The sequence below is a fragment of the Embleya sp. NPDC056575 genome (assembly GCF_042793325.1).
Taxonomy (GTDB): Bacteria; Actinomycetota; Actinomycetes; order Streptomycetales; family Streptomycetaceae; genus Embleya.
Genome location: NZ_JBHTVA010000005.1, coordinates 1 through 55612, shown reverse-complemented (window position 1 = coordinate 55612; position 55612 = coordinate 1). Strand labels below are relative to the sequence as shown.

Below are 55612 nucleotides of genomic sequence, written 5' to 3'. Positions count from 1 at the left end.
TTCTGCGTGGGCGCGCTGCTCGCGGTGGCCGAGGTCGAGGTGGGCACCAACCAACTCCTGGACGCGATGCCCGACCTGGCCTTCGCCCCGGGCTTCGCACCCGTCGAGAAGGGCGTGTTCACCCGCGGCCCGGTCGCGCTGCCGGTCACCTTCACCCCCACGGCCTGAGCCGCGCGGTCCCGCGTCCCGCGGTTCCGGGCCCCGCGCGAGATCCCCGGGGACGGGCCACGCGCCCGTCCCCGCGCCGACCCGGGATCACCCCACGTACGCCGGGGTGAACTCGACCGGAAGGTTCTCCAGACCGCGCATCCACACCGAGTCGCGCCAGACCAGCTCCCGGGTGGGCACCGACAGGTGCACGTCCGGCAGCCGGTCGAGCAGCACCTCGATCGCCGCCCGCGCGATCACCTCGGCCAACTCCGGCGCCGGGTACGGGCAGCGGTGCTCGCCGTGGCTGAACGACATGTGCGCGCTGTTCCCCGCCGCGCCGGCGTGCGAGTCGGGCCGCACCTGCGGGTCGGTGTTGGCCGCGGACAGCCCGAGCACCAGCAGATCGCCCGCCTTGATCTTCTGCCCGCCGAGCACCGTCGAACGCACCGCCCAGCGGCCGATGAAGTTCTGCGTCGGGGTGTCTTCCCACAACACCTCGTTCAGCGCCTGCCCGACGCTGCGCCGGCCGCCGGACAGGGTCAGCGCGAAACGGTCGTCGGTGAGCATCAGCCGCAGCGTGTTGCCGATCCAGTTCGCGGTGGGCTGCTGGGCGGCGGCCATCACCACGAGCATGTCCTGGATCAGTTCCTCCTCGGCCAGCTCGGCCGGGTGCACCAGCAGCCGCGACGGCACGTCGGCGCCGGGGCGTTCGCGCTTGCGCTGCAACAGCCGGGCCATCGTGGCCCGTACCCGCAGGTACGCGTCCACCGCGCCCTCGCCGCCGTCCAACGAGCCGGCCAGGTCCCGGACCAGATCCGGGGTCTCCTCCTCGGGCAGCCCGAACAGCCGGGCCACCACCAGCGAGGGCAGCCGGTGCGCGTAGTCCGCCATCAACTCGGCCTCGCCCACGCCGGCGAACTCGTCGACCAGCCGGTCCGCGATCCGCTCGGCCTGCGCGCGCAGTTCGAACTGGTCCACCGCCGCGAGCGCGTCGCTGATCGCCCCGGCCCGGCGGCGGTGTTCGGGCCCCTCGGTGAACATCACCGACGGCTGGTAGCCGACGAACGGCATCAGCGGCCAGTCCGGCGCGATCCGGTCCCACGCGTGCCAGCGCCGCGAGTCGCGGGCGAACATCTGGTCGTTCGCCGTGACGTGGTGCACCTCGCGGTAGCCGAGCACGAACCACGCGGGGATGTCGCCGTCGAGCAGGATCGGCGCCACCGAGCCGTGCTCCTGGCGCAGTTTGCGGTACATCCCGTGCGGGTCCTGCCACAACCCCGGGCCGGACAACCGCGCGGCGCCCTCGTGCGAGGGGTCGAGGGCCGGCCCGCCGCCCGCGTGCGCGGGGCAACCCTCGGGCGGTGCGGGGGCGTTCGGGTCGTTGAGGTCCGAAGGCGTGGTCACAGGGCGTGCTCCCGGGCGAAGGACAACGTGTAGAGGTGGTTCACCAGCGCGATCAGCACGGCCTTGCTGGACTCCCGGCTGCGCGCGTCGCAGTCGACCATCGGGATCTCCGCGGGCAGGGACAGCGCGTCGCGCACCTCCTCCAGCGTGTGCTCGGGCGGCCCGAAGTTGTTGCGGGCCAGGACGAACGGCATGCCGTGGTGCTCCAGGCGGTCGATCGCGTACCACGAGTCCTCGAGCCGCCTGGGGTCGACCAGCACGACCGCGCCGAGCGTGCCCGAGAACAGCCGGTCCCACAGGAACCAGAAGCGCTCCTGCCCGGGAGCGCCGAACAGGTACAGCACCATCTCGTCGTTGAGCGAGATCCGACCGAAGTCGAAGGCGACCGTGGTGGTGGTCTTGCCGTCCGCGCCGCGCGCGTCGTCGATGCCCACACCCGCCCGGGTCATCGTCTCCTCGGTGTTGAGCGGACGTATCTCGCTCACCGAGCGCACCATCGTCGTCTTGCCGACGCCGAACCCGCCCACGATGGCGATCTTGAGCCCGTCGCTCGCGGTGCTCGCCAGGGGGGTACGCACGGCCGGCTCGGACGTGGCGAGCTCAGAGGTTGTGGAGTCCAACGAGCACCTGCTTCAGGATCTCGGTATCGGGTAGTTGCGCCCGGCGCGGGGACAGGCGCGGGTGCCGCGCGGTGATTCGCCCCGTGTCGAGCAGGTCGCAGAGCAGGATCTTCACCACGCCCACGGGCAGGCCCAGTTCGGCGGCGATCTCCACCACGGCGGTCGGCCGATCGCACATCCGCAGGATCCGCACGTGCTCGGACTGCATGCCCGGCGTGGGTTCGCACTCGCTGACGATCAGGGTGACCAGGTCGAACGCGTCCTCGTCGGCGCGCGTTCGACCGTTGGTGACCGTGTACAGCCGGTCCGGATCGCCGCTGTCGACTGGCCGCCGGATCATGCCGATCGGCCGCCTTCGTCGAAGTTGCGAGCCGGTGTGCTCAGATACTCGCCGATCTGCTCGACCAGTTCGTTCATGTTGTGTCCCACCACCCCGGCGTCCGCGTCGTCGTCCGCGATCACCGCGAGGTGGGCGCCCTCGCCCGCCTCGACGATGAACAGGATGCCGCCGTGGAACTCGGTCATCGACTGGCGCACACCGCCGCTGCCGTCGCCGAACTCGATCGACGCGCCGTGCGACAGGCTCTGGATGCCGGACGCGATCGCGGCGAGCTGGTCGGCCTGGTCGATCGTCAGCCCGCCGGTACGGCACAACTTCAGGCCGTCCTTGGACAACACCAGCGAGTGCCGCGTGCCCGGGGTGCGCTCGATCAGGTTCTCCAGGAGCCAGTCGAGGTCACGCTCGGACCGCCGTTGCGGGTCGGTCCGCTGCGCTTCGGTGCCGTGTGCTGTTGCGCTCATAGGGCTTCCGGGGTGGACATCGCTCGGATGCCCGCCCCCGCCTCCGTTCTCTCGTTGCGTACCACCCGGCGAAGGGGCGATCAGGACTTGTCGTCGGGGGACGCCGTCACGTCCCGACCCGGTCGTTCGCCCTGTACCGCCTGGCGGAACGCGCCGAAGCGGGCCCCGGGCGCGGGGCGCGGTTTGCTCTCGCGGGATCCGGCCTCCGAGCGCGACTCCGCCCGCTCGGCCGCCCTGGCCGCGGCGGCCAGGGTCTGTCCGGGGCGGCGCTTGGCCAACCCGGAGAGCGTGGGTGCGGGCGCCGGCTCGGCCGGCGAGGGCGCCGCGGGAGCTGCGGGAGCCGCAGGAGTCACGGGCGCCGCAGGAGCTGCGGGAGCCGCGGGAGTCACGGGCGCCTCCGCGATCGCCCGGGTCGCGGGCGCCGCCTCCACGGGATGAGCCCGCCCCGAACGCACCTCGGGCGCGGCCCGCTTGCGCGGCTCGGGCCGGATCTCGCCGACCAGTTGCCGCGGAATCATCACCACGACGCCCGTGCCGCCGCGCGAGGACGGCCGGAAGGACACGGTCAGCCCGTGCTTGCGGGCCAGACAACCCACCACGGCCAGCCCCAGACGCGTCCCCGACAGCGTGGTCAGGTCCAACGCGTCTGCCGAGACCGCCTGTTCGGCCCGCCGCAGGGCGAACTCGCCCATCACCAGGCCGCCGTCCTCCACCGTGACCACGACGCCCGCCGGCACGTCCTCGACGTAGACGTGCACCTGCTCGGAGGGCGGCGAGAACTTGGTCGCGTTGTCCATCAGTTCGGCCAGCGCGTGCATCACGCCCTCGGCCGCGTAGCCGGCCACCGCCGCCTCGCTGGTGGAGTGCACCCGCACCCGCTGGTACGCGCTGATCCGGCCGACCGCGCCGCGCAGGATGCTCTCCATCACGATCGGCTTGGTCCACCGCCGCCCCGAACGCGCGCCGGTGAGCACCGCGATGCTGTCCGCGAGCCGGCCCGCCTGGGCGGTGCTGTGGTCGAGCCGGAGCAGATCGCCGAAGACCTCCTCGCCGTGCCGACCCTCCATCTCGCGCAGGTCGGCGAGCATGCTGGTGGACAACGCCTGCACCCGGCCGGCGGCGTTCGCGCACGCCGACATCGCGGCGGCACGCATACGTTCGCCCTGGCCCACCTCGCGGGCCACGGTGGTCAACATCCGCTCCAGCGCCTCGTGTTGCGGCGTGGGTATACCGGCCAGGGCGGTCTCCACCGACGCGCCGTCGCGCAGCAGCGCCACCAGCGCGGGCAACGTCTGGTCGGCGACCCGGGTCGCCTCGGCCTGGAACGCGGACATCCGGTCCCGGTTGGCGTCGTTCCAGCGGGCCGCATCACCCTCCAGAGTGGCGACTCGGGCGCGCAACAGGTCCGCGGTGCCGATCGCGTAGACGGTGGCCGCGACCGCGATGGCCAACGCCAACGCGACCGCCACGCCGCCCACCGCGACGGTGGTGCGATGCTTCGAGCCGACGGCCGACACCGCCCACACGACCACGCCTGCGGTACAGATCGACACGACCGCGAAGGCGAGCAGTGGCCGCCCCATCGGGGGTCGTTCGGACCGGGCGCGAGGGGGCATGTCTACTGCTGACATCAAGCGGATCCTCGTTGCCGGGGGCTGGTCGGGCGTGAGCCTACCGGGCCGGATCCGGACGTGCCCAACACCGACCTTCCGGACGCATGCGTAGCCTGACGTGTCGCCAACTGGGCTGATATGTCCGTGAGTTACCCATCTCTCCGGCGGGCGATCAAGCCGGCGCAAAACCCCTCCGAGAACGAATCCGGCCACGTCCGACCGGATTTGACGCCCGCGCTCGCCGACCCCCACCCACCCGCGCCCGACGGGCCGCGACACCGCGCGAAGCCCGGCGGCGGTGATCAGTCTCACGTACGAAGCGCCCCGGAAGGGGCCGCGCGACCGGCCCGCGGAAGACCCTCGAGCGCTCGCGGCCAGCCGCGAGCGTCACCCGTATATAGGGGAGACTCGAAGGAGCGCATCGCGGCGCGACGCTTATACCCTCCCCGAGCACGCCCACGCAAGTACAACGAACGCGGACTCCGTGCCGGCCGCGCCGCGCGCACGACCGCCGCGAGTACTCCGACGCCGGTCGATCCGTCGACTCGTCGGTCCGCAATCCGCCGCACAACCGACGCACCGCCGTCGCCGGCGACGACCACCACCGGGCCACGCGGGCCGTCGGATCGAGGACCCACCCACCATTCGCCTACCACTCGCCCACCAAAACGAGACGTACATCACATCCCTCGGAGAGCAACCTGAGACCCCCTCCGGAAGTCAATGATGCGGAGACTCGCGTCGCGCGGCCTCCGTCTTTTCGACCCGTTGTGAAGGGAATCCCGAAACGTGGCAGGTAAAGCGATGCGACGGCGCACCGTTCCGGCCGTTCTGATCGCCGGCGCGATCCTGTTCACGGGGGCCTGTGGGCTGCTGGGCGGCGACGACAAGGGCGACAAGACGAGCAACGCGGGCAGCGAATCCAAGATCGCGCCCGGCGCGTCCGGAGGCACCCCGGGCACCGAGTCCGGCCAACCCCCCGAGCCGGCCAAGGGGGCCGCGCCGCAGGTGACCATGACGCCCGAGGACGGCGCCACCGGCGTCGACCTCGCCGATCCGCTGACCTTCGCGATCGAGGGCGGCAAGGTCTCCGCGGTCAAGGTGACCAACGCCAGGGGCGAACAGGTCGACGGCACCCTGTCGCCCGACGGCAAGTCCTGGAAGCCGAAGGTCCCGTTCACCCCCGGCGGCCAGTACACGGTGAGCACCACCGCCACCAACACGGACAACCAGCCGACCACGATCTCCACCAGGTTCACCACCCAGACGCTGGGCAAGGAGGTGACCGCCTCGATCTTCCCCGACAGTGGGACCGTCGGCGTCGGTCAGCCCGTCTCGGTGCGCTTCGACCGGCCGATCACCAACAAGGCCGAGGCGGAGAAGGCGATGAAGGTCACCGCGACGCCCGCGGTGTCCGGCGCGTGGCACTGGTTCGGCAACACCCGGGTGGAGTGGCGGCCCAAGGACTATTGGAAGGCCGGCACCAAGGTCAAGGTCGACCTCAACCTGCGCGGCGCCGATCTCGGCGGCGGCGCGGGCTCCAAGCAGTACAAGAGCTTCAACTTCGCGATCGGCAACGTCGCGCGGATCTCCACCGTCGATGTGGCGAGCAAGACGATGACCACCACCGAGAACGGCAAGGTGGTCAAAACCATCAAGGTCACCACCGGCGAGTCCCCCAAGTACGACACCTGGGGCGGCGTGATGGTGGTGATGGAGAAGTACACCCAGACCCGGATGAACTCGGCGACCGTGGGTCTGGGCAAGGAGTACGACATCGCGGACGTCCCGTGGGCGGTCCGGATCACCACGTCGGGCACGTTCGTGCACGGCAACTACTGGTACGACAAGGCCAATCCGCCGTTCGGCCGGGCCAACACCAGCCACGGCTGCGTGAGCATGACGCCCGAGGACGCCAAGTGGTTCTACGACCACGCCGATCGCGGCGACGTGGTCAAGGTGGTCAACTCCAAGGAGCGCGCGGTCGCGGCCGACAACGGCTACGGCGCGTGGAACCTGAGCTGGTCCCAGTGGTTGGCCGGCAGCGCGACCAAGGAGTGATCCCCGGGCGCGACGCACCCGGCGACGATTGAGACCTCGATCACAGGGCCCCTCGTGCAACGGCCACGCGGCCGGCGGCGTCCCTCAGGTGAATCCACCTGATCGGACGGCTGAGCCCGGGGGGCCCTTTTCATGACCGGTATCACCCAGCGTGTCGGGGTCGCGGCGTTCGTCGCGGCGACCCTGTTGTTGACCGGAGCCTGTAGCAAGGACGACGCGAAGAAGTCGGCGGACCCGGCGAAGGCCGCCGGCGAGAACCGCGCCGGCCCGGCCGAGCCCGCCGTGGTCACCCTGACCCCCGTGGACAAGGCCACCGGCGTCGACCCGGGCACCCCGGTGAAGATCGCGGTCGGCGGGGGCAAGGTGTCCGAGGTCAAGGTGACCAACGCGGGCGGTGAGGCGGTCGACGGCGCGCTGAACGGCGACTCGTGGAAGCCGAAGGTGCCGTTCATGTACGGCGGCAAGTACACGGTCACCGCCACCGCCGTCAACGCGGAGAACAAGCCGACCACCGCCAACGCGGCGTTCACCGTGCTCAATCCGACGCAGGCGGCCACCGCCACCTTCATGCCGGACGCGGACGCCACGGTCGGCGTGGGCCAGCCGGTGTCGATCACCTTCGATCAGCCGGTGAAGAACCGCAAGGCGGTACAGGAGGCGATCAAGGTCACCGCGACGCCCGCGGTCGAGGGCGCCTGGCACTGGTTCGGCAACTCGCGGGTGGACTGGCGGCCGAAGGAGTACTGGCCGACCGGCACCCAGGTGAAGGTGGACCTGAACCTGCGCGGCGTGGACCTCGGCGGCGGGGTGATGTCCAAGCAGTTCAAGAGCTTCGGCTTCAAGATCGCGGACACCAAGCGCATCGCCGTGGTGGACGCCAACGCGCACACGATGACGGTCTCCGAGAACGACCAGGTGGTCAAGACGATCCCGATCACCGCGGGCGAGGACCCCAAGTACACGACGTGGAACGGGATCATGGTGATGGAGGAGCGCTACCCCACGCTCGACATGAACTCGCAGACCGTCGGCCTGGGCAACGAGTACGACCAAAAGGCCGTGCCGTACGCGATGCGGATCACCGAGTCGGGCACGTTCCTGCACGCCAACACGTGGACCACGGTCAACCCGTTCGGCAACGCCAACACCAGCCACGGCTGCGTCTCGATGACGCTGGAGAACGCCAAGTGGATGTACGAGCGTTCGATCCGCGGTGACATCGTGCAGGTCAAGGGCAACGAGGAGAAGCCCGTGGCGGCCGACAACGGCTACGGCGCGTGGAACCTGACCTGGGAGCAGTGGACGGCCGGCAACTGACGCACGGCGTGGCCGGACCCGACACCGGGTCCGGCCGCACCCGGCCCCGTCGCGCCCGCGCCGCCGGCACTCACGGCGTCCGCGCCAACCGTGCCGGGCGGTCGGCGGTACGTGTGCCCTACACCCGGGCGTGACCCATCCCACGTCGATTCCCGGGGCCGAATGAGCGTATGAACTGTTGAACACACCAACCATGTGGGTACGCCTGCCACGGGACCACCCCACCCTCCCCGTGAATCGAGGCAGCCGTGTGTTGGAGCGCCGGTGCGGACCTCGTGATGGGCAGTGCCATCACGGCGGTCGGCATAGCGAGCGTCGCCTCCGTGCGACGGATCAACGATCTGCCGATGGCGTTGTTGCCGGTCATCCTGGGCGCCCATCAGCTCGTCGAGGCGGTGGTGTGGCAGGGCGAGACGGGTGACGTGTCGGCGGGTACCGCCGAGATCGCGCGCGAGGCCTGGGCGGTGATCGCCTTCCCGCTGTTGCCCGCCTTCGTCCCGCTCGCGGTGCTGGCCGCCCAGTGGCCGCTCGCCCGGGGTCGCGAACGGGTCCGGGCCACGTTCTTCATCGTGCTCGGCCTGGTGGTCGCGGGCGCTCTCGGGCACGCACTCGCCTCGCGCCCGGTGAACGCCGAGATCTGCGGGAACACCGTGCGCTATTCGGTGGGCATTCCCGCCGCCCCGTGGGTGATCGCCGGCTATCTGGTCGCCACCTTGGGCTCGTTGTTGTTGGCCCGGGACCGACTGTTGCGGTTCCTGGGCCTGGTCTGCGCCGTCGGCGCGGCGGTCACGATGCGTCTGTGGTTCCACGCGTTCGCGTCGACGTGGTGCGCGGTCGCGGCGGCGGCGAGCGTGATCGTGCTGTGGTGGGTACGCTCCCGGCGCCCCGCCCCGCCGGGGAGCGCGGGCTCCTCGCCCGGGCCCGTGTCCGAGTTGGTGCGGTGAGCCGGCGGCCCGGAGCCGACTCCGGGCCGCCGCGGCTCAGGGCAGCAGCAGCGAACTGTCCCCGAACTCGTGCCACAGGTAGTCCTCGGCCATCGCCGCGTCGTAGGCCCTGCGCACCGCCGCCCGGCCCACCACCGCCTCCAGGAGCAGCAGGTGGGTGGCCTCGGGCGCGTGCAGGCCGCTGATCACGCCGTCGACCACCCGGGCCGGCCGGTCCGGGCCGAGCATCAGGTCGGTCCAGCCGCTCGCGGCGCCGATCTCGCCGTCGGGGCCCACCGCCGACTCCAGGGCCCGGGTCACCGTGGTGCCCACCGCGATCACCCGGCGGGCCCGGCGCACCAGGTGCGCGGTGCTCTCCGGCACGGCGAACCACTCGCGCAGCGGCGGCTCGCCGACCTCCTGGGAGGACACCCCGGTGTGCAGCACGATCGGCGCGACGGTGACCCCGCGGGTGATCAGGTCGACCACCAGCTCATGGGTGAACGGCCGCCCGGCGCTGGGCATCTCGGCGCTGCCCTCGTCCCGGGCGAAGATCGTCTGATACGCCGTCAGCGGCCAGCGCTCGCGCACGTGGGCGTAACTGATCGGCCGGCCGCGGTCGGCCAGGAAGGTCTCCACCCGGGCGTGCGGCACGGTGATCCGGGCCTTCCACAACCGCTGGGGGGTGTGCTCGTGCGGATACGGGTCCAGGAGCAGCGCCATGCCGCACCGGGTGCCGGGGAAGCGCACCGCCTCGAAGCGGCGCACCCCCGCCACCGGCCCGGGCGTGCCGTCGGTGTGCCGCAGTTCGACGATCCAGGTCTCCTCGTCGAGCCGGGTGGCGAAGTGCACGGTGACCGGCGATCCGTCGGCGCGGTAGCCGTCCACCGCGGCGGGCAGCGTCGCGGAGGTGTTCACCACGAGCAGGTCGCCGGGTCCCAGGTGCCGTCCGAGGTCGCGGAAGACGGTGTGTTCGACCCGCTCCCCCGTGTGTACGAGCAGCCGGACCCCGTCGCGCGCGAGTCCCCGTGCCTCGGCGGGTTCGGTGGCCTCGTGCACGGTCGCGGTGGTCACGAGATCACCGCCGGGGCGAACTCGGCGACCGTGTACCGCCCGCTCGCGGGACGCTCGTCGAACAACCGCAGCAGGGCCGGGACCACGGTCTCGGGGTCCGGGCGATCCGAGACGTCCTCGCCGGGGAACGCCTGTTGATGCAGGTCGGTGTTCATGTCCCCGGGGTCGAACGCGTATACGTCCAGGTCCGGGTTCTCGGCGGCCAGCGTCGCGCCGACGTGGTCGAGGGCGGCCTTGGCCGAGCCGTAGCCGCCCCAGCCGGGGTAGGCGTTGACGGCGGCGTCCGAGCTGATGTTCACCACCGCACCGCGGTCGCCGTCGAGCAGGAAGGGCAGGGCGAGTCGGGTCAGCGCCAGCGGCGCGAACACGTTCACCTCGTACACCCGGACCAGGTCGGCCGGGGGGTGGGCGGCGAGCGGCGGCAGCGGGCTGGGCCCGAGCGTGCTCGCGTTGTTGACGAGCAGGTCGAGTCGACCGGACTCGCGGACCAGGTCGCGCAGTTCGCGACGGTGCGCGGGATCGGTCACGTCGCCGGAGACGGCGATCACGTCGGCGTCGCCCAGAGCGCGCAGTCGGCGGGCGGCCCGATCCAGGTCGGCGGGCCCGCGGGCGTCCAGGATCAGCGTCCAGGAGCGGATGGCGAGCGCGTGGGCCAAGGCCAGGCCGAGGCCGCGCGAAGCGCCGGTGACGAGTGCGACAGGCATGGTGTTCTCCAGGGGAATTCCACACCCCACCCGGTGATGGGCTGCCCCTCTACACTGCAAGTTCAAGTGCACTTCAGGTCAAGCGGCCGGGAGGCGCATCGCACGGAAACTTCGGACGAGACCTGGGAGACGGTGTGCTCACCGGAACGGACCTGTTGACGGTCGGACAGATGACCGCGCGCAGCGGATTCGCGGCATCCGCGCTGCGCTACTACGAGGCCGAGGGCCTGATCACCGCGAGCCGCACGACGGGCGGGCAACGCCGGTACGAGCGGCACATCCTGCGCCGACTGGCGTTCATTCGCGCGGCGCAGAACATCGGCCTGTCGCTGGAGGAGATCCGGTCGGCGCTGAGCAATCTCCCGGAGGGCCGCACCCCCACCCCCGCCGACTGGGCCAAGATCAGCCGGGCCTGGCGCGGTCGTCTGGACGAGGAGATCGAGGCCCTGGTACGGCTGCGCGACGGCCTGGAGCAGTGCATCGGCTGCGGGTGCCTGTCGATGAAGCGCTGCCGGATCTCCAACCCCGACGACCAGGCCGCCCGCTACGGCTCCGGCGCGGTGACCCTGCCGGAGCTGCTGCGCGAGGACCGGCGCCACCCGCACGGCTGACCCCGACCGGGGCGGGGTGGCGCCCGGGCCCGGTCGGCGGTCGGTCGGTCGGTCGTCAGTAGCGGTCGCGCACGATCGCGGCCTGTCGTGCGCCGGGCGCCCCCGGCGCGGCGGGAGCCGCGGGCACAGGGGGCGCCCCGAGCGCCGCCCAGTCCGGCTTGGCGCCGACGTCGAAGGTGCGCAACTTCGCCAGCACCGCCGGATCCTGCGCGTCGAGCCAGTCCACCAGGTCGTGGAAGCTCACGCACCTGGTCTCGGGACGTGCGCAGGCCGTGCGCATCGCGCGTTCGACGGCCTTCATGTAGATGCCGCCGTTCCACCCCTCGAAGTGGTTGCCGATCAGCAGCGGCGCCCGGTTGCCGGTGTACGCGCGGTCGAAGCCCGCCATGTAGCTCGCGTACGCCTGGTCCTCCCACTCGCCGAACTTCGCCGGGTCGCCCTTGACCGTGCGCGACTGGTTGAACATCACGTTGTAGTCCATCGACAGGACCTCGAACTTGCGCCCCGGCAGCGGGATCTGCTGGAGCGGCAGGTCCCACACCCCGTTCACCTTGGCCGGCCACACCTGCCGCCCGCCGGGCGAACTCGCGTCGTAGCGGAAGCCGAGCGAGGGTTCGGCCGCGAGCAGCGCCTTCTGGCCCTCCAGGCACGGCGCCCGACCGCCGATGAGTTCCTTGTCGTAGTCGAACGGCAGCGCCGGCAGGTCGGTCCAGCCGGTGTTGGTCTTCCAGTTCTTCACGAACGCGCGGGCCTGCTCCACCTCGTTGCGCCAGTCGTCGGCCGACCACGAACCGCCGCCGGTGGGCCCGCAGAAGTGTCCGTTGAAGTGGGTGCCGATCTCGTGGCCCTCCTGCCACGCGGCGCCGAGTTGCTCCAGCGTCATCCGCAGGTGGGCGTCGTCGAGATAGCCGATGTCGGAGGCGCCGATCGGCTTGTGCGGCGGCTGATACCTGGCCTTCCCGGCCTCGGGAAGCACATACACCCCGGACAGGAACAGCGTCATCCTGGCGTTGCTCTCCTTGGCCACCTGGCGGAAGCGGGAGAACAACTTCTTGTCGTCCTCGCCGGCGCCGTCCCAGGAGAAGACCACGAACTGCGGCGGGGTCGCGCCGGGGGCCAGCTTCTCCGGCCTGGGCCGATTGGGCTGCTCGCCGGTGTTCGAGGTGGAGCCGTCGCCGATCAGGGTCACCGGGGCCCGAGCGGCCGACCCCTGGGGCGGTCTCCCGGGTGCGGCGGCCTTCTGTTCGGGATCGTTCCCGTGGTCGCGGGCGAAGACGACGAAGCCGATGGCGGCGACCACCGCGACGACAAGGACGAGGACGGCCATGGTGCGGGATGATCGCACGAATGCCCCAAATGATTGGAAATATAGGGAAATCGACAGCAGGCTAGATCGACCGCCGCCCGGTGCGTCGACCCGCCCCGCCGGGCGGCCGGGCGGCACCACCACATGGGATGAACGGGTACGGCCACTCGGCCGCAGTGTGAGCGGCCGCACAGCCGCCGCAGGTGTCACGGGTCCCGAACCGGCAATGGGTAGCCCCGAGCCGGTGGTTCGCCTCGGCACGGGGCGGGCCCGCGGGGCCGCCCGGGGTCCGGTCGCCGGGCCCGAACCGAGAACCGGCCCATCCCGGAGGGGACATCGATGCGCGAGACGCTTCGGGACGCCAAACACACGCTGCTGCCGCCGCACGACGACCCACACGCCCCGCTGCCCCCGCTGCTGATCGTGCTCACCGTGGTCACCGGCCTGGTGGACGCGCTCAGCTATCTCGAACTGGGCCGGGTGTTCGTCGCGAACATGACCGGCAATGTGGTCTTCACCGGCTTCGCCCTGGCCGGCGCCCCCGGCCTGTCGGTGGCCGCCTCGCTCGCCGCGCTCGGCGCGTTCCTGGTCGGCGCGGCCGGCGGCGGCCGACTCGGCGTGGTCTTCGGCCCGCGCCGCCTGCGCCTGCTGTGGGTGGGTGCCTCGGTACAGGCCGCGCTGCTCGCCGCGGCCCTGATCGTCGCCGCCGCGGTGCACGGCCTGGGCACCGGCGAGCGCTACACCCTGATCCTGCTGCTCGGCCTGGCCATGGGCCTACAGAACGCGGTCGCCCGCCGGCTGGCCGTCCCGGACCTGACCACCACCGTGTTGTCCCAGACGCTGACCGGCCTGGCCGCCGACATCCGCCGGCTCGGCGGCACCGGATCCCGGGCCGGCCGCCGGCTGCTCTCCGCGATCGCGATGGCACTGGGCGCGTTCACCGGCGCGATACTCGTCCTGCGCGTGCACGTACTGATCGCGTTCGCCGCGCCGCTCGCCCTGCTGATCGGCACCGCCGCCGTCGCCTACCGGTTCGACCTGCGGGAACGGCGCGTCCGAAAAGCCGACGAAAGCGTTTGAGGTCCGCGACGCGCCCGAGGTAGCCTTGCCGGGTCACATTGTCGTCCGTCTGGATGGTCCGTTGCGCATCTGAGGTCAGGACATCGCGCCGCTCGAGCCTGTCGTGCTCGCGGTCGCGTTCTCGACCTCGGTGTGGCCGTCCCGGACGACTTTTTCGTCGACTCTCTCGTTGTCGACCGTCTCGTTCCCGGTACCTCCCGTTCCCGCCGCGCGGTGTCCCACGCGATCCGTACATCACCGCGTCCCGGGAGAATCCGCATGTCCATTCCGACCGCACCCGCGATCGTCTGCTCCGCCCTGTCCTTCGCCTGGCCCGACGGCACCCCCGTGTGCACCGACCTGGATCTGTCCATCGGCGGCGGGCGCACCGGCCTGGTCGGCGTCAACGGCGCGGGCAAATCCACCCTGCTCAAGCTGATCGCGGGCGAGCTGCGCCCCACCGCCGGGTCGATCGCCCTCGCCGGCGACCTCGGCTACCTGCCGCAACACCTTCCGCTGGACGCCGACCGGCGCGTCGACGACGTGCTCGGCATCGCCGACACGCGGGCCGCGCTGCACGCGATCGAGGCCGGCGACGCCGACGTCCGGCACTTCGACACCGTCGGCGACGACTGGGACGTCGAGGAACGCGCGCGGGCCCAACTCGACCGGCTCGGCCTGCCGCACGTCGACCTCGACCGCACCGTCGGCACCCTGTCCGGCGGCGAGTCGGTGCTGCTCGGGCTCGCCGCGCTGCTGCTGCGCCGACCGGAGATCCTGCTCCTGGACGAGCCGACCAACAACCTCGACGCGTCCGCGCGCGAGCGGCTGTACGACGCGGTGAGCCGGTACCCGGGGGTGCTCGTCGTGGTCAGCCACGACCGGGTGCTGCTCGATCTGGTCGACCGGATCGTCGAGGTGTTGCCGGACCGGGCCCGTACCCACAGCGGCAACCTCAGCTCCTACCTCGACATCCTGGAGCAGGAGCGGGAGACCGCCGAGCGGCTGGTCCGGGTCGCCCAGACCGACGTGCGCAAGCAAAAGCGCGAGTTGGCCGAGGCGCAGATCCGGCTGGCCCGCCGACAGCGCACCGGCCGCAAGGCCCAACTGGAGGGCGGCATCCCCAAGATCATGGCCGGCAACCTCAAACGCGGCGCGGAGGTCGCCGCCGGCAAGCTCAGGGGCACCCACGAGGGCCGCCTCGACGACGCCAGAAGCCGACTGTCCGAGGCCAGGGACGCGGTCCGCGAGGACAAGGAGATCCGGATCGAACTGCCCGAGACCGAGGTGCCGGCCGGCCGCACGGTGCTCACCGCCGAGGGCCTGAACACCGCGGACGCGCTCTACGGCCCGCACGGCGTGGACCTGATCGTGCGCGGCCCGGAACGCATCGCCCTGGTCGGCGACAACGGTTCGGGCAAGACCACCCTGCTCCGCCTGCTCACCGGCGCGGAGCAACCGGCCGCGGGCACCGTCCGGATCAACGTCGAGGGGATGCGCCACCTGCCCCAGCGGCTGGACATCCTCGACGAGGACGCCACCGTCCTGGCCAACGTGCGCCGCTTCGCGCCCGAGGCGACCGACGCGGAACTGCGCGGCCGGCTGGCCCGCTTCCTCTTCCGGGGCAACCGCCCCGAGCAGCGGGTGGGCACGCTGTCCGGCGGCGAACGGTTTCGCGCCGTCCTGGCCGCCCTGCTGTCCGCCGACCCGCCGCCGCACCTGCTGATCCTCGACGAGCCGACGAACAACCTGGACCTGGCGTCGGTGCGCCAACTCGAACAGGCCCTGGGCGCCTATCGCGGCGCACTGCTCGTGGTCAGCCACGACCGCCCGTTCCTGGACGGGATCGGGATCACCCGGGAGCTGACCCTGCGCCGCGGCGAAGGCTTCGCGATCCCCGCCCCGGAGGGCGACGCCGAGGCCCCGGAGGTCGAGCCGGTGGAATAGCCCCGGCGGGCGCGCGCGGCCGGGGCCCACCGCTCACCCCTCCGCGCGCGCCGATTCCTCGTCGTTGCCCCGCCGGACCCCGCGCACCGGCGCGCCCGGGCGCCAGGTCCGGACCACGATCTCCTGCCCGTCGAGCCCGACCGCGCTCACCTCGCCCAGTTCGACCCGGAACAGGTGGAACGGGGTGGGCGCGTTGGTCTCCTCGACGTATCGCCTCTTCAGCGCCTCGTCGGTCTCCTCGATCGCGCGCCCGCTCACCCGGACGTCGCCGTGCGTCATCTCGGCCCCCTCCCCCGGGTTGGCGAACAGCGCGAACCTCGGGTCGCGCAGCAGGTCGCGCGCCTTGAGCGAGCCCGGCATCATGCCGAGCCACATCTGCTCGAACCGGAAGTCGGCCTCCAGACCGGTCAGCCGCGGCGAGCCGTCCCGACGCAGCGTGCCCAGCACGTGGTGTTTGTACATCCCGAACCGCTCGCGCACCGTCGCCGCGAACTCCGGTTCGGCCTTCTCGAACTCCGCCCAACTCGTCATGACACCCATCGTGGCGCCCCATCCCTGACAACCGTTGGCAGGGATTCCGGGTTAGTTTTCGTGTCATGCGATCCGGTCGACTGGTGGCACTGCTGCTGCACCTGCAGAACCGACCCGGCGGGGCGACCGCCGCCGAGCTGGCCGCCGAGCTGGAGGTGTCGGTACGCACCGTCTACCGCGACGTGGCAGCGCTCCAGTCGTCCGGCGTGCCGCTGTGGACCGAGACCGGTCCACACGGCGGGATCCGGCTGGTCGAGGGCTGGCGGACCCGGCTGGACGGGCTCACCGGCGACGAGGCCGCCGCGCTCTTCCTGTCCGGCGCGCCGCACGCCGCCGACGCGCTGGGTCTGGACACGGTCCTGGTGGCGGCGCAGACCAAGGTGATGGCCACCCTGCCCGCCGACCTGCGCACCCGGGCGGGCCGGGTGCGGCGGCGGTTCCACCTGGACGCGCCGGGGTGGTTCGCCCGGGACGAGGACGTCCCGCACCTGACCACGATCGCGGGCGCGGTGTGGACCGGCCGGCGGATCGACGTGCGCTACGCCCGCCGCGACCGCGAGGTGGCCCGCCGGCTCGACCCGCTCGGCCTCGTGCTCAAGGCCGGCGTCTGGTACCTGGTCGCCCGCCATCGCGTCGACGTCCGCAGCTATCGGGTCTCGCGCGTGGTGGCCGCGAGCACCCGGCCGGAGCGCTTCGAGCGGCCCGACGACTTCGATCTGAGCATGTGGTGGACGCACCACAACGACGACTTCGCCCGCTCGCTGATGCGGTTCGCCTGCGTGATCCGGGTGTCGCCGTTCGGCTTCGCGCAGCTGCCCCGGGTGTTCGGCCCGGCCGTCGCCGCGGACGCGTTCGCCACGGCCGGGCCGCCCGATCCGCGAGGGTGGCGCGAGTTGCGCCTGTGGGCCGAGTCCGAGGAGGTCGCGACCGGTCAACTGGTCATGCTGGGAGTCGAGATGGAGGCGATGTCGCCGCCGAGTCTGCGCCGGGCGGTGGCCGCGGTGGGCGCGAGCATCGCCACGCGCCACGGCCTACCCACGGGTCCCCCGCAAGGTTGACGCGCCCCGTCTTCGGGCGCGCGTCGTGGTGAATGGGACATTCGGGAAACTTCATCCCGCATGTGGATCGTTGGCACCACAAGAATCAACGCAACGTGATCACGCGCGCACACACGTACGGTGACTACCCCACCGGTACGGGACTCCCCTAGGGGCAAGGGTCGCTTGGCGGACCCCGGGTCCTCCCTGCGTAGGACCAGCAGGTCTGTCCTTGGAGAGGATTCGCCGCGCCGCCCTCCCCCCTACGGTGATCGAGTGCACTGCAAGAGCGGAGCGCGCCACCCTTCACCTGAACATGGGGGACAGACTCGTGACCACGGCCACGGCTGCCATGACCGACGCGGACTCCAGGGGCACCATCGCCGCCCGCGCGCAGCAGCTCACCAAGGCGTACGGCGAAGGCGAGACCCGAGTCGTCGCTCTCGACAGCGTGGACGTCCAGATCGGTCGCGGTCAGTTCACCGCGATCATGGGCCCCTCGGGCTCCGGCAAGTCGACCCTGATGCACTGCCTCGCCGGCCTCGACACCGCGACCAGCGGCAAGAGCTGGATCGGCAACACGGAGATCACGAGCCTGAAGGACAAGGCGCTCACCAAGCTCCGCCGCGACAACATCGGCTTCATCTTCCAGGCGTTCAACCTGCTTCCGACGCTGACCGCGCTGGAGAACATCACGCTGCCGATGGACATCGCCGGCCGCAAGCCCGACCGGGCCTGGCTGGACAACGTGATCGAGACCGTCGGCCTGCGCGACCGGCTCAAGCACCGGCCGACCGAACTCTCCGGCGGTCAGCAGCAGCGTGTCGCCTGCGCCCGGGCACTGGCCAGCCGGCCCGAGATCATCTTCGGTGACGAGCCGACCGGCAACCTGGACTCGCGCTCCGGCGCCGAGGTGCTGGCCTTCCTGCGGCGCAGCGTCAACGAACTCGGTCAGACCATCGTGATGGTCACCCACGACCCCAACGCGGCGTCCTACGCGGACCGGGTCCTGTTCCTGGCAGACGGTCGAATCGTCGACGAGATGCTGCGTCCCACGTCCGACGCCGTGTTGGAGCGCATGAAGCGCTTCGACGGTGCCCGGACCAGCTGAAACAGGCGGAGAGTCCCCCACCATGTTGAAAGCCACGTTCCGCAGCTTCCTGGCCCACAAGGGCCGAATGGTGCTGTCCGCCCTGGCAGTCCTGCTGTCGGTCGCGTTCGTCTCCGGCACCCTGGTCTTCACCGACACGATCACCAAGACCTTCGACGAGTTGTTCAAGTCCACCGCGTCGGACGTCTCGGTCAAGCCCAAGTCCGAGTTCAGCAAGGACGACCTCGCGCTCACCGGTGAGACGCCCGTCGTCCAGCGGTCGCTGATCGACAAGATCAAGACGGTCGACGGCGTCAAGGAGGCTCACGGCAGCATCAGCCTCGAGTCGTTCACGATCGTCGACAAGAACAACAAGTCGGTGGGCCCGTCCTCCGGCGCGCCGACCATCGTCACCAACTGGTTCGAGACCGACCGCACGCCGGTCAAGATCACCAGCGGTGCCGCGCCCAAGGGCCCGGACGAGGCGCTGATCGACGCCGACACGGCGAAGAAGAAGCACGTCAAGATCGGTGACCAGCTGCGGGCGATCGGGGCGAACGGCGAGTTCGCGTTCAAGGTCAGCGGCATCCTGACCTTCACCGCCACCAACCCCGGCGCCGCGCTGCTCTCGTTCGACGACGCCGTCGCCTCGCAGCGCCTGCTCGGCGACCCGAACGCCGTCACCTCGGTATCGGTCTCGGCCGCCGGCGGAGTCGCCGACAAGGACCTCAAGCAGCGGGTGGAGCAGCTGCTCAACGACCCGAAGAACTTCGAGGTCAAGACGGCCGCGGAGACGGCCAAGGAGTCCAACGACCAGCTCGGCGGCTTCCTGAACGTGATGAAGTACGCGATGCTCGGCTTCGCCGGTGTCGCCGTCCTCGTCGGCGTCTTCCTGATCTTCAACACCTTCTCCATGCTGGTCGCCCAGCGCACCCGTGAGCTGGGTCTGATGCGGGCGATCGGGGCGAGTCGGGCGGACGTGAACCGCTCGGTGCTCCTGGAGGCGGTCCTGCTCGGCGTGGTCGGCTCGACGCTCGGCCTGGCGGCGGGCCTCGGTCTGGCCGTCGGCCTCAAGGCGCTGATCAGCGCGGTCGGGATCAACCTCAAGGGCACGTCCCTGGTGATCAAGACCGCCACCCCGATCGTGGCCTACCTGGTCGGCGTGATCGTCACCGTGATCGCCGCGTACGTCCCGGCCCGCCGCGCGGGCAAGGTCGCCCCGATGGCGGCCCTGCGCGAGGCCGGCGCGCCGCCGCAGAAGTCGATCAAGACCCGCTCGGTGATCGGCGCGGTGCTGTTCGGTCTGGGCGCACTCGCGCTGGTCGCCGGAGCCACCTCGTCCAGCGGCGGCCAGGGTGGCGGATTCGTGGGCCTGGGCGTGCTGTTCACGCTGCTCGGCTTCATCGTGTTGGCGCCGCTCCTGGCCCGCACCGTGGTCCCGGCGCTGGCCGCCTGGTACCCGAAGTTGTTCGGCTCGATGGGCCGGCTCAGCCGGGAGAACGCGCTGCGCAACCCGCGGCGTACCGGCGCCACCGCCTCGGCGATCATGATCGGTGTCGCCCTCGTCAGCGGTATGGCGGTCGCGGCCTCGTCGATGTCGGCCTCCTTCGACAAGCAGATCGACAAGTCGCTGGGCTCCGACTACACCATCCAGTCGCTGACCGGGACCTTCCCCGGGAACATCGTCGACGCGGCCCGCAAGACCCCCGGCGTCGGCGAGGTGGTCGCCTCGACCCTGTCCAACGCGGTCATCACCGCGGACGGCAAGTCCAAGAAGGACTTCGTCCTCGGCTCGGACCCGGGCATCGACAGCACGATCAAGACCACCTATCTCCAGGGCACCGGCGACGCGGCCATGTCGGCGGGCAAGGCGGCGATCGGCGAGGACTTCGCCAAGGACCACCACCTGGGCCTGGGCGGCAAGATCGAACTCGCCTTCCCGAACGGGCAGAAGACCACGGTCGAGGTCGGCGCGATCCGCAAGAAGTCCGACGACGTCATCGGCATGGGCGAGACGATCGTGATCCCGAACACGATCATGAAGAAGTTCGTCCCGAACGTGCAGTACCAGAGCGTCAGCATCAACGCGGCCAGTGGTCAGGACGCGACGAAGGTCGGCGCCGCGCTCAAGACGGCGCTCGAACCCTTCCCGCAGGTCAAGGCGCGTGACCAGAGCGACTACAAGGAACTGATCGGCAAGCAGATCGACACGTTCCTGTACCTGATCTACGGTCTGCTCGGCCTGGCGATCATCATCTCGATCCTGGGTGTGATCAACACGCTGGCGCTGTCGGTCGTCGAGCGCACCAGGGAGATCGGTCTGATGCGGGCGATCGGCGCCTCGCGTCGGCAGATCCGCCGGATGATCCGCCTGGAGTCGATGGTGATCGCGGTGTTCGGCGCCCTGGTCGGGCTCGCGCTCGGCATGGCGTGGGGCATCGGCGCCCAGCGCCTGCTGGCCAACCAGGGCCTGGACGTGCTCAAGGTCCCGTGGGGCACGGTCGTCGGCATCGTGATCGCCGCGGCGATCGTCGGCCTGCTGGCCGCGGTGATGCCGGCCTTCCGGGCGGCACGGATGAACGTCCTGCGCGCCATCGCGACGGACTGACCCGGAGGGGCGACCCTCCCGACAGGCAGCCGGCTCCCCATCCTCCCCCCTTGGGGAGCCGGTGACCGAAGAGCCCCCCGAACCGCCTTGCGCAGGCGGTTCGGGGGGCTCTTTCGCGTCGGCGGGGCGGGGGTCAGGAACGGGCCTCGGGGCGGGACTTCAGTGCCCGGCGGCAGAGTTGGTCGGCCTGGCGGGTGGTCTCCGGGAGGCGGTAGCGCGGGGTCAGGGCCAGTACGTGCGCGCAGGCCGTGTCCAGGTCGACGCCGTGGCCGATCGATACGAAGACCGGCTTGACCGCGTCGCGGGTGCGCAGCGCGCGCCCGACCACATCACCCTCGTCCACCAGGTCGGCGGCCTCGCCGCGGGCCTGCCCGAGCGGCTCGTACGTGCCGACGAACCGCGTCTTGCCGACCCCGATGGCCGGGATGCCGGTGAGCACGCCGAGGTGGCAGGCCAGGCCGAAGCGGCGCGGATGGGCCAGCCCCTGGCCGTCGCAGAGCAGCAGCTCCGGTGCGGCGTCGAGGCGTTCGAGCGCGGCCAGCAGCGCCGGGACCTCCCGGAACGCGAACAGGCCCGGGACGTACGGGAACGTCGCCACGCCGTGCACCACGGAGTGCTCCAGGATGGCGTGCGTGCGGGCGTCCAACACCACGACGGCGGCGGCCAGTTCGTCCGAGTCCTCGGCGTAGGCCACGTCGAGGCCGGCCACCCGCCGCACCTCGCCCGGCTGCGGCCCGGGCCCGACCGTGTCCACCGTCGGCCGCAGCCGATCCTGCACGGCCAGCGCCTCGGCGGCGGTCCGCGGCCACTCCTCGGCCGATGCGATCGCGGAAGAAGTGCTCATCCCGAGAACGTACCGCCGGCTTCGTGGGTGGAACCCCTCGGTGGGCTGTCGCGTCAACTCTGCGGGTGCGTACGACCGCGCGGGTGCGCGGACCGACGACGAGGGGGCAGGGCGATGGCGGTGCGGCGGTGGAGTGTGGGGGCGGTGGTCGCGGCCGGGGTGATGCTCGGGGTGTCGGGGTGTGGTGGATCCGGGGACGATCCGTTCGTGGTGTCGGCGCCGTCGACGACGGCGCCCCCGTCGACGGCGCCGCCGGTGCAAACGCACGCGACCAGGGTGGACACCGGCACGGTCGCCTTCGAGGTCCGCGCCGCCGGGGGCGCCGATGCGGGCGCGCGGACCGTGACCACCCCGTGCGATCGGGTCCTGCTCGCGCTCGACGACGTCACGATCGAGTCCAACGAGGTGACCTGCAAGGCGCCGGGCGGCCCGCCCGGCAACGGGTGGCACGGCCTGTACCGCACGGCGGCCGACGTCCCGCCCGGCGCGGTGACCCAGACGGTGCAGACTCCGCTGGGTGAGGCGGTGCTGTTCACCCAGGAGTACTACGAGGCGACCAACTCGGTACGGCGTTGGCGCGAGCCGGTCGCGATCGTGACCCTGGGCAACCCGCGTTCGCGCACGCATCCGACCCTCGTCGTGCGCGCCGACAAGGGCGGCCTGGACCAGTCCCGGCTGGCCGGCTTCGTCCGCGCCAACCTGCTGCCCCTGGGGTGAGGTCCGCGCCGGGCGCCGGTGACGGCGAGGGTAAGGAACGCGCTCGGATCGGCATGGTGCACGCCAAGAGCGCGTCAACGCGAGCGCCGACGGGCCGATTCGGGGTGAGGCTGAAGGCGGTCGAAAGGAGGCCGTCATGTTCGCCGTGCTGCGCCGGGTCCCCGGAATTCGTCGTACCGTCGCGCTCCGCCGGACCGGTGGCCGGGGCGCCGAGGGCGGCCCGGGGGCCGTGGTGGTGCCGATCGTCCGCATGGACACCGCCGCCGTCGCCGCGCTCGGAGCCGCGAGGGACATGGGCGGACGGGCGATCGCGGTGCATGTGACGCGCCCCGGCGAACGGGCTGTTCGGGACGCGGTGGTGGAGGCGTGGGAGGCGGCCGGGGTGGACGCGCCGCTGAGTGTGGTCTTCGACGAGCGGGACCGGCTCGTCGAGGCGCTGGCGACGTTCGTCCGGGGCCTGCCGGAGCGCAGGGTGGCCGTGTTGGTGCCGGCCGCCGCCGATCCGGCCCGGGAGCGCGGCCGGCGGCACGACGTCCTGGTCGAGGCGCTGCGCGCGGAGGGTTGCGCCGTGCTCGTGGCCCGGGCCGAGGTCCCCGCGCCTCCCGCGCCTGTGCGCGACCCGCTGGTCACCGCCGCCTGACGAGCGTTTGGCCGAAATCGGCGACCCTGTTGACCGTATTCGGCGCGCGACTAGGCTTCCGGGGCGTTGTGCCCATTGACCGGAGGCCGAAGTGACCGAGAGCAGAGCAGGCGGAGCGCCCGCGCGACGTGGCCCCGGCGAGTTGGAGTCCGAGATCCTGTCCCTGCTGTGGACGTCGCCCACGGCGATGGGCGCGGCCGCGGTGCAGGCACGGGTCTCCGGCGAACTGGCGTACACGACGGTGGTGACGATCCTGTCCCGCCTGCACGACAAGGGTGTGCTCCAGCGCACCAGGTCGGGCCGGTCCTACGTGTACGCGCCGGTGTACGACGAGGCCGGGCTCGCCGCGCGGCGAATGCGCCAGGTGCTGGACAAGGAGGGCGACCGGCAGGCCGTGCTCGCCCGATTCGTCTCCGACCTGTCCACCGACGACGAGGCGTTGCTGCGCCGCCTGCTGGAGGAGGGCGGTTCCTAGTAGGTCGGGAAGTCCGCCGTCGTCACCGCGAACCCGAAGCCGGGCAACGGCACGTCCTGGCCGAACGCGTAGGCCGCGCGAGCCGTGTACCTGCCGCTCTTGGGCTCGGAATTGACCACGATCGTGCCCTGGCGCGGGTCGACGATCAGGTAGACCGGGATACGCATGCGCGGATAGTCGCGCAGTTTGGCCTCCCAGTCGTTCTCGGGGTTCGACCGTGACACGACCTCGACGACGAGTCTCAGGTCGGCGGCGGGAATGTGGTTCTCGATGGTGATGAGATCGTCTTCCGGGAAGACGCAGACATCGGGGTTGCGCCTTATCAGGTTGGTATCGTCCAACACGTCGATCCCACCGTGCACCGCCATCCCCGCCCACTCGGGCCGCCCGGCGATCCCCTGCTCGATACGCATGCGCAAGCGACGCACGATGAACTCGTGGATGCCGGATGGGCCGGTCATCATGACGAGCGTGCCATCACTGATCTCGACCTTGTAATTGGACGGCGTGTGCATGCTCTCGGCGATGGCGGTCAGTCGGTCGAATTCCTCGCGGTCCATACTCCCCATGGTAGGTCGTACCTTTTCGAAATCGCGGTGCGTGGCGGGATGGTCACCCGGACGGGAATGGGCGCGTCCCCGAGGTTGACCCCCATGAGGGCCACCCGGAGAATTTCGGTGTGGGGGTCACGAGGATGGCACGCGCCGGCGACGCCGGCGGGCGTGTTGTCGCGCCTGTGCTGCTGCGGCATCGGATCGCGCATCTTCCTGTCCCGCCCGGTATGCGCTGTCGGTAGGGCGCGCGCCGGCTTCGGTTTGTTTGTTGATGGGTCGTCATGTCTCGTGGATGCGCGGGATTCGGCGGTCCGTGCCCGCGTGCGCCCGCTTCGGATGACGTCTTTCTCCATGCGAAGGCCGAAAGGGACACCACGCTCATGACCGCTGTCACCGTTTCCGTATCACCCGTCGCCGCCCGAATCGGGGCCGTGGTCGAGGGAGTTCGCCTGGGCGGCGAACTGGACTCGATCACGGTGGACACCGTCCGGGACGCACTGCATCGGCACCGGGTGATCTTCTTCCGCGACCAGCACCACCTGGACGACGCGGGCCAACTCGCCTTCGCCCGGCTGCTCGGCGATCCGATCGGGCACCCGACCGCGTCCGCCGAGGGCGAGTTGATCGTGCCGATCGACAACGATCACGGGGTGGTCGCCGACCGTTGGCACACCGATGTCACGTTCGTTCCCGCCTATCCGCTCGCCTCCATCCTGCGCGCGGTACGCCTGCCGGACGTGGGCGGGGACACGTTGTGGGCCGATACCGCGAGCGCCTATGCGGAACTTCCCGCCCCGCTTGCGGCGTTGGCCGATTCGCTGCGGGCGGTGCACAGCAATCGGTACGACTACGTGGCTTCGGACACGGATGGGCTCAGCCAGGCGCGGAAGGACTATCGGGAGTTGTTCGAGTCGACCGTGTACGAGACGGAGCATCCGGTCGTGCGGGTTCATCCGGTCACCGGTGAACGCGCGCTGCTTCTGGGGGCGTTCGCTCAGCGGCTGGTGGGCTTCGACGCCGAGGACTCGGCGACGTTGCTCGCGCTGTTCGGGAAGCACGTCACTCGGCCCGAGAACACCGTGCGGTGGCGGTGGCGGGCGGGTGACGTGGCGATCTGGGACAACCGGGCGACCCAGCATCGGGTGATCACCGACTTCGACGGGGCGCGGCGGTTGTTGCACCGGGTGACGATCGACGGGGACGTTCCGGTGGGGGTGGACGGTCGGCGCAGCCGGCCTGTCGGCGAATCGGTGGCTTGATCGGCGGTTGGTGGTCGACGGTTGGCCCCGGTCGGCTTGCCGTCCTCAAACGCCGGACGGGCTTGATGGCCCGGCCTTCGGCCGAGATGGCCTCAAACGCCGGCCGGGCTGGAGTTTTGCCCGGCCGGCGTTTCGTCCGACGTTGCGGAGGTGGCTTCGGATACCGGCGGCTCCGTGGGTCGTGGTGGTCAGGGCAACTTGCGGGCTGTCGACCAGCGGCGGGTTGCCTGCTCCAGGAGGTGGTGGACCGTGGCTTGTTTCGGGAGGGTTCGGGGGAGGCGGTCGCCGTAGGGGAGGTGGGTTCGGGCCTTGCGCCACAGGCGGTCGGGGAGGGTTTTGGGGTCCTGGTGGTAGCGGACCTTGGTGAGGAGTTGGCGGGCCTCCGCGTCGGCCGGGTTGAGGGCGAGGGTCACCGCCAGGTGTTCGGCGGCGGTGTTCCAGCGGGCGCGGCGGGCCGCCCGTACCGCGTCGTTGAAGTGGCGGTCGGCCAGTTCGACGAGGCCGGCGAGCGCGCCGAGGTCGCCGCCGCAGGCCGGGCAGCGTCCGGTCAGGTCGGCGATCCGGCGGCGGCACAGGGGGCAGGTGATCGCGAACGCCATGTCACTTCTCCAGGGAGTTCTTCGGGAGCCGCAACCCGATGTGTGGGGAGCCCTCCCGGATCTGTTCCATCCAGCGGTCCGCCCGGGCCCGCAGCGGCATGATCCGACCCCGATAGATCTCCACGAGCCGCCGGTTGCCCGCCGCCTCGTCCCGGACGTCCACCTCCGCCGCGTCCTCGGCGATCGTGTCCAACTCGCGCAGGAACGCGTCCGCGTCGAGCCGGTGCAGGCCGCCGGACGCCTGGTCCATCTCCTGGATCGAGCGCCGCAGATACTCCACCTCCTGGAGCACCGCGACCTGGAACTCGGCGGCGGTGAACTGCTGCGGGGCACGGCCGCCGTGCAGCATGCGCTCGGCCGCGTTGATCCGGTCCCGTACCGCCTCGTTGGCCAGGTGCCAGTCCATCTTGTTGCCCGCCGCGTAGGCCGCCCGGCCGGTGGCGCGCAGGCCGGGGATCGCGCTTCGGAAGCGCTCCGCCTCGACCGGGTCGTGGTCCACCAGCCGGTCGGCGAGCCGGGCCAGGAAGGCCAGGTTGTCCTCGAACTCGCCGATCACCGGGTTCAGCGCGCTGCCCGCAGTGGTGGCCACCCGCAGGCCCTGGACCAGGGTCTCCGCCTCCAGGAGCTTGTGGTGGGTCTTGCTCGGGTCGATCCGCTCCCGGACCAGCTCCGCGAGTTCGGCGAGGAGGCGGTCCAGCGCCGGGCCGACCCGGATGGCGTCGGCCGGCGGAATCGCGTCGCGCTTCTCCGCCCACCCGGTCACCACCTGCCGGTGCCGCTCGGTCAGCTCCGGCCACCCCGGCACGGTCCGCTGCGGGATGTCGATCACCGCGCTGCCCTCCGCGCCCACCTGCGGCAGCCGCGCCTCGGCCCGGATCGTCCAGCCGGTCTCGAACTCCAGGGTCACCTCGACGGTCGAGCCCACCGGCACATCGGTGGGCAGGTCCCGGATCGAGACCTCGCCGATCGGCACCAGGCCCTCGACCAGGCCGACCCGCAGGCTGGACCCGTGAGACGCGGTCTCCAGGCGGAAATCGGTGCGGTACGGCACCATCGTCCCGGCCCGCACCACCGCGTGCAGCCCGTCCACCAACTCGACCGAGAAGTCGTGCGCGAGCACGTCGCCGGTCGCGTCCGAGCGCGGCTTGTCGTCGGTGGTCACCTCCAGACGCCGGCTCTCGATCTCCCGGCCGTGCACCGACACCTGCACGGTGAAGCCGTTCTCGCCCTCGCGCAACGGCACGTCGGCGAACAGGAACCGGCCCTCCCCGTCGGCCGTCTCGGTCAGGTACACCAGGCCGTCGTCCGAGGTCAGCACCAACTGCGCGGCGGCCGGCGAGCCGAGGTCGGGGCCGGCCAGGACCCGGCCGCCGATGTCCGTCTCCGGCGGCAGCGCCTCGGGGCGGTCCAGTTCCAGATGGCCGCTGCGACTCGGTACGTTCGCCGCCTTGAGCGCCGCGCCCAGCGCGACGCACAGGTCCGGGTTGAGCAGCCGGGGCCCGCGTCCGAAGTGTTCGGTGAGCATGGAGGCCACCAGCGGGATCCGGGACGAGCCGCCGACCATGACGATCTCGTCCAGGTCGGCCGCGGTCATCCCGGCGCGGGCCAGCGCGCGGTCGCAGTCGTCCAGGGTGCCGCGGATACGATCCGCGATCATCTCCTCGAACTCCTCGCGGCGCATGGGCAGTCCGATGTTCATCGGGGTGCCGCGCCGGTCCTCGCAGTACTGGCTGACGATCTCGGTCTCGGGGTAGCGCGACAGGTCGTGCTTGGCGCCCTCGGCGACCGAGAGCAACTGCGCCTCCACTTTGCCGTCGGCGGGGTTCTCCGAGTCGATCGCCAGATCGTACTCGGGCAGCTGGGCCGCGATCCAGGACACGATCCGCCGGTCGAAGTCGAATCCGCCCAGGTAGCGGTCGCCGCTGAACGAGCGGTTCTCGAAGCCGACTTCGGGGTCCCAGGTGACCACGGAGGTGTCGAAGGTGCCCCCGCCGAGGTCGTAGACCAGGAACGTCTGCGGCTCGGTCAGCTCGCGGGCCCGCTCGTGCGTGTACGCCAGCGCCGCGGCCACCGGCTCGATCAGCGTCTCGACCACCTCCAGGCCGGCCGCCTGGCCCGCGCGCGTGGTCTCGTTCTTGGCCCGGGTCTCGAAGAACGCCGGGACGGTCACCACGGCCCGCTCCACCGGCACGCCCAGCACCTCCTCGGCCACCTGCTTGAGGTGGCGCAGGATGTGCGTGGACGCCTCCAGCGGGGTCAGCCGCGCGTGTCCGGCGGTGACCAGCTGGTCGGTGCCCATGTTGCGCTTGAAGAACATCGCGGGCGGCGCGCCGGGCAACCGGGCCTTGTTCTTGGCCAGTTGCCCGACGATCGGAGTACCGATCGGATCGATCCACACCGCCGACGGGGTGGTCGGCGAGCGGTCGGGGTTGGCCACGATCAGCGAGTCGCCGACCGGGCGCAGCCGACGGGCGGCGATCAGCGCCTCCTTGTCGGGCACCTCGGCGTCGGCGGGGATCGCGACGCACGAGTTGGTCGTGCCGAGGTCGATACCGACCACGATGCTCATCTGGTGCTACCGCCTTCGGAGTTCGGCTCGTTCGAGGGTTCGGGGCGCGGTGCCGCGGGGGTTTCCCGGTCGTCGGTCCGCCCGGGGGCGGCCTCGCGTTCGGCCGGGGTGGGTACGAAGCCGAGCACGACCTGTGCGCGGCGGATCACCTCGCCGTCGTCGAGGAGTACTCCGGGCCGCAGCGTCCTGGCCACGATCATCGCCGCCTCGTCGCCGCTGTCGGGGGCGTGCGCGACGTCCACCCGGCGGCCGACCGCGGCGTACGCCTCGCCCACGGGATCGTCGAAGCGTACGCCCGCGCGGTCGAGCGCCGTGGCGAATCGCCGGGCGATCGAGGCCAGTACGGCCGGTGCGGGCTCGCCGTCCAGGCAGCCGCGCAACTCGTGCAGCGCGACCGCGGCGTCGGCGGCCAGGCCGGTGTACCGCTCGTGGGTGGACTCCAGTCGTTTGCGCATCTCCTCGCGCCCGGCCTCGCGTTCGCGCGCGGTTCGCCGCACCACGTCGTAGACCAGCGCGAACGGCGGGTCGAGCGCGTGCTCCGGCACCGCGCGCTCGCTCTCGGTGATCGCCATCGGGTCCGCGTGGTCCGCGGCGAGAGCGGCCGACTCGGACGGATCGACGGGACCGGTCGACGGGGTCGCCGTGGTCGATCCGGTCGACGCCTTCGACGCGGGCGAGCCGGCCCGATCGGGCGAACCCGTCGCATCCGCCGGTGGATCCGCCCCGAGGGGGCCCCGCTCGGGTGTCGCTGCCATCAGTGCGCCCCTTCTTCCGTCCACAACGGTACGAACTCGCGCGGCGCCGGCGGCGGCACCAGGCCCGCGAGCACACGTCGGTCGATCCCGATCCTCGGCGGCCCGGCCGACTCCGGGGGTTCGGTCTCGGCGAACTCCTCGGCCAACTCGGCCGGATCGGGGCCGGGCCGCTCGGGTCGGTGGGTGAGCAGTTCGGCCGCCAGCCGCCCGGCCGGGTCGGTCAGGCTCTCCTCGGCCGCGTTCACCTCGGCCGGGGCGAGCACCCGGCCGTGCACCGGGAAACGGTCCGCGCTTCGGGTGATCCGCTGTCGCCGCTTGCGCACCTGTGCCTTGATCGCCGCCCGGCCGATCAGGTCCGGATCCAGGTCCAGGATCTGGAAGGCGGTGCCCCGGTAGGGGTTCCGGCCGGCCTGCCAGGCCCAGGGATTCTCCCGGGCGCCCTCGCTTCCGGTGGATTCCATCGGCACTCAACTCCATGCGGGGCCGTGCCCCGTGGCCAGGGACAACACGACGCCGCGCAGCGCGTTGACGATCTCGGGTTTGTCCGCGTCCGGGTCGGCGGCCACCTCGTCGGCGAGCCGGCGGGCGGTGGCCAGGTCCTCCGGCTGCGGCGCGTGGAGGTTGATCAGTACGCGGGCCATGAACAGCCGCCCCCACGGCCCGGGCGCGGACATCGCCAGCGCTCGGCGCAGCGCGTCCCGCACGTGTCCGTCCGGCAGCCCCTGGCGTTGTCGGGCGGTGGCTGCCAACGCCCATTCCTCGGCGGCCAGTTGCTCGACGTCGCGGTACATGCTCTTGAGCGCCAGGTCGCGGTCGAGTTCGAGGGCGCGCAGCAGGTGTCGGCCCGAGCGCAGCGTGGCCTGTTCCAGTACGGCGGGTTCGGTGGCCGGGCCGGACTCCAACTCGCGCACCACGATGCCGCGCCAGTATTCGTGTCGGGCCAGCTCGACCGCGAACGAGCCCTCGGGTGTGCCCACTTCGTCCCAGGCGGGCAGCACGAGCCGGGCCACCCGCTCGACCAGCGGCTCGATCTTGTGCGCCCACCCGGGCGCGGCCACCACGATCTCGATGTGCCGCCGGGTCGCGTACAGCAGGGCCCGGGCCGCCTCCGCGTTGCCGGGGTCCACCGTGAGCCAGGAGGCGAGCAGTTCGACCACGTCGTCGTAGCGGCCCTCCTCGACGTCGCGCGACGCCTGGGTCAACGCCTCGCGGACCAGGTCGGCCCGGGCGTTGGCGATCACCGACGGCGGGAAGCCGGACTCGCGGACCAGGTCGAGGTGTTCACGCGCGGACAGCGGATCGCGCAGGCGCCGATCGGCGGCCAGGGTCAGGTGCGGGGCGAGCAGGTCGCGGGGCAGCCGCTCGCGGACCTCCTGGACGGTCGCCGCCGGCACCGGGCTCCCGGCGACCGCCTCCAGGTGCTCGTGCATCCGGTCCCAGAAGGCGCTGTCGTGGTACAGCTCGGCCCAGTGCGCCAACGCCCTCTTCCAGTACGGGTGGGCCGCCTCGCTCTCGCCCGCCAGCTCCAGGTCGTAGGCGTGCGCGTGCAGCGCGACCGCGAGGTGGTGGGTGCGCCACGCCCCGCCGCCGGTGGTCCACAACTCCTCGGCCCGCGTGCTCCACGGCTGCGCGTCGGTGTCGGTGCCCAGACTCGCGTACGCCTCGCCGTCCAACGGCCCGTCGCCCGCGCCGTGTTCGCGCAGCCGGGCGGCGAACGCGCGCAGTTCCGCGCGGTCAGTCATCGGCGCCCCCCACCACGAGCGCACCGGCCACCACCCGCACCCGGACCGCGCCGATCGGCCGGCCGGCCGCGTCGGCCTCGTCGAGCAGGCGCAGCACGCCCGGCACCACGGCGGTCACGCAGCGGTTGACGCCGCGTGCCGCCTCCTCCGGCCGGCCGCGCCAGGCGACGGTGGCGATGTGGTCGGCGGCCTCGTCGGTCCAGGTCAGCGCGACGCCGAGTTGCTCGCGCAGCCGCGCGGCGAGTCGGGTCAGGCCGTTCTCCGCGATTCCGCGCAGTTCGGTGGGGCCGAACGGCGAGTAGAGGATCACCTCGTCGACCCGGTTGAGGAATTCGGGCCGGAAGAACCCCTCCATCGTGCGGCGCAGCCGGGCGCTCGCGGCGGTGTGCCCGGTCGAGCCCTCGGCCAGGATCGAGCCGATCAGGTTGTCCACGCTGTCCACGTCGTCCTCGACCGCCTCGGCCGCGGAGTGGGTCGCGCCGAGGTTGGTGGTCAGGATCACCACCGCGTCGTGCGCCTCGCGCACCGGGCCCGCGGGATCGCCGATCCGGCCCTCGTCGAGCAGGCGAAGGAGCGCGTCGAGCACCCGCGCGTCGGCCTTTTCCACCTCGTCGAACAGGAACACCCGGCGCGGATTGTCGCGCAGGCCGTTGGTGAGCTTGCCCTCGCCGAAGCCGACGTAGCCGGGCGGGGCGCCGATGAAGTTGTTGATCGACTCGCGCGCGCTGAACTGGCCCATCTCGAAGACCAGGACGTCGTCCTCGGACCCGTAGACGACCTCGGCGAGCAGCCGGGCGGTCATCGTCTTGCCGGAGCCGCTGGGGCCGCACAGGAGCAGTGCCGCGCGCGGCCGGTCGTCCGGGCGGAAGCCGCGGGTGAGCGATCGTTTGATGAGTTCGACGTGGAAGGCGAGCCGCTCGACCACGCTCTCCTGGCCGATCAGGCCCGCGCGCAGCCGGCGTACCGCCTCCTCGGGGGACATCGGGGTGCCGGTCCGGTCCGGTTCGGGCTCGGCGGGCTCGCGGTAGTAAGTGTCGGCGAAGCGGCGCAGCCGGTCCAGGTCCAGGCCGATGTCGCGGAAGAATCCGGCCGCCAGGCCGCTGGGGGTGTCCAGGAGCGCGGCGAGCAGGTCGCGTTCGGTGATCCGGGCGCCGGTGTCCGGGTCCGGGTCGGGGCCGCTCGCGGCGAACGTCGCCGCGCGGCGCAGGGTCTGCCGCAGCGGCTCGTCGGGGGTGATCGGGCCGGTGCCCGCCGGGCCGCGGACCCGGGCGCCGGTCAGCGCGATGGTCTGTTCACGCAGCGCCCGTACGTCCCGGCGCAGGAACAGGAAGGCCTGCTCGAGGAGTCCGCCGGGGGTGGTGGCCAGCGCGTGCAGCAGCATCGCGATGCCGCACTGCCGCCGGCCGAGTCCGCTCGCCTCGGCGACCATCATCGCCAGCACCCGCCGGGCACCCGGGGCGAACGCGGCCTCGTCGATCGACCCGTCGGCCCGGCACACCTCCGCCGCCGGGCGCGCCGCGGCCACCTCGGCCCGCCAGGCGTCGAGGTCCACCCGGCCGTAGCCGACGAGCAGGTCCACCGCGCCCGGCTCCAGGCGCGGCAACAACTCCGCGAGCAGCGCGCGTTCGTCGACGTAGCCGGTGTCCGCCGCGGCGGCGAAGCCGGCCCGCAGCTCGGCGGTGACCGGCAGGCCGCCGAGCGCGCCGGCGCCGCCCCGGCCGTTGCCGCTCGCCCCGGCGGCCGGTCCGCCGCCGCCGAGCAGGCCGGCCGCGAGCACGTCCGGCGGGATGCCCTGGCGGGCGAACAGGCCGCAGGCGCGCCCGCCGTCGATCCGGGCCAGGGCGATCAGGGTGTGGGCGACCTCGATCGTGTGCGCGCCGAGTTCGCGGGCCACCGTCGAGGCGGTCTCGAACCGGCGGGTGGCCACCAGCAGCCCGCTGTCGAACACCTGCTCCGGCACCCCGAGGATGTCCGTGTCCACGTCGCCTTCTCCCCCGCCTCGCGTTTCGATCGCACCCGGTCGGATCACGCCTCGTCGCCGGCGAGCAGCCGCTCGGCCAGGTCCGCCCGGGACCGGGCCGCCTCGGGCCGTCCCGCGCCCAGGTCGCGTACGCCCATGGCCAGTATTCGGTAAGCGGCGGTCGTCGCGATCGCCCGGCCGAGTCGTCCCTCGCGCAGTTCCGCCGGGGACGACTCGAGCAGCGCGGCGGCCAGTTCCGGGTCGGCGCGGGTGACCCGGTGCAGCACCAGGCCCGGGCCCAGCGGCGTACGGCGCACCCAGCCCGCGCCGTAGCGCCGGAGCAGGTCACGCGCGGCGCCGCACACCATCGAGTCGTCGCCCTCCAGCGTGCCGAGCAGCAGTCGCGCGGGCCAGGTGTCGGCGTAGGGCTCGTCGACCACGTGCGGCTCGTGCCCGGCGTCGTCGGGGCCGGCGCCGCCCGTCGCGTCGCCGCCGGCCGTGCCGCCGCCCGACGCTCCGCCGAGCCCCGCCGCATCGCCGCCGCCCGACAGCCCCCGCCGCAGCAGCCGCACCGCCCCCGCGTCGTCGCCGCGCTCCAGCAGCTCCGCCGCCGCGACCACCAGGGCCGCCGCCGTCCCGGGCCGCACCCCGGCCGCCGCCCCGCCGTCCCGCGCCGCGACGGCGGCCCGGTGCAGCTCGCGATACTCGGCGTGGTCCGGATCGAGCATCGCGGCCTCGTACAGATACCGGACCGCCCGTTCCGGATCGCCGCCGGTCAGCTCCCGATGCCCCTCGACGGCGAGCCGATGGGCCAGGCGCGGTGCGGCGGCGGCACAGCCCTGCTCGAAGGCGAGCCGGAAGCAGGTGCGCGCCGCGGCCTCGGCACCGCGCGCCGCGGCCCGGTCGCCGATCACGCACACCCATTCGGCCCGCGTACCCGGCGCACCGGGCGGCGCGACCACCGGCAGCAGCCGCCACAGGTCGTGGTCGGGGTGCCGGGCCGGCTGCTCGAAGCGCTCCTCCAGGCAGTCCAGGACCCGGTTGGTGGCGGCGACCCGCCAGCGCCGGACGGGCGCGCGCGGGTCCAGGCCGCCGAGCACGTCGAGCAGCGCGCGCTCCAGCGGGCGCGGTCCGGCCTCCAGCGCCTTCTCCAGCGTGGTCCAGGTCTCCGCGAAGTCGCTGCCGGGCTGGACCACCCACCAACGCAGCACCGCGTCGATCGCGCGGGCGTAGTGGCCCCGGGGGTCGCGCCCGAGCACGTCGACGAGCATGCGCGCGGCGGTCTCCGGCTGCTGGGTGGCCACGGCCTGGATCTGGCTCTCGATCAGTCCCCGATTGCGGACCACCTCGGCGTCGGAGGCGTTGGCCAGGAAGTCCCGCATCGCGACGAGTCGAGGCTCCACCTCGCCCTCCCGATGCGTGGCCATCCGGAACGCCCGCACCGCCCCGGCATCCGACATGGCGTCTCCCCCGCGAACACGACCACCCGACCGCGCCGGTCGTGACGACGTACAAGCAGCCGACGTACAAGCAGCACGGTACCCGGCCGCGCCGGCCCAGGGAGGACACCGGGCGAACCCGTCCTCGTAACGTGATCGTCACCGATGGTGAGACCGCGGCCGAGCCAAACCCGGGTGAGAGCGACCCCGAACATCGGGTAGTATTTCTCTCGCAGCAAGCGCCGCTAGCTCAGTTGGTTAGAGCAGCTGACTCTTAATCAGCGGGTCCGGGGTTCGAGTCCCTGGCGGCGCACAGCGGCAATACCGAGAAGGGCCCACCGGTTTCCGGCGGGTCCTTCTCGCATGTGCCGAGCCCGGCCGAGTCCGCGCTCCGGTGCACGACCCGCCCGATGCCACAATCCCCCGCCGCCCGCATGGTGTTCCCGCCGTGGTTCTCGATCACCCCGCCCGTCGGTCGTCCATAGATCATGTGACAATCCTCGACGGGTAGGATCGGTCGGATGTCGGTGAAACGTGGCTTTCCACTGATTCTGTTGCTGTTTGCCCTGATCACGGGGTGCGCGGTGGACTCCGGTGTGCGCGTCGCGGGCAAGCCGGAACCGGTGGGGATCCCGCTCGCACCGCCGCCCTCCGGGGCGGGTCTGAGCATCGATCCGGTCCGGGTGCTGCGGGAGGACGCGGGGATCGGCGTCAAGATCAAGGCGGTACTCACCCCGTCCTGCGGCACGTCCTACCCGGTGAACGCGCAGTATCTGAACGCGCCGGGGGTGCCCGGGACACCCCTGCCCATCGCGGTGGTGTCGGTGTTCCACTGCGGGTCCGAGACCTGCACGATGCGCCGGGACGTCGCCGCGTACGTGTACCGGCTCTTCGAGGACGGGCACACCGAGCGGGTGTTCGCCTCGGAGGAGCCGGGGAGTCGGATCGAGGTCGCAAAGCAGATGTTGATCCTCCAACTGCCGGCGTACCGGGCCAACGAGCCGGCGATCTGCCCCTTCGGCGAGCACGGGGTCGGATTGCGGTGGGATGGTGCGCGGTTCGTCGAGAACGAGGTCGGAAAGGGTGTGTCGTGAGCAAACCGCACGTGCTCGTCGTGGAGGACGACGAGGTCATCCGCGAGGCGACGCAACTCAACCTGGAACGGGACGGGTTCCGGGTGAGCACCGCCGCCGACGGCGAGGCCGGGCTCGCCGCGTTTCGCGCCGAGCGGCCGGACGTGGCGCTGCTCGACGTGATGTTGCCGCTGATGAACGGGATCAGCCTGTGCCGGCGGATCCGGGCGGAGAGCCTGATCCCGGTGATCATGGTGTCCGCGCGCGACGACCCGATCGACATCGTGGTCGGTCTGGAGGCGGGCGCCGACGACTACGTGACCAAGCCGTTCGACACCGTGGTGCTGCTCGCCCGGATCCGGGCGCTGCTGCGCCGCGCGCAGCGCACCGCCGGTCCGGGCGAGGAGCCGGGACCGCTGCGCTTCGGCGACCTGGAGATCGACCCGGACGGCGTGCAGGTGCGCCGCTCCGGCGAGTTGCTCGCGCTGACCCCGACCGAGATGAAGCTGCTGCTGCGCTTCGCCGAGTCGCCGGGCACGGTGCTCAGTCGGGACACCCTGCTCGAAGGGGTCTGGGAGTACGCCTGGGGTGGTGACACCCGGGTCGTGGACGTGCACGTCCAGCGGCTGCGCAACAAGGTGGGCCCGGGCCGGATCGAGACGGTTCGCGGCTTCGGCTACAAGCTGCGTCCGGGACCCGTCGGGTGAGTCTGCGCTGGCGGATCTCGGCGGTGGTCACGGTGGTCAGCGTGGCGGTCGCCGTCGCGCTGAGTCTGACCGTGCACTTCGCCTTCGCCTACAAGCAGGCGGACGAGGCGCGCAAACTGCAGATCGACCGGATCGACCTGGCCCTGCGCGAGTACGTCCGGACCGGACAGCCGACCTTCGGCAGCCGGTTGGACGACCCGCGGGTGCCGGCGGCGCTGCGCCAGGCGGTGCGCGACGGCGACCGGGCCACCGAGTTGTCCGAGGGCCGGATCTGGGCGGCGGTCGGGGTGGACGGGCACATCCTGTCGCTGCGCTCCAGCTATCGGGACCGGACCAGCGACCTGGCCTCGCTCGACCGGGTGCTGATCATCGGCGCGGCCGGCGTGGTGGTGTGCGGGGCCGGGGTGGGTGTGCTGATCGGGGCGCGGCTGTCGCGTCGGTTGCGGCGGGCCGCCGACGCGGCTCGGCGGGTCACCGCGGGCGAGCGGTCGATCCGGGTACGGGCGGCGATCGGCGGCAGCGGTCGGGACGAGGCGGCGGAGTTGGCCACGGCGGTGGACGCGATGGCCGACGCGTTGCAGGCCCGGCTCGACGCGGAGCGCCGGGTCACCGCCGACATCGCGCACGAGTTGCGCACGCCGCTGACCGGACTGAGCGCCGCCGCCGACCTGTTGCCCGCGGATCGGCCGGGCGAGCTGGTCCGCGACCGGGTCCGGGCACTGCGGTCGCTGGTGGAGGACGTGTTGGAGGTGGCCCGCCTGGACACCGCGACCCAGCGGGCCGACCTGACCGAGGTACCGCTGGGCGCGTTCGCCGCCCGGCGGGTGGCCGCGCTCGCGCCCGCCGCCGAGTTGCGGGTGATCGGGGACGAGGTGGTGGTCACCGACCCGAGGCGGCTGGAGCGGATTCTGGCCAACCTGCTGACCAACGCGACCAAGCACGGGCTCGCGCCGGTGGTGGTGGAGGTGGACGGGCCGCGGATCCGGGTCGTGGACGCGGGGCCGGGCTTTCCGGCGACACTGCTGCGGGAGGGGCCCAGCCGCTTTCGCAAGGGCACCGACGACCGGGCGGCCGGCGGGCACGGTCTGGGCCTGACCATCGCGATGGGCCAGGCGGCGGTGCTGGGTGCGTCCCTGACGTTGAGCAATCCGGAGGCGGGCGGCGCGATGGCCGAACTCACGCTGCCTTCGGGGGCGTCGGCGGCGGCGTGAGTAGTGGGTTCCGGCCCGGCCCGGTCGACGGAGAAAGGGAGTGCCTCGTGGGTGATGTGGTCGGATTGGTGCTGGCGGCCGGGGGTGGGCGGCGGCTCGGGGGGCGGGCCAAGGCCCGCCTGGTGCATCGGGGGCGACCGCTGGTGGAGTTCGCGGTCGCCGAGTCGCGCCGCGGCGGATGCGACCGGGTCGTGGTGGTACTCGGCGCGGAGGCCGACGCGGTGCTCGCCGATGCCGAGCTGACCGGCTGCGTCGTGGTGCGCAACGACGACTGGGCGAGCGGGATGGGCTCCTCGCTCGCCGCCGGGGTCGCCGCGCTGCCCGCCGACGCCGACGCCGTCGTGGTCACCCTCGTGGACATGCCCGGCGTGGGCGCGGCGGCGGTGGCCCGGTTGATCGCCGCGCACGCCGCGCCGGAGGACCTGATCGCGGCGGCCTACGCGGGTCGGCGCGGCCATCCGGTCCTGTTCGGGCGCGCCTGGTGGGCCGAGTTGGCGGCCGGGGCCGAAGGGGACACCGGAGCCCGGACGCTGCTCGCCGAGCAGCGGGATCGGGTTCGGCTGATCGAGTGCGCCGACATCGCCGACCCGTTCGACATCGACACGCCCGCCGACCTGGCCCGGCTGGACCCCTGACCCTGATCGACGAAGGACCCGAGCCGCCGGGGGCTCGGGTCCTCGCGTGCTCGCGTGTTCTTGCTACTCGCGCGCCCGCGACGCGCGTCCGAGCGCACGCGCGGGCCTCGGGCCCATGCCGCCGGCGGGATTCCCGTACCACCGACCCCGGGATCGCTCCCGGCCGCGCCGGTTACGCCTGGTTGAAGAACCCGTCCTGGTTCTGCTGTGTCGGGTCGCCCGTCAGCAGGCGCGCGTCGGCCGGCATCAGCAGGAAGACCCGCTTCGCCAACCGCTCGATCGCCCCGCGGCGGCCGAAGGTCAACCCCGACGCGAAGTCGACGACACGCTTGGCGTCCGACTCGTCCATCGCGGTCAGGTCGATCACGACCGGGATGTCCTGTCGGAAGTACTCGCCTATCGCCCTGGCCTCGTGATAGCTCTTCGGGTGGACGACGGCGATCCGGGTGCTCGGCTGCGCCGGCGTCTCCGAAGCGGCCGCGCGCGCGGCGAACACCTCGGAAGCCGGCACCACGCTGCCCTCCAGGGCGCGCGAACGCGACTCCTCGGGCTCGTCGTCGTAGACCCAGCGCGATCCCGTGTCGTCGTCGTCCGCGTCGTATGTCCCGGTCTCGTAGGCACCCGCGCCGGTGCGGTAAAGGTCGTCGTCCACGTCCCCCGAACCGATCCCGAGCCACGAGCCGGCCTTGCGCAATGCGCCCATGGGCACCTCCGCGTCCGGTCGTCCCGGCCCCGTCCGGGTTATCTCGTCATCCTCCACTCGACCGAACTGTATGCGAGTGCCGGGTCCGGCGCGTCGAACGACGCGCCTATAAACGGACAGATCATCCAACCGACCTCGAACGGGCGTACTCAGTGCGGCTTCTGACGCCATTTGAGATCTTTATCCGCGTATTCCGAAGCGAACCGCATCGAAAGTGCACCCGATCCGTTCGAACACGATACCTCGAACTGTTGTGCGAATAACGGAATATGCCCGCCGAATGAACCCGAACGGCCCACAGGTACATACCTCTACCGGTGGACCGGGGGAAGGTCGCAGACTCGGATGCGACATCTTCGGAGGTGAGCATGGATTCGCCTTTCCGCATCGTGCGGCCCCCTCGTCCGCTCGAAGAGCCGTATCCCTCCCGTGCCCGAATCAATGAACAGGTCGGCGCCGTCTGGGAATGGGGGATGCGCGAGGATCCCGCCGCGGCCGTCCGGCTCTACCACCAACTCGGCGACGTCGCCGCCCGGGTGCTCGGCGGCACCGACCGGGACACGCTCAACGTACGCCGCGCGTACGCGCACTTCGTCGGGATCGACGGCGATCCGCGGCGTGCCGCCCAGTTGTTGGCCGGGCTGATCCCGGTGGCGGGACAGGCGCTCGGTCCCGGCGACTGGGTCACCCTCGACATGCGGCTGTGCCACGCCCGGTTCATCGGCGAGGGCGGCGAGCCGCCACGCGCGACGACGTTGTTCACCCAATTGGTCGCCGACATGACCCACGCGCTGGGCGCCGAGGCGGAGAGCACGCTGACCGCGCGCAGCTACCTGGCCCGCTTCACCGGGGAGTGCGGCGCTCCGCTCCGCGCGGCGCAGATGTACGGCGCGCTCGCGATCGACTCGATCCGGATCCTGGGCGCCGACTGCCTGGAGTCGCTGGTCGCCCGGGCGGGCCACGCCGTCAACCGCGGCCTGGCCGGCCATCGCGGCGAGGCATTGGCCCTGTACGACCCACTGGTCGCCGACTTCGCCCGGGTGTTGGGCCCGGATCATCCGGAAACCCGGCAGACCCAGACCTGGCAGCGATATTTCCGCGGGGAAAACGGCTGAACCCGGTGGGGGCCGGCGGCTAAAGTGGCCGGCCGACACGACCGGAACGGGGACACGGTAGTCATGGAAGCACTGCGCGACGGGGATCCGACGCGGCTGGGGCCGTATCGGCTGCGCGGCCGGTTGGGTGAGGGCGGGATGGGCGAGGTCTTCCTCGGCACGTCCCCGAGCGGCGTTCGGGTGGCGGTCAAGACCGTGCGTCCGGAGTTCGCGATGGACCACGGTTTCCGGGACCGGTTCAGGCGCGAGATAGACCTGGCGCGGCGGGTGGACAGCGCCTGGACCGCGCCGATCGCCGAGGCCGATCCGGACGCGCGACCGCCGTGGTTGGCCACCGAATACCTGACCGGGCTCTCGTTGTCCGAGGCGATCAATACGTACGGCCCGCTGCCCGAGGGCGCGTTGCGCATCATGGGCGCGCAGTTGGCCGAGGCGCTGATGGCGATCCACCGCGCGGGCCTGATCCATCGCGACCTCAAGCCGTCCAACGTGATCCTCGGGCGGGATCGGCTGCGGGTGATCGACTTCGGCATATCCCGGGCGGCGGACGAGGGCGGGCAGGGGCTGACCGGGACCGGTCGGGTGGTCGGATCGCCGTCGTTCATGTCGCCGGAACAGGCGGGCGGGCGGCGGCTCGGGCCGGAGAGCGACGTGTTCTCGCTGGGTTCGGTGCTGGTCTTCGCCGCCACCGGGCGGGGTCCGTTTCACGTGGAACCTCCGGTGGCGCCACTGCAGATGATGATGCGGGTGTTGCGCGACGAGCCCGCGCTGGCGGAAGTACCGGACGGGCTGCTGGACTTGATTCGGCACTGCCTGGACAAGGAACCCGAGGCGCGACCGGCGCCGGCCGAGATCCTGGCCCGCTGCATGGGCGACTGCGAACCGCCGGTGGGCACTTCGTGGTTACCGGCGGCGCTTGCGGCCGAGTTGGAGCGGCGGCACCTGGGCGATCCGGGGGTGCCGGGCCCGGTCGTGGGCGCCTCGACGGGCGAACCTCCCACCCGCGCGGCGGGGTTGGGCGTGGACGCGGGTACGCCGACGACGGTCGCCGTGGCGGTGTCCGAGTCGGCGGGCGAACGGGCCGTCACGCCGCCGCCACCGGACCTGCCGCCGACCGTCGACGTGCCCGAACCGGCGCCCGGCAAGCGGGGGTTGGCCCGTCGTGCGTTCCTGATCGGCGGCGGCGCGGTGGCCGTGACCGCGGTGGGTGGCGGCGCGGGCTGGTTGTTGATGGGCGACGGCGCGGATCCGGGCCGACGGGTGTGGTCGTATCCGGCGGGCGCCGGCGGTGGTTCGTCGCTGAGCGTGCAGGGCGATCTGGTGTACCACGTCGCCGACGGCGCGGGCGGCGGCAAGGGCCAGGTCACCGCGATCGACGCGGAATCCGGGCAGAAGGTCTGGCGCAGGGCCACCGCGGGCAACTCGGTGTCCGCGCCGCTGGCGACCAAGGACCACCTGTTCGTCGTCTCCTGGACGGTGGACCGCGCGGCCTCGGTGGTGGAGCGGTCCCAGCCGACCCTGTGCACGGTGCACGCCTTCGACCCGGTCGAGGGCGAGCTGCGGTGGAGCCTGGAGTACAAGGCCCGCTGGGTGAACCTGCCGGCCGCCCTGGACCGGGGCCTGCTGTACCTGGGCGTCGCCGAGGAGAACTCCTACAGCAGCGGACCCGGGATGATCGTCGCGATCGACGCGGCCACGCACCGTGAGGTGTGGAGGGCGGGGCTGACGGCGGATACCGGCTTGCCCGGGACGCCGACCTTCGGGAGCGACATGGTGGTCGTCGTCGCCCAGCCCAAGGCGTCCTACAACCCCTCGGCGGTCCGCGCCTTCGACCGGTCCGGCAGGCCGAAGTGGGAGGTCCCGTTCAAGAGCCGGCCGTGGGGGCGCGATCCGGTGATCGTCGGCGATCGGGTGATCACGGTGGTGACCGACAGTTCCAGCGGGGGCGTGTACACCTGGCAGCGGTACGCGCTCGACGCGGCCACCGGAGCGGTGTTGTGGGGGCCCATCCCGGTCGACGGTGGTCAGTCCTGCTCGCTCACCGTGGCCGGCGACCACGTCTTCCTGGTCTACGACGGAGCCACCGACGAAGCCAGGTCGGGTGTGGTGGCGGTGGACCCGCTCACGGGCTCGCAGGTGTGGAAGTTCGATATGGACGCCCGGAACGCGAGCCGGATCACCCGGGTGGACGACGTGGTCTACCTCGCGTGTCACCCGTCCAAGCCGCAGGCGGGCGTGACGCCGAGCGCGACCACGACCGCCGGTCCGACGCCCACCAACTCGCCGGCCACGTCGGTGTACAAGGGCAAGGTCTACGCGTTGGACGCGCGTACGGGCGTGGTGCGGTGGTCGGCCGAGATGCCCTCGTACGGCGCACTGGAGGCCCCCGTCGTCGCGGGCGACAAGGTCTACGTGGCGATGGACGCCACCAGGCCGAACGCCTCCGGCGACGAGGCGGCCCAACTGCTGGCCCTGCACACGAAGACGGGCAGGACCGCCTGGAAGGCCCCCCTCCCCTCCCCGGTCTCCTCCCGCCCGGTCGCGGCAAAGGGCAACGTGTACATCGCCCAGTGGCTCCGCCCGGACGAGGGCAACCCAAACGCCTCGGTAACCGCATACGAGCAGTGACACCGAGCCGACCCGGATCGGCGTCCCGGTCGGCAAACGCCCGACCCAGCGGAACACACCCCCTCCGCCGAAGGCGGCCCGCGCGCATCCTCCATCGCCGGCGTGCGCGTGCGCGTGCGCGCGGACACATGAAAGGGCGCGCAGCGGGAACGGGAAGGCCGGTTGCGGTATCCGGTTGGCCGTTCGGCCGCCGACTCTCGCCTCCGGTCCCCGGCTTCCGGTGGCCGCGGGTCGTGGGCGTCGGCTGCTCCGTATCGGGTACCCGGGGTTTCGCGACACACACCCCTACTCCCCGAGACGAGGAAGCATGGCCGAGTTGGGACCCGTCGACGCGATCGTGTTGGGTTTTCCGGGTCAGCGGCTGACATCGGCCGTACTCGACGCGTTCGAGTCGGTCGAGGAGCGCGGCGATGTCCGGTTGATCGACGCTCTGATCGTGGTCAAGGACGTCGCGGGGGTGGTGAGCAGCCACGAGGTCAGCGAGTTCGAGGGGCTGCGCGACATGGCGGCGGAGCTGGCCGCGCGCGAGCTGCTGGGCCTGGCCGGCGCCGAGGACGCCGAGCAGATCGGGCAGGTGATGCCGCCGGATTCGCTGGTCGTGGTGCTGTTCGTGGAGAACACCTGGGCCCGCGAGGTGGCGACCCGGATCCGCGATTCGGGCGGCCGATTGCTCTCGTACACCCGCCTGCCGCAATCCGTCCTGGACGACGCGGAGGAGACCCTGGCGAGCAGCACCGACGGCGGCTGAGCCCGGCGGGCCGACGGAAACGAATCGATTTCCGGAGGGTAAAGCAGGGCAAAATCCTGCAACCCGCCCCACCGGTTGGACGTCTCAGCCGACGCAAGGGCACATCCCCAAGCACGTGGAGGTCGACATGACCGCCGGAATTCGCCGTACCGCCGTCGTCGCGGTGACCGCGGGACTCCTGCTCACCGGTGGCCTCGCGGCCCCGGCACTCGCCGCGGAGGCATCACCGCCCGGCAGCCATCAGGCGGCCCGTCAAATCGGTGTCGTGGAGAAGGTGACCGCCTTCTACGACCAGTACCTGGACGCGATCAACGGCACCAACCCCAACATGGACCCGACCGAGGTCCGCAACGAATTCCTCACCCCCGAACTCAACGCCCGCCTGGACGCGTGGGCCGAAGAGAACATGGCCGACCCGGTCTTCCGCGCCCAGAACACCCCGGAGAGCCGCGACGTCCGCTACGAGGGCAGCGGCGCCGGCCACGCGACGGTCATCGTCACCGAGCACTTCGGCGACGGCTCGACCATCGACGTCTGGTACCAGGTCCCGCTCGACGGCAGCCGCATCTCGGACCTGACGGATCCGCCGCGGTAGCCGGTTCGAAGCAAGCGGGGAGGGCCGAGACGGCGTCTCGGCCCTCCCCCTTTTCCCGCCCGATCCCGGGAAAGGGTCAGGCGGACTCGGTGGGCAGCCCGGCGCCGACCCAGTCCTCGATGCCCTCGGCGTACTTGCGCACGTTCGTGTACCCGAGGTGCGTCAGCCGATCGGCCACCTGGCCACTGTTCGGGCAGGCCGGGTTCGAGCAGTAGGTGACGATCGCGGCGTCGCGGTCCGGCAGCAGCGTCGGCGCAAGGGCGTCCACGTCGTCCCGAACCAGGGCGACGGCCCCCGGCAGGTGTTGCTTGGCCCAGTACTGCCCGCCGAGCGCGTCGACGACGGTCACGCCGCCGCCGGCGATCTCGGCGCGCAGTTCGTCCCGGGTGATGAGTGCGGTCATGGCGGTGCCTCCACCTCACAGAGAATCGGACTATAGTCCGCTTGTGCCTCGAGACATTAACGGACCGCAGTCCGCTTCTGCAATCCCGGTGAGCCTGGACCTGCTCCGCACTCCGCCGCCCAAGGAACGCGCCGACGCGGCCCGCAACCGCGCCGCCATCCTGGAAGCCGCCGCGAAGCTCTTCGCCGAACACGGCGTGGCCGCGGTCTCGATGGACCAAATCGCCACGGAAGCCGGCGTAGGCAAGGGCACCCTGTTCCGCCGCTTCGGCGACAAGTCGGGCCTGGCCACAGCCCTCCTGGACGCGAGGGAGCGCGCTCTACAGGAGGCCATCCTCAGCGGCCCACCCCCACTCGGCCCAGGAGCCCCGGCGGAGCAACGCCTCACGGCGTTCCTCAACGCCTACCTGGACTACCTCCTGGAACACCTCGACCTGATCCGCATGTCGGAGACGTCGACCCCGGGTGCCCGCTACCGAATCGGCGCCTACAAGTTCTGGCACCGCCACGTGGCGATCCTGCTGCCCCCGCAAACCCCGGACCCGACCTACACGTCCCACGCCCTACTGGCCCCGCTGTCCGCCGAACACGTAACAGCCCTCCTCCCGGACCTGGGCCCGACCCGCATCCGAGAGGGCATCCTCCACCTGACCAAAACAACAACCCGATCCTCCACCGGAGACTCGACACCATGAAGCGAAGTACGCGCTGACCGCTTTGGGACCGCAGGTGCCGGACCAATTGATCGCAGCAGTACCGGAGTTGACTTCGGTCAAACTCGCGGGCCACGGACCCGACATCGACCGGCCCCCGCCGCACGACGGCATGAGCGGTCCGCGCGGCCCCGGCCCACCGTTCATCCACTTTGAGCAGAGTGGCAAAGCCCGGGCGCCACAGCCCTGTTGTGGCCGGCAGCATGACGATCGTGAGCCGGGTCATCACGCACAACGCCGGCGGCGAGGCGGTCGTCTCGACGACGGCTGGGACGAGGAGTTCGGGAGGAGTGAGCTGCGCACCGTCGAGGAGGGCAGGGTCGAAGTGTCCCTGTGGCGTTACGCGGATGACGACTGGATGGTGTCGCTCGACTACGCGCGCGACCCGCTGCCGGTCGACGAGACGGAGGCGCTCCGGCGAACGATCCTGCACGCCGCAGCTCGCGCAGGACTCGCCATCACCGCCCAAGGACGTGGACGAGCCGGCTGACGATGGCCTGGGTGACGAGGACCTGGACGACGACGGCCCAGGCCAAGGCCGATCTGAAGGCGTACGCCCACCGCGAGCCCAGCGCGGCGTCCGCGACCGGCTCGGAGGCCATCGACACCAGGCTCTCCCGCGATTCGTCCAGGAGCCGAAGCTCGTCGCTCACCCGTCGGACATGCCTGCCTACATCCCTTCCGCACCAGATACACCCCGCTTGCACGAGTGTGCACCTTCGTCACAGTCAGATGCAATCTGCTCACAGAATGCAATTGCACCTCTACTCGACAGACAGTGACCCCGTCGCCACACTTGCGCCGTGAAGACATCAAGCCCCGTGGTCCGCCGCCGACGCCTCGGACTCGAACTGCGCGCTATCCGTGAGTCCGTCGGCCTCAAGGGTGAGGAAGCAGCGAAGCGTCTGACCTGGTCGAACTCCAAGCTGTCCCGCATCGAGACGGGGCGGACCACGCCGACGGCGGCGGATGTGACGAAGCTGCTCGACCTCTACGACGTCACGGACACCGCCCGGCGCGAAGTGCTGGCGGTGCTCACCCGCGAAGCCCGAAAGAAGGGCTGGTGGCAGCTCTACAGCGAGGTGCCGTACTCGACCTACATCGGCTTGGAAACCGAGGCGTCACAGATGCAGACGTATCAGCACGTGATCCCGGGCCTCTTCCAAACCGAGCACTATGCCGAGGCGATCAACCGCGCCACCACGATCGGGTTGACCGAGGAGATGCTTGAGCAGCGGCTCGAAGTGCGCCTGACCCGCCAGGAGATCCTGACGCGACCGGCACCGCTGGAGGTTCGCGCCGTCTTGGACGAAGCCGCGATCCGCCGTGAGGTGGGCGGCCCTGACGTGATGCGGGAGCAGTTGCGGCGATTGCTTGACGTCGCCGACCTGGAGAACGTCATCATGCAGGTCATCCCGTTCTCAGCGGGCGCCCACTTTGGGACACTGGTCGGGCCGTTCGTCATCTTGAGCTATTCGCACCCCTCCGACCCGGACATCGTCTACGTCGAAGGGAACACCGGAGATCCCTATCCGGACCGCACGGGCGAGGTTGAGCACTACAGAGTGATGTTCGACCATCTGAGGGCTGCCACGTTGAGCGTTGCGAAGACGCAGGACCTGATCCGGAAACTATCGAGGGAACTATGAGTGCGCAGCGGCACCACAGAGCATCGGCAAAGGGCCTGCATGCATGGCGAACCTCCAGCCACAGCCAGGGCAATGGTGAGTGCGTCGAGGTCGCTCCCACGGTGGGTGGGGCGGCGGTCAGAGACAGCAAGGACCGCGCAGCGGGTATCGTCCGCGCGGACCACGGCGCCTGGGCGGCGCTCGTCGCCGGGATCCGGCGCTGACGCGGGCACCGGAAATCAGCGAATGGCCATGACGGAAGGAACCGTTTGCCAGGCTTGCTCGTGGGGGATTTCCGTGCCCGGGGTGTGGCCGGCTTCGATGTGGGTCAGGACGGATTCGATGTAGTGGCTTTGGCCGTCCGTGCGCATCGGGGCGATCTTCGCGGCGGCGAACTTGCGGATCGTGCTTGCGTCGGCGTGGGTCCACAGGCGGTCGGTGGCCAGGGCCAGGCGGGTGAGGACGTACTCGAACGTCGCGTGGGAGAACTGGAGTTCCGAGCCGGCCGGCGGTTCGAGCGTGGGGTGGGCGGTGAAGCCGCGGAGTTTGACCAACGCGTCGGGCTCCGGGACGAGCCGGCCCTCCTCCGGGGGTTCGAGGGCTTCCAGGTGGGCCAGGCCGTTGCGCAGCCGCTGGGTGACGCCCTGCTCCGTGCGCTCCGAGACGCAGCGGCCGACGAGTTCGGCGCCGTCGAGGGCCAGGTGCGCGGCGGCGAGGTAGTGGGCCTGCGCCACCAACGCCCCGGCCGCCGACACGAATTCGCGCAGGACGCCGGCGGTGTGGAGATACTTGCAGGCGTAGGGCGATATCCCGTACCGCGCGGAGGCCGGTGCCCACACCTCCGCCTCGCCGCGCGGCAGGGCGTGTCGGGTACGTCGGATCGATGGCTTCATGGCCCCATGGGTACCGCCGCCCCCGACCCTCGGACAACCGGATTTCGCCGCCGGATCACTCCGCCGCCGGCTCGACGGCAAGGTGATGGGAGAGCAGGGGGATCGCCGCCAGGGACACCACCAGGGTCCCGGCGCCGGCCAGTTGCAGGGCTCCCGTACCACCCAGGGCGGTTGCCGCAGGACCGCCCAACGCGGCGCCCGTCAGGTTGGCGGCGTTCAGGCCGGCACTGGACGTGGCGAAGGCCCGGCCCCGGGTCTCGGGTGGGACGCGGGCGTGGATCAGGTTGCGAATGGCCAGGTTGGCCAGCACGTTGGCCACGCCCATCAGGACGAACATGGCCACGGCGACCGCGAACACCGCCGCCGTGGCGCTGATCAGCAGGCACCCGCCGGACAACATCCCGGCACCGACCAGCACCGCCGGCTGCCGCCCCACCGGGATCCGCCCGGCCAACAACGCCGCGGCCATCAACATCCCGGCCATGTGCGCGCTGACCAACCAGCCGTAGCCCGTGTCGTCGGCGCCCAGGTCGTCCCGCACGAAGAACACCCGTGCCACGTTCAGGATCGCGGTGAACACGACCGCCACCGCGAGGGTCGGGATCGCCACCCGCAACACCCGATCGCCGCCGAGTACGCCGATCCCTTCGCGCACCTGCGCCGGCCACCACGGCCGGTCCCGCCCGCCCGACACCGGCTCGCGCCGGATCCGCAGCGCCACGAACGCCGCCGACATCACCACGTAGGACACCACGTTCCCGAGCAGGACCACCCGATCACCGACCCCGGCGACCGCCGCCCCGGCCGCCGCCGGACCCGCCACATTGCCGACCGAGCGAAACGTCTCCATCCGCGCATAGCCCCGCGCCGCGCCCTCGTCCCCCACGATCTCCGGCACGAGCAGCTGCAACGTCGGCGACACCACCGCCAACCCCGCCCCGAGCAACGCCAACAGCACGATGACGCCCACCACATTCGTGGTGACCACCAACCCCAGCGCCACCACCGCCTGAAGCCCGGTCGCCACGACCACCAACCGGCCGCTCTCCACCCGGTCCACCAGCGGCGCGGCCAATGGCCCCACCACCACGATCGGCAACACGCTCGCCACCACCAGGGCCGAGATCACCGCGCCCGACCGCCCCTGATCGTGTAATCGCAGGATCAGCACGACCATCGCCATCTGGTCCCCCATCGCGGACACCCCGTAGGCCGCCGCCACCACGGACAGCACGACTTCGCGATTCCGGCTCATCCACGGATCCTGCCCACCGACACCGACGCCCGCACCGTCCGCACCGCCACCGCGGCCCTGCGGCCCCGCATCACCGCCCACCCGCACGCCGGCGTGTTGCGCCCGGGAGGGATCAACCCCTCCCGCACAGGATGTTGTCCGAGTGATCTCGGATGATCATCACCATCGCCGACAGGAGCTGACGACATGGCGGAGCGCGCACACATCGGTGTCACCGGACTGGCCGTGATGGGCCGCAACCTGGCCCGCAACTTCGCCCGACACGGGCACACCGTCGCCGTGCACAACCGGACCTCGGCCAGGACCCGGGCCCTGGTCGACGAGTTCGGTCACGAGGGCGACTTCCTACCCGCCGACACCGCCGAGGAGTTCGTCGCCCTCCTCGAACCGCCCCGCCGCCTGGTGATCATGGTCAAGGCCGGCGCCCCCACCGACGCGGTGATCGACGAGTTCGCCGCGCTCCTCGAACCCGGCGACATGATCGTCGACGGCGGCAACGCGCACTTCGCGGACACCCGCCGCCGCGAGGCCGCACTGCGCGAGCGCGGAATCCACTTCGTCGGCACCGGCATCTCCGGCGGCGAGGAGGGCGCGCTGCTCGGCCCGAGCATCATGCCGGGCGGCTCCCCCGAGTCGTACGCGGCGCTCGGCCCGATCCTGGAGGACATCGCCGCGAAGGTCGACGGCGTTCCGTGTTGCACGCACATCGGCCCGGACGGCGCCGGTCACTTCGTCAAGATGGTGCACAACGGCATCGAGTACGCCGACATGCAGCTGATCGCCGAGGCATACGACCTGCTCGGCCGCGCCGCCGGGTTGCGGCCGGCCGAGATCGCCGAGGTGTTCAAGGGCTGGAACTCCGGCCGCCTGGAGTCGTACCTGATCGAGATCACCGCCGACGTACTCGCCCACACCGACGCGGACACCGGCCGGCCGTTCGTCGACGTGGTCCAGGACCGCGCCGAGCAGAAGGGCACCGGGCGCTGGACCGTACAGACCGCGCTGGACCTGGGGGTTCCGGTCAGCGGCATCGCCGAGGCGGTGTTCGCCCGCTCGCTGTCCGGCCACACCGACATCCGCGCGGCGGGCCGGGGCCTGCCCGGACCGACACCCGCCACGCTCGACGCGGAGGCCGCGGCGCGCTTCGCCGACGACGTCGAGCAGGCGCTGTACGCGTCCAAGATCGTGGCGTACGCCCAGGGCATCCACCAGATCGAAGCGGGCAGCACCGAGTACGACTGGGCGATCGACCCGGGCAAGGTCGCCGAGATCTGGCGCGGCGGCTGCATCATCCGGGCCCGCTTCCTGGACCGGATCCGCGAGGCGTACGACTCCGCGCAGCGGCCCGACTCGCTGCTGAGCGCCGACTACTTCCGCGACGCGCTCGCCGGTGCCCAGGACGCGTGGCGCCGCGTGGTCGCCGCGTCCGCCGAACTGGGCATCCCCGCCCCGGGGTTCGCCGCCGCCCTCGCCTACTACGACGGGCTGCGTTCGCCGCGCCTGCCCGCCGCGCTGATCCAGGCCCAGCGCGACTTCTTCGGCGCGCACACCTACCGCCGGGTGGACCGCGACGGCTCCTTCCACACCGAGTGGTCCCGCGACCGCACGGAACACGCGGTCTGACCGAGGTCGGCGAACCCGGCGGGGGCGCCCACCCCGTCCCCGCCGAACGCCCTCACTCCCAACGCCCCGCCAACAACCGCGTCATCGCGCCCGTCAACGACCCGCGCAACTGCCGCCGCACCGCGGGCGGCAGATGGCGCAGCCACAGGTGCGCCGCCCGATCGCCCATCAACCCCACGCACAGCAGCGGATCCTCGAACAGGAACCCCGGGGCGTGCCAGCTCATGCACACGTTCGGATCGGGGTCCACGGCCGGCACGTGCCGGATGCCCACCGCCGCGAGCGCCGATGCGCAGATCAGACAACACGCGTTGGCTGCGTCCTTGAACTCGCCCGTCCCCAGCGGCAGTCCGAGCATCCGGGCCTGACGCAGGCAGTCCATCTCGGCGTGTAGTCCACGTTTGGCCGAGCCCTCGAGGATCCGCCGACCGAAACTCATCACGCAGTCGGCCTCGACCCGCGCCGGCAACCCCCGCCCGGACGACTGGACCCGCTCGGCGGCAGTGCGCACCCACCCGACCCACTCGCCGGTGATCTTCGGCACGATCATGTCCGCGGGCGGCATCTGCGCGTGGCCGCCGGCAACCTTCGGACAGTACTCGCAGTGCATGGCGCCTCCCCAAAGACGACATGCCGAAAGCTAGCGTGGGCGGGGTCGACGCCACCAGCACAAGACCGGCCGAAACCCAGCGAAAACCCATCGGAACGAACACCGGGTACACACCGGGCGGAAACGCCGGGAACACACCGGGGGCAACCACCGGGGCGGAACATCGAAGAAAAACACCGTTGTGCGGCCGAAGGGACTCGAACCCTCATATCCTCTCGGACGGCAGGACCTAAACCTGCTGCGTCAACCAATTGCGCCACGGCCGCGTACGACCGGCCTTCGCGACGATGCCCCGAGGCCGACCAGGGCTCATGTTAGTGCCCCGAGCTGCGGCCGGCCGGCACATATCGGCCGCGACCAACCGTCCGGCCGGCACTCGGACCCCACCACACCACCCCGAAACCAACCATCCGGCACCCTGGAGCGTGCGCTCAGCCGAGCAGCCGCCCCGTCGCCCGCCGCGCCAACACCAGCGCCCCCTCGCGCGTGGTCCCGCCGAGCCCCAGGACCGTTCGCGTACTCAGCCCCTCGAGCAGCGCCAGCAACTCGGACGCCGCCACCACCGGATCGTCGACGACGAGCACCCCCTTGGCCGCCCCCCGGGCCAGCACCGTGGCCAGGTCCCGCTGCCACCCGAGGTCGATCTCGTCCTGCGCGGCCAGGAGTTCCGCGTTGCCCGCCGTCCGGGCCCACAGCTCCACCCAGAGCATCCAGCGCGGATCGCGCGGGCCGACCGGCAGGTACAGGTCCAGGAACAGGTCCACCTTACGATCGGCGGCGACCCGGCGGGCGAGCAGCCGGGTGCGCTCCTCGGTCAGCCGGTCCTCGCTCCAGCGCAGCGCCGCCAGGAGCAGCTGATCCTTGCTGCCGAAGTAGTACAGGATGTGCCCGCCGCTGGTGCCCAGACGCTCGGCCAGACCGGACATGGTCAGCGCGGCCAGGCCGTTCTCGGCGATCGCCGCGACGGCCTCCTCCAGCATCCGGTCCTGCGCGATCCGACCGTCGCGCCGCCTCGTGGCCACCACCGATACCGCCTCTCGACCGCGCGACCAGCCCGCCCGCGCAAGGGTCCGACCCTACTCCCCCGGCGCCGCGAACCTTGAACGACGGTCAAATTCTCCCCCTCTTCGGCGCGAACTCTTGACACCCTCCCCCACCTCGGCGCACCTTGAGTGACGTTCAAAGTCCTTGAACGTCATTCAAGCTTTCGGCCGGGCCGCGCAGCACGAACGACCGAGCCGCACACCACGAAGAGGAGGTCCGGTGTCCCTGCCCCACACGGACTCCGCGAACGCCGCCGGAAGCGCCGCTCGAAGCGCCCTCCCCCGCGACGCTCCGCACACCAGCCCACCCGGCACCGGCGTCGCCTCCGACGAGCTGTTCCAGGTGGAGACACACGGGATCGACCCGATCCCGGACCACGAGCGCCACGGCAGCGCCAGGGACGTCTTCTGGCTCTGGTTCGGCTCGAACCTCTCCTTCACCTTCGTGATCAACGGCACCCTCGCGGTGATGTTCGGGTTGTCGTTCCTTGCCGCGATCGCCGTAGTCGTGATCACCGGCCTGTCGTTCTTCGCGGTCGGCGCCCTCGGCCTGGCCGGCGTCCGCACCGGCACCGCGACCCTGGTGATCTCGCGCGCCGCGTTCGGCGTACACGGCAACTTCCCGGCCGGCCTGCTCAACTGGGTCGTCGGCATCGGATACACCATCCTCAACACCGTGGTCGGCACCTTCGCCCTCGAAGGACTGTTCGCCAAACTCGGCTGGGCCGGCGGCGACCTCGCCCGGGTGGTCGCGCTGGCGATCACCCTCTCGCTCACCTTCGCGGTGGCGATGTGGGGGCACGCCACCGTGCAGGCCGCGGAGCGCTGGATGGCCTACGTCCTGGGCATCGGCTTCGGCCTGCTGATCCTGTTCGTGGTCCCCGGCCTGAAGACCGGCGACGCGCCCGAGACCTCGAACACGTTCCACGCGATCTCGCTCGCCGTGCTCGTCATGGTCGCCGGCCCGATCTCCTACCTGCCGATGCCCTCGGACTACACCCGCTACCTGCCCCGGGACACCTCGCTGCGCTCGATCACCCTGTGGGGCGCGGCCGGCGGAATGCTCTCCTCGGTGCTGCTCGGCGTACTCGGCGTGGCCGCGGCCACCCAGGCCGACATGAGCGACCCGGTGGCGGGCGTGGCCGATCTGGTACCCGGCTGGTTCGAGGCACCGTTCCTGCTGCTCGTGGTGGGCGGCTCGATCACCAACTCGATCCTGACCCTGTACTCCTCCAGCCTGAACCTCCAGGTCCTCGGCATCCCGTGGTCGCGCTCCAAGGGCATCCTGGTCAGCACCGCGTTCATCCTGGTCGGCTCGTTGTGGGCGCTGTTCAACGGCGACTTCACCGACAACCTGACCAGCTTCCTGTCCGTGCTCGTGGTGGTCTTCGCGCCGTGGGGCGGCGTGTTCATCGCCGACACGCTGATGCGCCGCTGCCGCTACGACACCGACGGCCTGCACGACATGCGCGGCGGCGCCTACTGGTACACCCGCGGCTTCCATCCCGCCGGGATGATCGCGCTCGGCGCCGGCATCGTCTTCGCCGCGCTGACCGCCGAGTCCGCGCTGTGGACCGGCGCGCTCGTGGCGACCTTCGACGGCGACTTCACGCTGCTCGGCGCGGTCGTCTCCGGACTTCTCTACTGGGCCCTCGCCCGCCGCGAACCGCAGTTCGCCAAGCACTGATCCACCCGCACACACCCCCCATCGCACCGCCACCCTCTGGAGTTGTCACCGTGTCCCGCACCGCCGACCTGGTCCTGCGCAACGCGCTCATCCACACCGTCGACCCCGATCTGCCCGAGGCCGAGGCGATGGCCGTCCGGGACGGGCGGATCGTGTGGGTGGGCGCGGACGCCGACGCGGCGGCCTGGATCGGTGCGGAGACCACCGTGCTCGACGGCGCCGGGCGGCGGGTGCTGCCCGGCTTCATCGACGCGCACAACCACGTCCGGCTCGGCTCTGACGACGCCTGCGTACAACTCGCGGGGGCGCGCACGTTGGCCGACATCCACGCACGGATCGGCGCCTGGCTGGCGGCCAACCCGGACGCCGAGTGGATCGAGGCGGAGGCGTTCGACTACTCGGCGATCCCCGACGGGCGCATGCCGCGCGCGAGCGACCTGGATCCGGTCACCGGCGACGTGCCGGCCTTCGTACTCAGCTACGACGTACACACCGCGTGGCTCAACAGCGCCGCGATCAAGCGGCTCCGCATCACCCGGGACAGCGACGTGTTGCCCTTCGGTCGGGTGGACAAGGACCCGCGGACGGGCGAACCGACGGGCTTCGTCAAGGACTTCGCGGTGCGCGGCCTCTCCCGTGACGGGCATCGGGCGCTGCGGGAGTTGGGCGTGCCGTGGGCCTCGGCCGACCGGCAGTACGGGCGGCTGGCCAAGAGCCTGGACGACGCGATCCGGTTCGGCATCACCACCGTGGTCGAGCCGCAGAACTCGCTCGACGACCTGGCCCTGTACACCCGGGCGCGGCACGAGGGTCGGCTGCGCTCGCGGATCGTCGCGGCGCTGTTCCACCCGCGCGGCACGACCGACGCCGACCTGGACGAATTCGCGGCGGCGGCACGGGAGTTCGCCGACGATCGGCTGCGGGTGGGGCCGCTGAAGCTGTACATCGACGATGTGGTCGAGCCGCGCACCGCCGCGCTTCTGGAGCCGTATCGCGGATGCGCCCGTCATCGGGGCGAGACGTTCTACCCGGCGTCGGAGTTCGCCGACCTGCTGGCGCGGCTGGACGGTCGGGGCTTCCAGTGTTTCGTGCACGCGACCGGCGACCGGGGCATCCGCACGGTCCTGGACGCGGTCGAGCACGCCCGGGCGGTCAACGGCGAGCGGGACGCGCGGCACCAGGTGGTGCACGTGGAGTGCCTGGATCCGGCGGATGTGTCCCGCTTCGCCGAGCTGGGCGTGGTGGCGTGCATGCAGCCCAGGCACTGCGCGCCGGAGATCGCCGGGCCGGGGCAGGACTGGGCGGAGAACGTCGGCGAGGAGCGCTGGCACAAGGCGTGGCCGATGCGGAGCCTGCGGGCCGCCGGGGCGGTCCTGGCGCTGTCCAGCGACTGGAACGTGGCCGAGATGGACCCGATGGTCGGCGTGTACACCGCGCTCACCCGTGCGCCGCTGGCCGGCGGGGCGGCGTGGATCCCGGAGGAGACGCTCGACGTGGAGGCCACGATCCACGGCTACACGATGGGGTCGGCCTACGCGAACTTCCTGGAGCACGAGCGCGGTTCACTCACGGTCGGCAAACTCGCCGACTTCGTCGTACTCTCCCGCGACATCATGCGGGTCGCTGCCGCGGAGATTCCGGGCACGGTCTGCGAGGTCGTCGCGGTCGGCGGCGAAATCGTCCACACGGCCTAGCGGCCGGCCCGCGGCGGCCTCAAACGCCGGCCGGGCTGAGGTGGGCTCGGCCCGGCGCCCGGGCGGGCGGCCTCAAACGCCGGCCGGGCTGATTTACCCGGCCTCCGGCCGAGGTGGCCTCAAACGCCGGCCGGGCTGGATTTTGCTCAGCCCGGCCGAGCACCGAGACCACCGCTCGACTTCAGGCCAAGCCGACATCAGCCCGGCCGGCGTTTGAGGCCGCCCGCCCGGGCGCCGGGC

Annotated in this window: 54 protein-coding genes and 2 tRNA genes (1 of these 56 cut by a window edge); 30 read left to right on the top strand and 26 right to left on the bottom strand. The window is 71.6% G+C overall.

What is annotated here, in order from left to right:
- Positions 1 to 168, top strand: the final stretch of a protein-coding gene (locus ACFRCG_RS05060) for a cytochrome P450 (RefSeq protein ID WP_380028906.1). 1047 nt of this gene lie to the left of the window's left edge; the window shows 168 of its 1215 coding nt (coding positions 1048–1215); the start codon falls outside the window, past its left edge; the stop codon is at positions 166 to 168.
- Positions 169 to 255: 87 nt separating this feature from the next.
- On the opposite strand, the gene ACFRCG_RS05055 is transcribed toward ACFRCG_RS05060, so the two are convergent.
- From ACFRCG_RS05055 to ACFRCG_RS05035, 5 genes are all read right to left on the bottom strand, one after another.
- Entirely contained in the window at positions 256 to 1554 is a 1299-nt protein-coding gene (locus tag ACFRCG_RS05055; RefSeq protein WP_380028904.1) for a cytochrome P450, read from the bottom strand.
- The gene (locus tag ACFRCG_RS05050; RefSeq protein WP_126643223.1) at positions 1551 to 2174 is read right to left on the bottom strand and encodes an ATP/GTP-binding protein; all 624 of its coding nucleotides are present in this window, start codon (positions 2172 to 2174) and stop codon (positions 1551 to 1553) included. Before ACFRCG_RS05050 ends, ACFRCG_RS05055 begins: the two co-directional genes overlap by 4 nt.
- Positions 2155 to 2514 carry a DUF742 domain-containing protein gene (locus tag ACFRCG_RS05045; RefSeq protein ID WP_078977125.1) on the bottom strand — a complete coding sequence of 120 codons (360 nt, stop codon included), beginning with the start codon at positions 2512 to 2514 and terminating at the stop codon, positions 2155 to 2157. The genes ACFRCG_RS05050 and ACFRCG_RS05045 overlap by 20 nt, the downstream gene beginning before the upstream one ends.
- Positions 2511 to 2975 (bottom strand): roadblock/LC7 domain-containing protein, encoded by a 465-nt coding sequence (locus tag ACFRCG_RS05040; RefSeq protein ID WP_126643224.1) that lies wholly within the window; start codon positions 2973 to 2975, stop codon positions 2511 to 2513. Before ACFRCG_RS05040 ends, ACFRCG_RS05045 begins: the two co-directional genes overlap by 4 nt.
- 80 nt (positions 2976 to 3055) lie before the next feature.
- Positions 3056 to 4606: a sensor histidine kinase gene (locus tag ACFRCG_RS05035; RefSeq protein ID WP_380028902.1), complete on the bottom strand. Its 1551-nt coding sequence runs from the start codon at positions 4604 to 4606 to the stop codon at positions 3056 to 3058.
- Positions 4607 to 5392: 786 nt separating this feature from the next.
- On the opposite strand from ACFRCG_RS05035, the gene ACFRCG_RS05030 reads away from it, so the two are divergent.
- The 3 genes from ACFRCG_RS05030 (at position 5393) to ACFRCG_RS05020 (ending at position 8910) form a co-directional block, all read left to right on the top strand.
- The gene (locus ACFRCG_RS05030; protein WP_380028900.1) at positions 5393 to 6649 is read left to right on the top strand and encodes an Ig-like domain-containing protein; all 1257 of its coding nucleotides are present in this window, start codon (positions 5393 to 5395) and stop codon (positions 6647 to 6649) included.
- A gap of 132 nt (positions 6650 to 6781) precedes the next feature.
- Complete coding sequence (locus ACFRCG_RS05025) at positions 6782 to 7966, top strand: Ig-like domain-containing protein (protein ID WP_380028898.1); 1185 nt, start codon at positions 6782 to 6784, stop codon at positions 7964 to 7966.
- A 278-nt stretch (positions 7967 to 8244) separates the two neighbouring features.
- Complete coding sequence (locus ACFRCG_RS05020) at positions 8245 to 8910, top strand: DUF6629 family protein (RefSeq protein WP_380028897.1); 666 nt, start codon at positions 8245 to 8247, stop codon at positions 8908 to 8910.
- A 36-nt stretch (positions 8911 to 8946) separates the two neighbouring features.
- Here ACFRCG_RS05020 and ACFRCG_RS05015 read toward each other — a convergent pair whose 3' ends face one another.
- Both ACFRCG_RS05015 and ACFRCG_RS05010 read right to left on the bottom strand, forming a co-directional pair.
- Positions 8947 to 9963 (bottom strand): S-adenosylmethionine:tRNA ribosyltransferase-isomerase, encoded by a 1017-nt coding sequence (locus tag ACFRCG_RS05015; RefSeq protein ID WP_380028895.1) that lies wholly within the window; start codon positions 9961 to 9963, stop codon positions 8947 to 8949.
- Entirely contained in the window at positions 9960 to 10667 is a 708-nt protein-coding gene (locus ACFRCG_RS05010; protein WP_380028893.1) for an SDR family NAD(P)-dependent oxidoreductase, read from the bottom strand. Before ACFRCG_RS05010 ends, ACFRCG_RS05015 begins: the two co-directional genes overlap by 4 nt.
- A gap of 134 nt (positions 10668 to 10801) precedes the next feature.
- Here ACFRCG_RS05010 and soxR point away from each other — a divergent pair, with 134 nt between their 5' ends.
- Positions 10802 to 11278 carry a redox-sensitive transcriptional activator SoxR gene (gene soxR / locus ACFRCG_RS05005; protein WP_380028892.1) on the top strand — a complete coding sequence of 159 codons (477 nt, stop codon included), beginning with the start codon at positions 10802 to 10804 and terminating at the stop codon, positions 11276 to 11278.
- 55 nt (positions 11279 to 11333) lie between these two features.
- Here soxR and ACFRCG_RS05000 read toward each other — a convergent pair whose 3' ends face one another.
- The gene (locus tag ACFRCG_RS05000; RefSeq protein ID WP_380028889.1) at positions 11334 to 12605 is read right to left on the bottom strand and encodes a hypothetical protein; all 1272 of its coding nucleotides are present in this window, start codon (positions 12603 to 12605) and stop codon (positions 11334 to 11336) included.
- 318 nt (positions 12606 to 12923) lie between these two features.
- Here ACFRCG_RS05000 and ACFRCG_RS04995 point away from each other — a divergent pair, with 318 nt between their 5' ends.
- Together ACFRCG_RS04995 and ACFRCG_RS04990 are read left to right on the top strand one after the other, a co-directional pair.
- Complete coding sequence (locus ACFRCG_RS04995; RefSeq protein ID WP_380028887.1) at positions 12924 to 13664, top strand: YoaK family protein; 741 nt, start codon at positions 12924 to 12926, stop codon at positions 13662 to 13664.
- 258 nt (positions 13665 to 13922) lie between these two features.
- A complete protein-coding gene (locus tag ACFRCG_RS04990; RefSeq protein WP_380028885.1) occupies positions 13923 to 15590 on the top strand; it encodes an ABC-F family ATP-binding cassette domain-containing protein in 1668 nt (555 codons plus the stop codon).
- A 33-nt stretch (positions 15591 to 15623) separates the two neighbouring features.
- On the opposite strand, the gene ACFRCG_RS04985 is transcribed toward ACFRCG_RS04990, so the two are convergent.
- On the bottom strand, positions 15624 to 16121 hold the full coding sequence (locus ACFRCG_RS04985; protein WP_380028883.1) for a pyridoxamine 5'-phosphate oxidase family protein: 498 nt from the start codon (positions 16119 to 16121) through the stop codon (positions 15624 to 15626).
- A gap of 65 nt (positions 16122 to 16186) precedes the next feature.
- Between ACFRCG_RS04985 and ACFRCG_RS04980 the strand changes: the two genes are divergently transcribed.
- From ACFRCG_RS04980 to ACFRCG_RS04970, 3 genes are all read left to right on the top strand, one after another.
- Positions 16187 to 17179: a helix-turn-helix transcriptional regulator gene (locus ACFRCG_RS04980; protein WP_380028881.1), complete on the top strand. Its 993-nt coding sequence runs from the start codon at positions 16187 to 16189 to the stop codon at positions 17177 to 17179.
- A 331-nt stretch (positions 17180 to 17510) separates the two neighbouring features.
- Entirely contained in the window at positions 17511 to 18269 is a 759-nt protein-coding gene (locus ACFRCG_RS04975) for an ABC transporter ATP-binding protein (protein ID WP_380029212.1), read from the top strand.
- Positions 18270 to 18291: 22 nt separating this feature from the next.
- Complete coding sequence (locus ACFRCG_RS04970; protein ID WP_380028879.1) at positions 18292 to 20856, top strand: ABC transporter permease; 2565 nt, start codon at positions 18292 to 18294, stop codon at positions 20854 to 20856.
- 133 nt (positions 20857 to 20989) lie between these two features.
- Here ACFRCG_RS04970 and nfi read toward each other — a convergent pair whose 3' ends face one another.
- Entirely contained in the window at positions 20990 to 21700 is a 711-nt protein-coding gene (gene nfi, locus ACFRCG_RS04965; protein WP_380028877.1) for a deoxyribonuclease V, read from the bottom strand.
- Positions 21701 to 21814: 114 nt separating this feature from the next.
- Between nfi and ACFRCG_RS04960 the strand changes: the two genes are divergently transcribed.
- From ACFRCG_RS04960 to ACFRCG_RS04950, 3 genes are all read left to right on the top strand, one after another.
- Positions 21815 to 22417: a hypothetical protein gene (locus tag ACFRCG_RS04960; protein WP_380028875.1), complete on the top strand. Its 603-nt coding sequence runs from the start codon at positions 21815 to 21817 to the stop codon at positions 22415 to 22417.
- A 136-nt stretch (positions 22418 to 22553) separates the two neighbouring features.
- The gene (locus ACFRCG_RS04955; RefSeq protein ID WP_380028872.1) at positions 22554 to 23057 is read left to right on the top strand and encodes a hypothetical protein; all 504 of its coding nucleotides are present in this window, start codon (positions 22554 to 22556) and stop codon (positions 23055 to 23057) included.
- A gap of 91 nt (positions 23058 to 23148) precedes the next feature.
- On the top strand, positions 23149 to 23532 hold the full coding sequence (locus ACFRCG_RS04950) for a BlaI/MecI/CopY family transcriptional regulator (protein WP_201260864.1): 384 nt from the start codon (positions 23149 to 23151) through the stop codon (positions 23530 to 23532).
- Here the strand turns inward: ACFRCG_RS04950 and ACFRCG_RS04945 are convergent.
- The gene (locus ACFRCG_RS04945) at positions 23529 to 24092 is read right to left on the bottom strand and encodes a Uma2 family endonuclease (protein WP_380028871.1); all 564 of its coding nucleotides are present in this window, start codon (positions 24090 to 24092) and stop codon (positions 23529 to 23531) included. The genes ACFRCG_RS04950 and ACFRCG_RS04945 overlap by 4 nt on opposite strands.
- Positions 24093 to 24466: 374 nt before the next feature.
- Here ACFRCG_RS04945 and ACFRCG_RS04940 point away from each other — a divergent pair, with 374 nt between their 5' ends.
- A complete protein-coding gene (locus ACFRCG_RS04940) occupies positions 24467 to 25345 on the top strand; it encodes a TauD/TfdA dioxygenase family protein (protein WP_380028869.1) in 879 nt (292 codons plus the stop codon).
- A gap of 188 nt (positions 25346 to 25533) precedes the next feature.
- On the opposite strand, the gene ACFRCG_RS04935 is transcribed toward ACFRCG_RS04940, so the two are convergent.
- From ACFRCG_RS04935 to ACFRCG_RS04905, 7 genes are read right to left on the bottom strand one after another with little or no spacing between them, the layout of a single operon-like run.
- The gene (locus tag ACFRCG_RS04935; RefSeq protein ID WP_380028867.1) at positions 25534 to 25944 is read right to left on the bottom strand and encodes a hypothetical protein; all 411 of its coding nucleotides are present in this window, start codon (positions 25942 to 25944) and stop codon (positions 25534 to 25536) included.
- A 1-nt stretch (position 25945) separates the two neighbouring features.
- Positions 25946 to 28513: an Hsp70 family protein gene (locus ACFRCG_RS04930; protein ID WP_380028865.1), complete on the bottom strand. Its 2568-nt coding sequence runs from the start codon at positions 28511 to 28513 to the stop codon at positions 25946 to 25948.
- Positions 28510 to 29268: a hypothetical protein gene (locus ACFRCG_RS04925; protein WP_380028863.1), complete on the bottom strand. Its 759-nt coding sequence runs from the start codon at positions 29266 to 29268 to the stop codon at positions 28510 to 28512. The genes ACFRCG_RS04930 and ACFRCG_RS04925 overlap by 4 nt, the downstream gene beginning before the upstream one ends.
- On the bottom strand, positions 29268 to 29729 hold the full coding sequence (locus tag ACFRCG_RS04920; RefSeq protein ID WP_380028860.1) for a hypothetical protein: 462 nt from the start codon (positions 29727 to 29729) through the stop codon (positions 29268 to 29270). Before ACFRCG_RS04920 ends, ACFRCG_RS04925 begins: the two co-directional genes overlap by 1 nt.
- A 6-nt stretch (positions 29730 to 29735) precedes the next feature.
- Positions 29736 to 31010 (bottom strand): hypothetical protein, encoded by a 1275-nt coding sequence (locus tag ACFRCG_RS04915; protein ID WP_380028858.1) that lies wholly within the window; start codon positions 31008 to 31010, stop codon positions 29736 to 29738.
- Positions 31003 to 32991, bottom strand: a complete 1989-nt coding sequence (locus tag ACFRCG_RS04910; protein ID WP_380028856.1) for an AAA family ATPase — start codon at positions 32989 to 32991, stop codon at positions 31003 to 31005. Before ACFRCG_RS04910 ends, ACFRCG_RS04915 begins: the two co-directional genes overlap by 8 nt.
- A gap of 44 nt (positions 32992 to 33035) precedes the next feature.
- On the bottom strand, positions 33036 to 34430 hold the full coding sequence (locus tag ACFRCG_RS04905) for a hypothetical protein (protein WP_380028854.1): 1395 nt from the start codon (positions 34428 to 34430) through the stop codon (positions 33036 to 33038).
- Positions 34431 to 34648: 218 nt separating this feature from the next.
- Here ACFRCG_RS04905 and ACFRCG_RS04900 point away from each other — a divergent pair.
- From ACFRCG_RS04900 to ACFRCG_RS04880, 5 genes are all read left to right on the top strand, one after another.
- Positions 34649 to 34722, top strand: a tRNA-Lys gene (locus tag ACFRCG_RS04900).
- 208 nt (positions 34723 to 34930) lie between these two features.
- Positions 34931 to 35503 (top strand): hypothetical protein, encoded by a 573-nt coding sequence (locus tag ACFRCG_RS04895; protein ID WP_380028852.1) that lies wholly within the window; start codon positions 34931 to 34933, stop codon positions 35501 to 35503.
- Complete coding sequence (cseB, locus tag ACFRCG_RS04890; protein ID WP_078977097.1) at positions 35500 to 36189, top strand: two-component system response regulator CseB; 690 nt, start codon at positions 35500 to 35502, stop codon at positions 36187 to 36189. Before ACFRCG_RS04895 ends, cseB begins: the two co-directional genes overlap by 4 nt.
- On the top strand, positions 36186 to 37400 hold the full coding sequence (locus ACFRCG_RS04885; protein ID WP_380028849.1) for a sensor histidine kinase: 1215 nt from the start codon (positions 36186 to 36188) through the stop codon (positions 37398 to 37400). The genes cseB and ACFRCG_RS04885 overlap by 4 nt, the downstream gene beginning before the upstream one ends.
- 47 nt (positions 37401 to 37447) lie before the next feature.
- A complete protein-coding gene (locus tag ACFRCG_RS04880; protein WP_380028847.1) occupies positions 37448 to 38035 on the top strand; it encodes an NTP transferase domain-containing protein in 588 nt (195 codons plus the stop codon).
- Between the two features lie 172 nt (positions 38036 to 38207).
- On the opposite strand, the gene ACFRCG_RS04875 is transcribed toward ACFRCG_RS04880, so the two are convergent.
- Positions 38208 to 38738, bottom strand: coding sequence for a cell division protein SepF (locus tag ACFRCG_RS04875; protein WP_380028845.1), 531 nt, complete (start codon positions 38736 to 38738; stop codon positions 38208 to 38210).
- A gap of 473 nt (positions 38739 to 39211) precedes the next feature.
- Here ACFRCG_RS04875 and ACFRCG_RS04870 point away from each other — a divergent pair, with 473 nt between their 5' ends.
- The 4 genes from ACFRCG_RS04870 to ACFRCG_RS04855 all read left to right on the top strand — a co-directional run bounded on the left by ACFRCG_RS04870 (position 39212) and on the right by ACFRCG_RS04855 (position 43824).
- Positions 39212 to 39853, top strand: coding sequence for a hypothetical protein (locus tag ACFRCG_RS04870; protein ID WP_380028842.1), 642 nt, complete (start codon positions 39212 to 39214; stop codon positions 39851 to 39853).
- A gap of 63 nt (positions 39854 to 39916) precedes the next feature.
- Positions 39917 to 42481, top strand: coding sequence for a serine/threonine-protein kinase (locus tag ACFRCG_RS04865; protein ID WP_380028840.1), 2565 nt, complete (start codon positions 39917 to 39919; stop codon positions 42479 to 42481).
- Positions 42482 to 42788: 307 nt separating this feature from the next.
- The gene (locus ACFRCG_RS04860) at positions 42789 to 43229 is read left to right on the top strand and encodes a DUF6325 family protein (protein WP_380028838.1); all 441 of its coding nucleotides are present in this window, start codon (positions 42789 to 42791) and stop codon (positions 43227 to 43229) included.
- 127 nt (positions 43230 to 43356) lie between these two features.
- Positions 43357 to 43824, top strand: coding sequence for a hypothetical protein (locus tag ACFRCG_RS04855; RefSeq protein ID WP_380028836.1), 468 nt, complete (start codon positions 43357 to 43359; stop codon positions 43822 to 43824).
- Between the two features lie 76 nt (positions 43825 to 43900).
- Here ACFRCG_RS04855 and ACFRCG_RS04850 read toward each other — a convergent pair whose 3' ends face one another.
- Positions 43901 to 44227: a rhodanese-like domain-containing protein gene (locus ACFRCG_RS04850; RefSeq protein WP_380028834.1), complete on the bottom strand. Its 327-nt coding sequence runs from the start codon at positions 44225 to 44227 to the stop codon at positions 43901 to 43903.
- 43 nt (positions 44228 to 44270) lie between these two features.
- On the opposite strand from ACFRCG_RS04850, the gene ACFRCG_RS04845 reads away from it, so the two are divergent.
- Complete coding sequence (locus tag ACFRCG_RS04845) at positions 44271 to 44921, top strand: TetR/AcrR family transcriptional regulator (protein ID WP_380028832.1); 651 nt, start codon at positions 44271 to 44273, stop codon at positions 44919 to 44921.
- Between the two features lie 46 nt (positions 44922 to 44967).
- The gene (locus ACFRCG_RS04840) at positions 44968 to 45429 is read left to right on the top strand and encodes a hypothetical protein (RefSeq protein ID WP_380028830.1); all 462 of its coding nucleotides are present in this window, start codon (positions 44968 to 44970) and stop codon (positions 45427 to 45429) included.
- Here ACFRCG_RS04840 and ACFRCG_RS04835 read toward each other — a convergent pair.
- Entirely contained in the window at positions 45398 to 45592 is a 195-nt protein-coding gene (locus tag ACFRCG_RS04835; RefSeq protein ID WP_380028828.1) for a hypothetical protein, read from the bottom strand. The genes ACFRCG_RS04840 and ACFRCG_RS04835 overlap by 32 nt on opposite strands.
- A 150-nt stretch (positions 45593 to 45742) precedes the next feature.
- Between ACFRCG_RS04835 and ACFRCG_RS04830 the strand changes: the two genes are divergently transcribed.
- Both ACFRCG_RS04830 and ACFRCG_RS04825 read left to right on the top strand, forming a co-directional pair.
- Entirely contained in the window at positions 45743 to 46588 is an 846-nt protein-coding gene (locus ACFRCG_RS04830) for a helix-turn-helix domain-containing protein (RefSeq protein ID WP_380028825.1), read from the top strand.
- A complete protein-coding gene (locus tag ACFRCG_RS04825; RefSeq protein ID WP_380028823.1) occupies positions 46585 to 46791 on the top strand; it encodes a DUF397 domain-containing protein in 207 nt (68 codons plus the stop codon). Before ACFRCG_RS04830 ends, ACFRCG_RS04825 begins: the two co-directional genes overlap by 4 nt.
- Before the next feature lie 15 nt (positions 46792 to 46806).
- Here ACFRCG_RS04825 and ACFRCG_RS04820 read toward each other — a convergent pair whose 3' ends face one another.
- Both ACFRCG_RS04820 and ACFRCG_RS04815 read right to left on the bottom strand, forming a co-directional pair.
- A complete protein-coding gene (locus ACFRCG_RS04820) occupies positions 46807 to 47460 on the bottom strand; it encodes a hypothetical protein (RefSeq protein WP_380028821.1) in 654 nt (217 codons plus the stop codon).
- Between the two features lie 55 nt (positions 47461 to 47515).
- Positions 47516 to 48715 (bottom strand): MFS transporter, encoded by a 1200-nt coding sequence (locus tag ACFRCG_RS04815; protein WP_380028819.1) that lies wholly within the window; start codon positions 48713 to 48715, stop codon positions 47516 to 47518.
- Positions 48716 to 48901: 186 nt separating this feature from the next.
- On the opposite strand from ACFRCG_RS04815, the gene gndA reads away from it, so the two are divergent.
- Positions 48902 to 50338 (top strand): NADP-dependent phosphogluconate dehydrogenase, encoded by a 1437-nt coding sequence (gene gndA / locus ACFRCG_RS04810; RefSeq protein ID WP_380028816.1) that lies wholly within the window; start codon positions 48902 to 48904, stop codon positions 50336 to 50338.
- A gap of 52 nt (positions 50339 to 50390) precedes the next feature.
- On the opposite strand, the gene ACFRCG_RS04805 is transcribed toward gndA, so the two are convergent.
- The 3 genes from ACFRCG_RS04805 to ACFRCG_RS04795 form a co-directional block, all read right to left on the bottom strand.
- On the bottom strand, positions 50391 to 50948 hold the full coding sequence (locus ACFRCG_RS04805) for a hypothetical protein (protein WP_380028813.1): 558 nt from the start codon (positions 50946 to 50948) through the stop codon (positions 50391 to 50393).
- Between the two features lie 182 nt (positions 50949 to 51130).
- A tRNA-Leu gene (locus ACFRCG_RS04800) sits at positions 51131 to 51214 on the bottom strand.
- Positions 51215 to 51379: 165 nt separating this feature from the next.
- Positions 51380 to 51973, bottom strand: coding sequence for a TetR/AcrR family transcriptional regulator (locus ACFRCG_RS04795; RefSeq protein ID WP_380028810.1), 594 nt, complete (start codon positions 51971 to 51973; stop codon positions 51380 to 51382).
- 238 nt (positions 51974 to 52211) lie between these two features.
- On the opposite strand from ACFRCG_RS04795, the gene ACFRCG_RS04790 reads away from it, so the two are divergent.
- Both ACFRCG_RS04790 and ACFRCG_RS04785 read left to right on the top strand, forming a co-directional pair.
- On the top strand, positions 52212 to 53678 hold the full coding sequence (locus tag ACFRCG_RS04790) for a purine-cytosine permease family protein (RefSeq protein WP_380028807.1): 1467 nt from the start codon (positions 52212 to 52214) through the stop codon (positions 53676 to 53678).
- Between the two features lie 50 nt (positions 53679 to 53728).
- Positions 53729 to 55372: an amidohydrolase gene (locus ACFRCG_RS04785; protein WP_380028804.1), complete on the top strand. Its 1644-nt coding sequence runs from the start codon at positions 53729 to 53731 to the stop codon at positions 55370 to 55372.
- The last annotated feature ends 240 nt before the right edge of the window (positions 55373 to 55612 follow it).

Bases quoted from the DNA above. Each gene is read 5' to 3' on its own strand.
- ACFRCG_RS05045 (WP_078977125.1), bottom strand. From the start codon at position 2,514: ATGATCCGGCGGCCAGTCGACAGCGGCGATCCGGACCGGCTGTACACG.
- ACFRCG_RS05040 (WP_126643224.1), bottom strand. From the start codon at position 2,975: ATGAGCGCAACAGCACACGGCACCGAAGCGCAGCGGACCGACCCGCAA.
- ACFRCG_RS05035 (WP_380028902.1), bottom strand. From the start codon at position 4,606: ATGTCAGCAGTAGACATGCCCCCTCGCGCCCGGTCCGAACGACCCCCG.
- ACFRCG_RS05030 (WP_380028900.1), top strand. From the start codon at position 5,393: ATGCGACGGCGCACCGTTCCGGCCGTTCTGATCGCCGGCGCGATCCTG.
- ACFRCG_RS05025 (WP_380028898.1), top strand. From the start codon at position 6,782: ATGACCGGTATCACCCAGCGTGTCGGGGTCGCGGCGTTCGTCGCGGCG.
- ACFRCG_RS05020 (WP_380028897.1), top strand. From the start codon at position 8,245: ATGGGCAGTGCCATCACGGCGGTCGGCATAGCGAGCGTCGCCTCCGTG.
- ACFRCG_RS05010 (WP_380028893.1), bottom strand. From the start codon at position 10,667: ATGCCTGTCGCACTCGTCACCGGCGCTTCGCGCGGCCTCGGCCTGGCC.
- ACFRCG_RS05000 (WP_380028889.1), bottom strand. From the start codon at position 12,605: ATGGCCGTCCTCGTCCTTGTCGTCGCGGTGGTCGCCGCCATCGGCTTC.
- ACFRCG_RS04995 (WP_380028887.1), top strand. From the start codon at position 12,924: ATGCGCGAGACGCTTCGGGACGCCAAACACACGCTGCTGCCGCCGCAC.
- ACFRCG_RS04990 (WP_380028885.1), top strand. From the start codon at position 13,923: ATGTCCATTCCGACCGCACCCGCGATCGTCTGCTCCGCCCTGTCCTTC.
- ACFRCG_RS04985 (WP_380028883.1), bottom strand. From the start codon at position 16,121: ATGACGAGTTGGGCGGAGTTCGAGAAGGCCGAACCGGAGTTCGCGGCG.
- ACFRCG_RS04980 (WP_380028881.1), top strand. From the start codon at position 16,187: ATGCGATCCGGTCGACTGGTGGCACTGCTGCTGCACCTGCAGAACCGA.
- ACFRCG_RS04975 (WP_380029212.1), top strand. From the start codon at position 17,511: ATGACCGACGCGGACTCCAGGGGCACCATCGCCGCCCGCGCGCAGCAG.
- ACFRCG_RS04970 (WP_380028879.1), top strand. From the start codon at position 18,292: ATGTTGAAAGCCACGTTCCGCAGCTTCCTGGCCCACAAGGGCCGAATG.
- nfi (WP_380028877.1), bottom strand. From the start codon at position 21,700: ATGAGCACTTCTTCCGCGATCGCATCGGCCGAGGAGTGGCCGCGGACC.
- ACFRCG_RS04960 (WP_380028875.1), top strand. From the start codon at position 21,815: ATGGCGGTGCGGCGGTGGAGTGTGGGGGCGGTGGTCGCGGCCGGGGTG.
- ACFRCG_RS04955 (WP_380028872.1), top strand. From the start codon at position 22,554: ATGTTCGCCGTGCTGCGCCGGGTCCCCGGAATTCGTCGTACCGTCGCG.
- ACFRCG_RS04945 (WP_380028871.1), bottom strand. From the start codon at position 24,092: ATGGACCGCGAGGAATTCGACCGACTGACCGCCATCGCCGAGAGCATG.
- ACFRCG_RS04940 (WP_380028869.1), top strand. From the start codon at position 24,467: ATGACCGCTGTCACCGTTTCCGTATCACCCGTCGCCGCCCGAATCGGG.
- ACFRCG_RS04935 (WP_380028867.1), bottom strand. From the start codon at position 25,944: ATGGCGTTCGCGATCACCTGCCCCCTGTGCCGCCGCCGGATCGCCGAC.
- ACFRCG_RS04930 (WP_380028865.1), bottom strand. From the start codon at position 28,513: ATGAGCATCGTGGTCGGTATCGACCTCGGCACGACCAACTCGTGCGTC.
- ACFRCG_RS04925 (WP_380028863.1), bottom strand. From the start codon at position 29,268: ATGGCAGCGACACCCGAGCGGGGCCCCCTCGGGGCGGATCCACCGGCG.
- ACFRCG_RS04920 (WP_380028860.1), bottom strand. From the start codon at position 29,729: ATGGAATCCACCGGAAGCGAGGGCGCCCGGGAGAATCCCTGGGCCTGG.
- ACFRCG_RS04915 (WP_380028858.1), bottom strand. From the start codon at position 31,010: ATGACTGACCGCGCGGAACTGCGCGCGTTCGCCGCCCGGCTGCGCGAA.
- ACFRCG_RS04905 (WP_380028854.1), bottom strand. From the start codon at position 34,430: ATGTCGGATGCCGGGGCGGTGCGGGCGTTCCGGATGGCCACGCATCGG.
- ACFRCG_RS04895 (WP_380028852.1), top strand. From the start codon at position 34,931: ATGTCGGTGAAACGTGGCTTTCCACTGATTCTGTTGCTGTTTGCCCTG.
- ACFRCG_RS04875 (WP_380028845.1), bottom strand. From the start codon at position 38,738: ATGGGCGCATTGCGCAAGGCCGGCTCGTGGCTCGGGATCGGTTCGGGG.
- ACFRCG_RS04870 (WP_380028842.1), top strand. From the start codon at position 39,212: ATGCGCGAGGATCCCGCCGCGGCCGTCCGGCTCTACCACCAACTCGGC.
- ACFRCG_RS04865 (WP_380028840.1), top strand. From the start codon at position 39,917: ATGGAAGCACTGCGCGACGGGGATCCGACGCGGCTGGGGCCGTATCGG.
- ACFRCG_RS04860 (WP_380028838.1), top strand. From the start codon at position 42,789: ATGGCCGAGTTGGGACCCGTCGACGCGATCGTGTTGGGTTTTCCGGGT.
- ACFRCG_RS04855 (WP_380028836.1), top strand. From the start codon at position 43,357: ATGACCGCCGGAATTCGCCGTACCGCCGTCGTCGCGGTGACCGCGGGA.
- ACFRCG_RS04850 (WP_380028834.1), bottom strand. From the start codon at position 44,227: ATGACCGCACTCATCACCCGGGACGAACTGCGCGCCGAGATCGCCGGC.
- ACFRCG_RS04825 (WP_380028823.1), top strand. From the start codon at position 46,585: ATGAGTGCGCAGCGGCACCACAGAGCATCGGCAAAGGGCCTGCATGCA.
- ACFRCG_RS04820 (WP_380028821.1), bottom strand. From the start codon at position 47,460: ATGAAGCCATCGATCCGACGTACCCGACACGCCCTGCCGCGCGGCGAG.
- ACFRCG_RS04815 (WP_380028819.1), bottom strand. From the start codon at position 48,715: ATGAGCCGGAATCGCGAAGTCGTGCTGTCCGTGGTGGCGGCGGCCTAC.
- gndA (WP_380028816.1), top strand. From the start codon at position 48,902: ATGGCGGAGCGCGCACACATCGGTGTCACCGGACTGGCCGTGATGGGC.
- ACFRCG_RS04805 (WP_380028813.1), bottom strand. From the start codon at position 50,948: ATGCACTGCGAGTACTGTCCGAAGGTTGCCGGCGGCCACGCGCAGATG.